52 protein-coding genes and 1 pseudogene (1 of these 53 cut by a window edge) are annotated in these 56740 nt (G+C 67.1%); 22 read left to right on the forward strand and 31 right to left on the reverse strand.

Translation table 11 applies throughout. The annotated features are described in order from the left end of the window. Positions 1-207, forward strand: a pseudogene (locus tag J2848_RS33010) (porin); the annotation flags it as partial. 135 nt (positions 208-342) lie between these two features. On the opposite strand, the gene J2848_RS33015 reads toward J2848_RS33010, so the two are convergent. From J2848_RS33015 to J2848_RS33070, 12 genes are all read right to left on the reverse strand, one after another. Then, entirely contained in the window at positions 343-1188 is an 846-nt protein-coding gene (locus tag J2848_RS33015) for a MurR/RpiR family transcriptional regulator (protein ID WP_149235100.1), read from the reverse strand. Between the two features lie 165 nt (positions 1189-1353). Next, positions 1354-2481: a Gfo/Idh/MocA family protein gene (locus J2848_RS33020; protein ID WP_149235099.1), complete on the reverse strand. Its 1128-nt coding sequence runs from the start codon at positions 2479-2481 to the stop codon at positions 1354-1356. Between the two features lie 12 nt (positions 2482-2493). Beyond that, positions 2494-3999 (reverse strand): CoA-acylating methylmalonate-semialdehyde dehydrogenase, encoded by a 1506-nt coding sequence (locus J2848_RS33025; RefSeq protein WP_149235098.1) that lies wholly within the window; start codon positions 3997-3999, stop codon positions 2494-2496. 8 nt (positions 4000-4007) lie between these two features. Beyond that, positions 4008-4898 (reverse strand): myo-inosose-2 dehydratase, encoded by an 891-nt coding sequence (gene iolE / locus J2848_RS33030; RefSeq protein WP_149235097.1) that lies wholly within the window; start codon positions 4896-4898, stop codon positions 4008-4010. Positions 4899-4952: 54 nt separating this feature from the next. Further along, the gene (gene iolD, locus J2848_RS33035) at positions 4953-6800 is read right to left on the reverse strand and encodes a 3D-(3,5/4)-trihydroxycyclohexane-1,2-dione acylhydrolase (decyclizing) (protein ID WP_149235096.1); all 1848 of its coding nucleotides are present in this window, start codon (positions 6798-6800) and stop codon (positions 4953-4955) included. A 73-nt stretch (positions 6801-6873) separates the two neighbouring features. Next, positions 6874-8799 (reverse strand): bifunctional 5-dehydro-2-deoxygluconokinase/5-dehydro-2-deoxyphosphogluconate aldolase, encoded by a 1926-nt coding sequence (locus J2848_RS33040; protein WP_149235095.1) that lies wholly within the window; start codon positions 8797-8799, stop codon positions 6874-6876. 346 nt (positions 8800-9145) lie between these two features. Beyond that, positions 9146-10042 carry a sugar phosphate isomerase/epimerase family protein gene (locus J2848_RS33045; RefSeq protein WP_149235094.1) on the reverse strand — a complete coding sequence of 299 codons (897 nt, stop codon included), beginning with the start codon at positions 10040-10042 and terminating at the stop codon, positions 9146-9148. A gap of 91 nt (positions 10043-10133) precedes the next feature. Continuing rightward, a complete protein-coding gene (locus tag J2848_RS33050; protein ID WP_149235093.1) occupies positions 10134-10919 on the reverse strand; it encodes a TIM barrel protein in 786 nt (261 codons plus the stop codon). 11 nt (positions 10920-10930) lie between these two features. Beyond that, positions 10931-11941 (reverse strand): Gfo/Idh/MocA family protein, encoded by a 1011-nt coding sequence (locus tag J2848_RS33055; RefSeq protein WP_149235092.1) that lies wholly within the window; start codon positions 11939-11941, stop codon positions 10931-10933. A gap of 304 nt (positions 11942-12245) precedes the next feature. Then, positions 12246-13274 (reverse strand): LacI family DNA-binding transcriptional regulator, encoded by a 1029-nt coding sequence (locus tag J2848_RS33060; protein ID WP_149235091.1) that lies wholly within the window; start codon positions 13272-13274, stop codon positions 12246-12248. A gap of 92 nt (positions 13275-13366) precedes the next feature. Then, positions 13367-14971 (reverse strand): DHA2 family efflux MFS transporter permease subunit, encoded by a 1605-nt coding sequence (locus tag J2848_RS33065; RefSeq protein WP_149235090.1) that lies wholly within the window; start codon positions 14969-14971, stop codon positions 13367-13369. After that, complete coding sequence (locus J2848_RS33070; protein ID WP_149235089.1) at positions 14968-16110, reverse strand: HlyD family secretion protein; 1143 nt, start codon at positions 16108-16110, stop codon at positions 14968-14970. Before J2848_RS33070 ends, J2848_RS33065 begins: the two co-directional genes overlap by 4 nt. A 437-nt stretch (positions 16111-16547) precedes the next feature. Here J2848_RS33070 and J2848_RS33075 point away from each other — a divergent pair, with 437 nt between their 5' ends. Together J2848_RS33075 and J2848_RS33080 are read left to right on the forward strand one after the other, a co-directional pair. After that, complete coding sequence (locus J2848_RS33075; protein ID WP_149235088.1) at positions 16548-17105, forward strand: GAF domain-containing protein; 558 nt, start codon at positions 16548-16550, stop codon at positions 17103-17105. A 123-nt stretch (positions 17106-17228) separates the two neighbouring features. Further along, entirely contained in the window at positions 17229-19073 is a 1845-nt protein-coding gene (locus J2848_RS33080) for a sensor domain-containing phosphodiesterase (RefSeq protein ID WP_246194419.1), read from the forward strand. A 1-nt stretch (position 19074) separates the two neighbouring features. Here the strand turns inward: J2848_RS33080 and hglS are convergent, their stop codons facing one another. Both hglS and J2848_RS33090 read right to left on the reverse strand, forming a co-directional pair. Then, positions 19075-20451: a 2-oxoadipate dioxygenase/decarboxylase HglS gene (gene hglS, locus J2848_RS33085; protein ID WP_149235086.1), complete on the reverse strand. Its 1377-nt coding sequence runs from the start codon at positions 20449-20451 to the stop codon at positions 19075-19077. Between the two features lie 131 nt (positions 20452-20582). Next, the gene (locus J2848_RS33090; protein ID WP_149235085.1) at positions 20583-21479 is read right to left on the reverse strand and encodes a LysR family transcriptional regulator; all 897 of its coding nucleotides are present in this window, start codon (positions 21477-21479) and stop codon (positions 20583-20585) included. 137 nt (positions 21480-21616) lie between these two features. On the opposite strand from J2848_RS33090, the gene J2848_RS33095 reads away from it, so the two are divergent. Continuing rightward, positions 21617-22912: an NAD(P)/FAD-dependent oxidoreductase gene (locus J2848_RS33095; RefSeq protein ID WP_149235084.1), complete on the forward strand. Its 1296-nt coding sequence runs from the start codon at positions 21617-21619 to the stop codon at positions 22910-22912. 46 nt (positions 22913-22958) lie between these two features. Here the strand turns inward: J2848_RS33095 and J2848_RS33100 are convergent, their stop codons facing one another. The 5 genes from J2848_RS33100 to J2848_RS33120 all read right to left on the reverse strand — a co-directional run bounded on the left by J2848_RS33100 (position 22959) and on the right by J2848_RS33120 (position 26595). Further along, complete coding sequence (locus J2848_RS33100) at positions 22959-23660, reverse strand: CBS domain-containing protein (protein WP_149235083.1); 702 nt, start codon at positions 23658-23660, stop codon at positions 22959-22961. A gap of 224 nt (positions 23661-23884) precedes the next feature. Further along, positions 23885-24742, reverse strand: a complete 858-nt coding sequence (locus J2848_RS33105) for a cell wall hydrolase (RefSeq protein WP_149235082.1) — start codon at positions 24740-24742, stop codon at positions 23885-23887. A gap of 226 nt (positions 24743-24968) precedes the next feature. After that, entirely contained in the window at positions 24969-25190 is a 222-nt protein-coding gene (locus tag J2848_RS33110) for a hypothetical protein (RefSeq protein WP_149235081.1), read from the reverse strand. Positions 25191-25285: 95 nt separating this feature from the next. Beyond that, positions 25286-25492 carry a hypothetical protein gene (locus tag J2848_RS33115; protein ID WP_149235080.1) on the reverse strand — a complete coding sequence of 69 codons (207 nt, stop codon included), beginning with the start codon at positions 25490-25492 and terminating at the stop codon, positions 25286-25288. A gap of 317 nt (positions 25493-25809) precedes the next feature. Then, positions 25810-26595 carry an IclR family transcriptional regulator gene (locus J2848_RS33120; RefSeq protein WP_149235079.1) on the reverse strand — a complete coding sequence of 262 codons (786 nt, stop codon included), beginning with the start codon at positions 26593-26595 and terminating at the stop codon, positions 25810-25812. Positions 26596-26739: 144 nt separating this feature from the next. Between J2848_RS33120 and J2848_RS33125 the strand changes: the two genes are divergently transcribed. The 8 genes from J2848_RS33125 (at position 26740) to J2848_RS33160 (ending at position 35581) form a co-directional block, all read left to right on the forward strand. Next, on the forward strand, positions 26740-28314 hold the full coding sequence (locus J2848_RS33125; protein ID WP_149235078.1) for an ABC transporter substrate-binding protein: 1575 nt from the start codon (positions 26740-26742) through the stop codon (positions 28312-28314). Between the two features lie 182 nt (positions 28315-28496). Further along, positions 28497-29438, forward strand: coding sequence for an ABC transporter permease (locus tag J2848_RS33130; RefSeq protein ID WP_149235077.1), 942 nt, complete (start codon positions 28497-28499; stop codon positions 29436-29438). A 14-nt stretch (positions 29439-29452) separates the two neighbouring features. Next, on the forward strand, positions 29453-30361 hold the full coding sequence (locus J2848_RS33135; protein WP_211103335.1) for an ABC transporter permease: 909 nt from the start codon (positions 29453-29455) through the stop codon (positions 30359-30361). Between the two features lie 17 nt (positions 30362-30378). Continuing rightward, positions 30379-31983 carry an N-acyl-D-amino-acid deacylase family protein gene (locus tag J2848_RS33140; protein ID WP_149235076.1) on the forward strand — a complete coding sequence of 535 codons (1605 nt, stop codon included), beginning with the start codon at positions 30379-30381 and terminating at the stop codon, positions 31981-31983. A 39-nt stretch (positions 31984-32022) separates the two neighbouring features. Continuing rightward, positions 32023-32406, forward strand: coding sequence for a RidA family protein (locus J2848_RS33145; RefSeq protein WP_149224340.1), 384 nt, complete (start codon positions 32023-32025; stop codon positions 32404-32406). Between the two features lie 77 nt (positions 32407-32483). Then, on the forward strand, positions 32484-33542 hold the full coding sequence (locus J2848_RS33150; protein WP_149235075.1) for an alanine racemase: 1059 nt from the start codon (positions 32484-32486) through the stop codon (positions 33540-33542). A 21-nt stretch (positions 33543-33563) separates the two neighbouring features. Next, positions 33564-34568, forward strand: coding sequence for an ABC transporter ATP-binding protein (locus tag J2848_RS33155; protein WP_149235074.1), 1005 nt, complete (start codon positions 33564-33566; stop codon positions 34566-34568). Further along, on the forward strand, positions 34565-35581 hold the full coding sequence (locus J2848_RS33160) for an ABC transporter ATP-binding protein (protein WP_149235073.1): 1017 nt from the start codon (positions 34565-34567) through the stop codon (positions 35579-35581). Before J2848_RS33155 ends, J2848_RS33160 begins: the two co-directional genes overlap by 4 nt. 66 nt (positions 35582-35647) lie before the next feature. Here J2848_RS33160 and J2848_RS33165 read toward each other — a convergent pair whose 3' ends face one another. Next, the gene (locus J2848_RS33165; protein WP_149235072.1) at positions 35648-36382 is read right to left on the reverse strand and encodes an SDR family NAD(P)-dependent oxidoreductase; all 735 of its coding nucleotides are present in this window, start codon (positions 36380-36382) and stop codon (positions 35648-35650) included. 101 nt (positions 36383-36483) lie between these two features. On the opposite strand from J2848_RS33165, the gene J2848_RS33170 reads away from it, so the two are divergent. From J2848_RS33170 to J2848_RS33180, 3 genes are all read left to right on the forward strand, one after another. Continuing rightward, complete coding sequence (locus J2848_RS33170; protein ID WP_149235071.1) at positions 36484-36930, forward strand: winged helix-turn-helix transcriptional regulator; 447 nt, start codon at positions 36484-36486, stop codon at positions 36928-36930. A 7-nt stretch (positions 36931-36937) separates the two neighbouring features. Continuing rightward, positions 36938-37333: an ABC transporter ATP-binding protein gene (locus tag J2848_RS33175; RefSeq protein ID WP_211103334.1), complete on the forward strand. Its 396-nt coding sequence runs from the start codon at positions 36938-36940 to the stop codon at positions 37331-37333. 193 nt (positions 37334-37526) lie between these two features. Then, positions 37527-39260 (forward strand): AAA family ATPase, encoded by a 1734-nt coding sequence (locus J2848_RS33180; protein WP_149235070.1) that lies wholly within the window; start codon positions 37527-37529, stop codon positions 39258-39260. 179 nt (positions 39261-39439) lie between these two features. Here J2848_RS33180 and J2848_RS33185 read toward each other — a convergent pair whose 3' ends face one another. Next, positions 39440-39919, reverse strand: coding sequence for a VOC family protein (locus J2848_RS33185; protein ID WP_149235069.1), 480 nt, complete (start codon positions 39917-39919; stop codon positions 39440-39442). Between the two features lie 288 nt (positions 39920-40207). Here J2848_RS33185 and J2848_RS33190 point away from each other — a divergent pair, with 288 nt between their 5' ends. Continuing rightward, positions 40208-40651, forward strand: a complete 444-nt coding sequence (locus tag J2848_RS33190) for a VOC family protein (protein ID WP_253568817.1) — start codon at positions 40208-40210, stop codon at positions 40649-40651. A gap of 60 nt (positions 40652-40711) precedes the next feature. On the opposite strand, the gene J2848_RS33195 is transcribed toward J2848_RS33190, so the two are convergent. The 10 genes from J2848_RS33195 to J2848_RS33240 form a co-directional block, all read right to left on the reverse strand. After that, positions 40712-41149 (reverse strand): CopD family protein, encoded by a 438-nt coding sequence (locus J2848_RS33195; RefSeq protein WP_149235068.1) that lies wholly within the window; start codon positions 41147-41149, stop codon positions 40712-40714. Between the two features lie 393 nt (positions 41150-41542). Next, complete coding sequence (locus tag J2848_RS33200; RefSeq protein WP_149235067.1) at positions 41543-42502, reverse strand: isoaspartyl peptidase/L-asparaginase family protein; 960 nt, start codon at positions 42500-42502, stop codon at positions 41543-41545. A gap of 11 nt (positions 42503-42513) precedes the next feature. Beyond that, the gene (locus J2848_RS33205; protein WP_149235066.1) at positions 42514-43347 is read right to left on the reverse strand and encodes a M55 family metallopeptidase; all 834 of its coding nucleotides are present in this window, start codon (positions 43345-43347) and stop codon (positions 42514-42516) included. Beyond that, positions 43344-44438: a DmpA family aminopeptidase gene (locus J2848_RS33210; RefSeq protein WP_149235065.1), complete on the reverse strand. Its 1095-nt coding sequence runs from the start codon at positions 44436-44438 to the stop codon at positions 43344-43346. Before J2848_RS33210 ends, J2848_RS33205 begins: the two co-directional genes overlap by 4 nt. Next, positions 44413-45303 carry an ABC transporter permease subunit gene (locus J2848_RS33215; RefSeq protein ID WP_149235064.1) on the reverse strand — a complete coding sequence of 297 codons (891 nt, stop codon included), beginning with the start codon at positions 45301-45303 and terminating at the stop codon, positions 44413-44415. The genes J2848_RS33210 and J2848_RS33215 overlap by 26 nt, the downstream gene beginning before the upstream one ends. Next, a complete protein-coding gene (gene gsiC / locus J2848_RS33220; protein ID WP_149235063.1) occupies positions 45300-46220 on the reverse strand; it encodes a glutathione ABC transporter permease GsiC in 921 nt (306 codons plus the stop codon). Before gsiC ends, J2848_RS33215 begins: the two co-directional genes overlap by 4 nt. Positions 46221-46291: 71 nt before the next feature. Then, positions 46292-47824: a glutathione ABC transporter substrate-binding protein gene (locus J2848_RS33225; protein ID WP_149235062.1), complete on the reverse strand. Its 1533-nt coding sequence runs from the start codon at positions 47822-47824 to the stop codon at positions 46292-46294. A gap of 23 nt (positions 47825-47847) precedes the next feature. Beyond that, complete coding sequence (locus J2848_RS33230; RefSeq protein ID WP_149235061.1) at positions 47848-49764, reverse strand: ABC transporter ATP-binding protein; 1917 nt, start codon at positions 49762-49764, stop codon at positions 47848-47850. After that, positions 49761-50606 (reverse strand): D-amino acid aminotransferase, encoded by an 846-nt coding sequence (locus tag J2848_RS33235; RefSeq protein WP_149235060.1) that lies wholly within the window; start codon positions 50604-50606, stop codon positions 49761-49763. The genes J2848_RS33230 and J2848_RS33235 overlap by 4 nt, the downstream gene beginning before the upstream one ends. A 57-nt stretch (positions 50607-50663) precedes the next feature. Beyond that, positions 50664-51557 carry a MurR/RpiR family transcriptional regulator gene (locus J2848_RS33240; RefSeq protein ID WP_149235059.1) on the reverse strand — a complete coding sequence of 298 codons (894 nt, stop codon included), beginning with the start codon at positions 51555-51557 and terminating at the stop codon, positions 50664-50666. Between the two features lie 256 nt (positions 51558-51813). On the opposite strand from J2848_RS33240, the gene fliG reads away from it, so the two are divergent. The 6 genes from fliG to J2848_RS33270 form a co-directional block, all read left to right on the forward strand. After that, entirely contained in the window at positions 51814-52836 is a 1023-nt protein-coding gene (fliG, locus tag J2848_RS33245; protein ID WP_149235058.1) for a flagellar motor switch protein FliG, read from the forward strand. A 221-nt stretch (positions 52837-53057) separates the two neighbouring features. Beyond that, on the forward strand, positions 53058-54068 hold the full coding sequence (locus tag J2848_RS33250) for a TRAP transporter substrate-binding protein (RefSeq protein ID WP_149235057.1): 1011 nt from the start codon (positions 53058-53060) through the stop codon (positions 54066-54068). Between the two features lie 100 nt (positions 54069-54168). Beyond that, positions 54169-54678, forward strand: coding sequence for a TRAP transporter small permease (locus tag J2848_RS33255; protein ID WP_149235056.1), 510 nt, complete (start codon positions 54169-54171; stop codon positions 54676-54678). A gap of 3 nt (positions 54679-54681) precedes the next feature. Further along, on the forward strand, positions 54682-55983 hold the full coding sequence (locus tag J2848_RS33260; protein WP_149235055.1) for a TRAP transporter large permease: 1302 nt from the start codon (positions 54682-54684) through the stop codon (positions 55981-55983). A gap of 10 nt (positions 55984-55993) precedes the next feature. Then, entirely contained in the window at positions 55994-56713 is a 720-nt protein-coding gene (pxpB, locus tag J2848_RS33265) for a 5-oxoprolinase subunit PxpB (RefSeq protein WP_149235054.1), read from the forward strand. Further along, a protein-coding gene (locus tag J2848_RS33270) for a 5-oxoprolinase subunit C family protein (protein ID WP_149235053.1) crosses the window boundary here: on the forward strand, positions 56713-56740 show its start. It continues 1031 nt past the right edge of the window; 28 of the gene's 1059 nt are visible here — the first part of the coding sequence; it begins with the start codon at positions 56713-56715; its stop codon lies beyond the right edge, outside the window. The genes pxpB and J2848_RS33270 overlap by 1 nt, the downstream gene beginning before the upstream one ends.

Consider the following 56740-nt stretch of genomic DNA (forward strand, 5'->3'; position numbering starts at 1 on the left):
GTCGGCTACCTGAACGCCAAGGATGCCGGCGACCTGACGGTGCGCGGCCGCAGCAAGTTCGAGCTGATCACCGTCGGCGCCAAGTATGTCGTCGCGCCGGGCTTCAGCGTCGCTCCGGAATACAACCACTTCAAGCTCAGCTCCGACGTCGCCGCCAACAGCGACAAGGGCGACATCTTCATCCTCCGCACCGATCTGGCTTTCTGACGCCAACTCGTCCTTGGGCTTGGCGCCGCCGCGGTTTTCTCCATCCTGCCGCGGCGGCGCCGAGGAGCGCGATTTCCCTCGCGTGCGTCCGCCTCTGACTTCTCCTGCAGAGGCCAACTTTCGGCCGGGCGGCAGCTACCGCCCGGCCTTTTCTTTGTCGAGACGCTGGCCCAGCGCGACGATCAGGCTGACCGCAAGGCACATGGTCGCGGTCAACGAGCGGAACCCCTTCACCTGGGCATCCTCCACCGACAGGGTGACCCCGGCCAGCGGCAGGATCGGGCTCAGCGTACCGTCGGTGATGCCCAGCACCGGCACGCCGTTCTCCGCAGCCAGACGGCAGAGATCGACCGTTTCCTCCGAATAGGGCTTGAAGCTGATCGCCACCAGCAGGTCACGGTCGCCGATGGCCTGCACCTGCTGGCGCAGCATGCCGCCCATCCCGTCCAGCAGGATCGTCCGCCGCCCCAACCGTCCCAGCGCATAGCTGAGATAGGCCGCAACCGGGAAGGACCGGCGCTGGCCCATCACATAGATATGGTCGGCCTCCTCCAGCAGGTCGATGGCGCCGTCCAGATCCTCCGGCGACAATTCCTGGCGCAGATGTTCCAGGGCGTTGATGCCGGCGCCGATGAAATGCTCCAGAACGCGCGATCCATCGGTCAGGCCGGCGGCACCGTCGGTCAGCGCGCGGATCCGCTCCTTGTAGTTGGGCATGTTGTCGGTCAGGCGGGTGCGGAAGACGCGCTGCATCTCCGTGAAGCCTTCGAATCCCAGCGTCTTGGAGAAGCGGATCAGCGCCGACGGCTGCACGCCGGCCCGCTCGGCGATCTGCGCCACGGTTTCCAGCGCCATGTCGTTGGGATTGGACAGCGCATATTCGGCGATCTGCCGCAGGCGCGGGCTGAGGCTGGCTTGGCGCTGGGTGATGGCGGCCTGAAGAGCGGCATAGCTCGTCGGCACGTCGGTCTCTTGCTCCATGGGCTCGCTTATCGGCTGTCTGTCGGGGACGGGTTCGTTGCCGTTTAGAATAAATGTTCCCGCATTCCACGCCAAGCAGGAACTTCCCCAACGAAAAAAGGGCCGGCCCCGGCTGTTTGCGGGACCGGCCTCCAGGTCGGGCGATGTGGAGGGGAGGAGGAGGACTTACACCTCCGCCACATCTACCCATCGGCGTTCGGCAGAAGAACGGTGGATCGCTTCGGCCACCCGCTCCAGCTCGCAGGCGGCGCGGAAGTCGGGATAGGCCGGGGCCTTGCCGGCGATGGCCTCGATCAGCGCCTTCACCTCGATGGTCTTGAGGTCGTTGAAGCCAAGCTGGTGGCCGGGCGCCGGGCAGAAGGCGGCGTAATCGGCATGTTCCGGCCCGGCGGTGACCAGCCGGTAGCCGGAACGGCCGGGCGCCCCGCCCGCCTGATAGAGCCAAAGCTCGTTGAAACGCTCCTGGGTGAAGGCGATGGAGCCCCTGGTGCCGACCAGCTCGAAGGCCAGCTGCATCTTGCGCCCCTGGGCGATCCAGCTGGCGGTGACGGAGCCGGTGGCGCCATTGGCGAATTCGACCAGCGCATGGGCCTGATCGTCCACCCGCACCTCCCGCATCTCGGCCGATCCGGCCGCTGCCGGGCGGCGGCCATGGACGGTATGCAGCCGGCCGGAGACGGAGCGGATGTCGCCGGCCAAATAAGTGGCCAGCGACAGGATGTGGCTGCCGATGTCGGCGAGCGCCCCGCCGGCATTGTCGGCCTCGCAGCGCCAGGTGAAGGGCGCCAGCGGGTCGGCCATGAAATCCTCGGCATGGATGCCGCGGAAGCCGGTGACCTCGCCGATCTCGCCGCCGGCCACCAGCTCGCGGGCCAGCGCGATCATCGGGTTCTTCAGGTAGTTGAAACCGACCAGGGTCACCACGCCGGTCGCCTCCGCCGCCGCGGCCATGGCGCGGGCGTCCTCAAGCGTGGTGGCGAGCGGCTTCTCGCAATAGACATGCTTGCCGGCGGCGATGGCGGCCAGCGCGATCGGCGCATGCAGCCGGTTCGGCGTGGTGATGGCCACCACGTCGATCTCCGGATCCTCGACCAACCGGCGCCAGTCGCCGCAATGCCGGCGGAACCCCAGCCTGGCGGCCGCATCGGCGGCGGTCGCCTCGTCCCGCTCCGCCAGCAGGTCGAGCACCGGTTCGAACGGCAGGTCGAACAGGCCGCCGACGGCACGGAAGGCCTGGGCATGCGCCCGCCCCATGAAGCCGCTGCCGACGAGGCCGATGGAAAGCTTTTTCATGCCAGCCCCCGTTCACTTCATCGTCGGCATGACGAAGTCGGCGCCGGACCGGATGCCGGTCGGCCAGCGGCTGGTGATGGTCTTCAGCCGGGTGTAGAAGCGCACGCCTTCCGGCCCATGCATGTGATGGTCGCCGAACAGGGAGCGCTTCCAGCCGCCGAAGCTGTGGAAGGCCATCGGCACCGGGATCGGCACGTTGACGCCGACCATGCCGACCTCGATCTCCGCCCCGAAGGCGCGGGCGGTGTCGCCGTCGCGGGTGAAGATGGCGGTGCCGTTGCCGAACTCGTGCGCGTTGATCAGATCGACCGCCGTACGGTAGTCGGGAACGCGGACCACGGCCAGCACCGGGCCGAAGATCTCCTCCTTGTAGATCCGCATGTCCGGCGTGACATGGTCGAACAGCGTGCCGCCGAGGAAATAGCCGTCGCCGCACTCCGGATCGGTAATCTCGACCCGGCGGCCATCGACCACCAGCCTCGCCCCTTCCTCGATGCCGAGGTCGATGTAGCCGCGCACCTTGTCGCGGTGCTGGCGGGTGACCAGCGGCCCCATCTCCGCCGAAGGGTCGGTGCCGGGGCCGACCTTCAGCGCGCGCACCCGCCCGGCCAGCCGCTCCACCAGCGCGTCGGCCACCGCCTCCGTCACCGGCACCGCGACCGAGATCGCCATGCAGCGCTCGCCGGCCGAGCCGTAGGCGGCCCCCATCAGTGCATCCACCGCCTGATCCAGGTCGGCGTCGGGCATGATGACCATGTGGTTCTTGGCCCCGCCCAGCGCCTGCACCCGCTTCCCGTTCGCCGCACCGGTGGCATAGATGTACTGGGCGATGGGGGTGGAGCCGACGAAGCTGACCGCCTTGACGTCGGGGTGGCTCAGCAGCGCATCGACCGCCACCTTGTCGCCATGGACGACATTGAAGACGCCGTCGGGCAGCCCAGCCTGGGTCAGCAGTTCCGCAATGAGGAGCGCCGCACCCGGCACCCGTTCGGACGGCTTCAGGATGAAGCAGTTGCCGCAGGCGATGGCCACCGGGAACATCCACATCGGCACCATGGCCGGGAAGTTGAACGGCGTGATGCCGGCAACGACGCCCAGCGGCTGGCGCAGCGAATGGCTGTCGACGCGGGTGCCGACATTCTCCGCCACCTCGCCCTTCAGCAGGTGCGGGCCGCCGCAGGCGAACTCCACCACCTCAAGCCCGCGCGTCACCTCGCCCAGCGCGTCGGAATGGACCTTGCCATGCTCGGCGGTGATCAGGCTGGCAAGCCGGTCGGCGTTCTGTTCCAGCAACTGCTTGAAGGCGAACATCACCCGGGCACGGCGCAGCGGGGTGGCCCCCGACCAGCCGGGGAAGGCGGCGCGGGCGGCGGCGACCGCCCGGTCGACCTCCGCCGCGGTCGCCAGCGGCACCTTGGCCGTGTTGCGGCCGGTCGCAGGGTTGTAGACGTCGCCCAGGCGGCCGCTGGTGCCCTCGACCGGCGCGCCGTTGATGAAATGCGGTACGATGCTGGTCATGTCGATGCTCACAGGCCGTATTCGGCGACGAGCGCGCTCAGATGCTGGCGGCCCTTGGTGACGTAGGTCAGCGGGTGGGCCTTGGCGGGGTCCTGCTCCGCCTCGATCACCAACCACTGGCCGCGATAATCCGCATCCTTCAGCGCCTTCAGCACGGCGGGGAAATCGACACAGCCGTCGCCGGGAACGGTGAATACCCCGTCGATGACGGCGTCCAGGAAGCTGCTGTCGGTAGCCTTGGCCCGCTTCAGCACGTCGGCGCGCACGTCCTTGCAGTGGACATGGTTGATGCGGGGACCCCATTTGGCGATGACGTCCAGCAGGTTGCCGCCGGCAAAGGTCAGATGGCCGGTGTCGAGCAGGATGCCGACGCTGTCGCCGGTGACCTCGGCGAAGACGTCGATCTCGTCGGGCGTCTCCACCACCGTGCCCATGTGGTAGTGGTAGGCGAGCGGCGTGCCCTGGTCACGCAGGTAATCGCCGAACTCCGCCATGCGGCGGCCGAACTCCGCCCACTGGCCGGCCTCCAGCTTCGGACGCCGCGACAGCGGCGTGCCGCGGGCGCCGTGGACGCAGCCGGTGGTCTCCGCCACCACCATCACCGGGCAGCCCATCGCCTTCAGCAGTCGCAGGTGCGGCTGCACCGCCTCGATCTCTTCGGCGACGCTGCGTTCCAGCAGGCCGGCGCTGTACCAGCCGGACACCAGCGACAGGCCGTGGCTGTCGAGGATCGGCCGCAGGGCGGCGGCATCGCGCGGGAATTTGTTGCCAAGCTCGAAGCCCTGGAAACCGGCCTCGCGCCCTTCGGCAAGGCACTGCTCCAGCGGCGTCGCCCCGCCCAGTTCGGGCATATCGTCGTTGCTCCAGGCGATCGGGTTGACGCCGAGACGAACGGTCATGTCGGATGCTCCCAAAACGGAAGAAGAGGGTGGGATCGGGGAAAAGGGTCGCGGTCAGCGGCGCTGGCGGGCCTTGTGGGCGTCGTAGCTCTCGCGCGCCGCCGCGACTTCGGGACGGGTGGACACTTCCGGCACCGGCACGTCCCACCACGCCCCGCCTTCCCGGGTCGAGGGCAGCGGGTCGGTGTCGATGACGATGGCGTAGGTGACGGGGGATTCCTTGGCACGCTCCAGCGCCTGTTCCAGTTCGGCGACGCCCTTCACCTTCTCGGTCACCGCGCCCAGCGAGCGCAGATGGCCGGCGAAGTCGATGTCGGGCAGCGTCTCCGTCTCGTAACGGGTGTCGCGCAGCAGGTTGTTGAAGGAGGCGCCGCCGCAGGCGTTCTGCAAACGGTTGATGCAGCCATAGCCGCGATTGTCGAGCAGGACGACGACCAGCTTGCGCTTCATCATCACCGACACGGCCAGTTCGGAGTTCAGCATCATGTAGCTGCCGTCGCCGACCATGATGAAGGTCTCGCGGTCCGGGCAGGCCATCTTGACGCCCAGCCCGCCGGCGATCTCGTAGCCCATGCAGGAGAAGCCGTATTCCAGGTGGTAGCCGCCGGGACGTCCGCTGCGCCACAGCTTGTGCAGTTCGCCCGGCAGGCCGCCGGCGGCGCAGACGACGATGCCGTCGGTGCCGGCGGCGCGGTTGACCGCTCCCAGCACCTGGGCGTCGGTCGGCAGGTCGAGCCCGGCATCGGCGGTCACCCGCTCGACGACGCGGGTCCACACCGCGGTGCGCTCCTGCGCCCAGGCCTGCCAGGACAGGGGTGCCGCCCAGTCGCCGAGCCCGGCATCAAGGGCCGCCAGACCGCGCGCCGCGTCGGCGACCAGCGGCAGGGCATCGCCCTTCACCGCGTCGAAGGCGGCGACATTCAGCCCGGCGAGGCGGGTGCCGCAGTTGGCGAAGATCGTCCAGGAGGCGGTGGTGAAGTCGGCCAGCCGAGTGCCGACCGCCAGAACCAGATCGGCCTCCGCCGCCAGCTCGTTGGCGGCGCTGGAACCGGTGACGCCGATGGCGCCGACGTTGCAGGGATGATCCCAGACCAGGGCGCCCTTGCCGGCCTGGGTCTCCGCCACCGGGATGCCGCGGCGCTTGGCGAAGTCTGCCAGCGCATCGCAGGCGCCGCTGTAGAACACACCGCCGCCGGCGACGATCAGCGGCTTCTGCGCGGTGCGCAGCGCCTCCATCACCGCGGCCAGTTCGTCGCGGTCGGGCTCCGGCCGGCGGGTGCGGCGGACGGTGCGTTCGAAGAAGGAGACGGGGAAGTCGTAGGCCTCCGCCTGAACGTCCTGCGGCAGGCAGAGCGTCACCGGGCCGCAGTCCACCGGGTCGGTCAGCACCTGGATGGCGCGGCGCAGGCTGGGCATCAGCTGTTCCGGCCGGGTGATGCGGTCCCAGAAGCGCGACACCGGACGGAAGCAGTCGTTGGCGCTGACGGTGGCATCCTCGAACCGCTCGACCTGCTGCAACACCGGATCAGGGGCGCGGGTGGCGAAGACATCGCCGGGCAGCAGCAGCACCGGCAGGCGGTTGACATGGGCCAGCGCCGCCGCCGTCACCATGTTGACCGCCCCCGGCCCGATGGAGGTGGTGCAGGCCATCATACGGCGGCGCGCTTGCGCCTTGGCATAGGCGATGGCGGCGTGCGTCATCCCCTGCTCGTTGTGGGCGCGGTAGGTCGGCAGCACGTCGCGGGCGGCATGCAGCGCCTCGCCGATGCCGGCCACATTGCCATGGCCGAAGATCGCCCAGACACCGGCGAACAGCGGCAGCTCCCGGCCGTCGATCTCGACATACTGGGCGCTGAGGTAACGCACGACGGCCTGGGCGACGGTGAGGCGCACGCTGTCCATGATGGCTTCTCCCTACTGGGCCGGTCCGGCCCCTCTTGTTCTTGGTGATGACGTGATGGTGGCGTTTTTCCGGTCAGGCGGCGCTGCGGCTGTGGCGGGTGCGCTGCTCCTGCCAGAAGGCGATCAGCCGGCCATAGGCGCCCTCCATCGCGGCGACCGCCGCCGCGTCGTCGATGCTGCCGGCGAGCCACGCCTCCGCCGCCGCGCCGAACAGGGTGCGGCCAACGGCGAAGCCCTTGCAGACCGGCTGGCGGGCGGCCAGCGCCAGCCCGGCCTTCAGCTCCTCCTCCGGCGCGTCGAGGCCGAGGATCAGCACACCGCGGCAGAGCGGATCATGCTGGTCGATGACGCCGGCGATGCGGTTCCAGGCCCCCTGGCTGGCCGGCGACGGCAGTTTCCACCAGTCGGGCTGGACGCCGAGTTCATAGAAGCGGGCCAGCGAGCGGGAGATGGTGTCGTCGCCGACCGGCATGCCGCGCGGCGGAATGATCTCCAGCAGCAGCTCGTGGCTGGTGGCGCGGCAGGCGGCGAAGAGTGTCTGGATCTGGCGCTCCTGCTCGGTGCGCAGCGCCTCCTCGTCATCGGGGTGGTAGAAGGTCAGGCACTTCACCACATGCTCGGCCGGCCATTCGCGGATGGTCACGGCGACGTCGGGGCCGCCTTCGAAGCGCAGCGGGCGCGAACCCGGCAGCTCCACCGGCCGGCCGATCCAGGCGTCGGTACCGGTCAGCGCGTCCAGCGCATCCTGGCCGTGGATGCCGTCCAGCAGCATGCCGAAGCCGTCGCGGCCGTCGCAGGCCCGCTGTGCCGCCCGCAGGGCCAGCAGCTTGAAGTCGGAGATCCGCGCCGGGTCGGCGCCCAGCCGCTTCGCCATCACCTCCAGCTGGGCACGGTGGTCGATGGCGAAGGCCATCACCTCCGGCCAGTCCCGGCGGCGGGTGGTCGCCCAATGGATGTGCGACAGCCGGGGATCCTCGCGCAGCCGCGGCGTCGGGCTACCATGCTCAAGGAAATAGGACAGCTCCGTCCAGGTCGGGATGGCGGGCGCGCAGCCATGGCGCGACACCGCGAAGGCACCGCAGGCGTTGGCGAAGGCGCAGCATTCCTCCAACGTATGGTCGCGCAGCCAGCCGCGCAGGAAGCCCGACATGAAGGCGTCGCCGGCACCCAGCACATTATAGACCTCGACCGGAAAGCCGGGGCCGCGGATGCCCTGTTCCAGGCTGTCGGGAATCCTGCCGGGGAAGACGACGCAGCCCATCGGGCCGCGCTTGCACACCAGGGTCGCATCGGTCAGGTCGCGGACACGGCGCAGGGCCGCCAGCGTGTCGGTGCTGCCACCGGCGATGTGGAATTCCTCCTCCGTGCCGACGATCAGGTCGCAGCCCGGCAGGATGGTCTGCAACAGGGCGGTGACGCCGCCGTCGGCGACGAAGCGCTCCTCCCCCAGCCCATGGCCGGTCAGCTTCCACAGGACCGGGCGGTAATCGATGTCGAACACCACCCTGGTGCCGGTCTCGCGCGCCAGCCGCATCGCCTTGCGCATGGCCGCTTCGGTGGTGGGGGTGGAGAAATGGGTGCCGCTGACCACCACGGCCCTGGCCGAGGCGATGAAATCTTCGGAGACGTCCTCCTCGCAGATCGCCATGTCGGCGCAGTTCTCGCGGTAGAAGATCAGCGGAAAGGTCTTCTTGTCGCGGATGCCCAGGATGACGAGTGCGGTCAGCCGCTCCGGATCGGTGATGACGTGGCTGGTGTCGACGCCTTCGCGGACCAGCTGTTCGCGGATGAAACGCCCCATATGCTCGTCGCCGACGCGGGTCAGCAGGGCGGAGCGCAGGCCGAGGCGCGACGTGCCGACCGCGATGTTGGTGGGGCAGCCGCCGACATATTTGGCAAAGCTCTGCATGTCCTCCAGCCGGCCGCCGACCTGTTCGCCATACAGGTCGACGGAGGAGCGGCCGATGGAAATGACGTCAAGATCGCGCTTGAATGGCATGGGTCAGCTCCGCTGTAATCCGTTCGTCGAATTGGCGATGGCAATTGGATTTGGACCAGCGGAACCGTGCCGCCGGACAGGCGGCCGATCGGCTTCGTCCCTCCCATCGTTCCGATTTCCGTCAGGTCTCCGCGTGGGGCGCGGATTGCTTGGTTCGTGGAACGTTTGGATCATAATAGAACATTGGTTGCCATTTTCGGTCAATAGGGAATTTTTATTCTATCCGCTGGCCGGCCGATTTCTGCCACCTGCCTTCGACAGCGAAAAGGCCGGGACGGCGGAATCCTCCCGCTGTCCCGGCCCCATACACAGCCCATATGCACAGCCGCATCGCAGCCGCTGTCGCTTATTGCCAGTATTTGGCGACGTAGCGCTTGGTCTCCTCCAGCATGAAACGGGCGCTCTGTTCCGCGCGGTCTTCCCAGGCGAAGACGCAGTTCGACAGGACGCCATCGAACTCCATGGCCGCCAGCGTGCCAAAGAACAGGTCCCAATCGATCTCGCCCTGGCCGAAATCGAGATGCTGGTGGACGCGAACCTGCGATCCCGGCGGATTGACGATGTAGCGCAGGCCGGACGATCTGGTGTGGTCGAAGCTGTCGGCCAGCCGGACATGGACCAGATAGCCCTCCGCGGCACGCAGGTTCCGCACCATGTCGGGACCGTAGTAGAAGGTGTGCGGGGCGATGAAGGACGCCCGCACCATCGGCGAATTGATGGTCTTGATGATGTCGATGGCCGGCGCGATCTCCTCCAGCCAGTCCTCCGGATGGGCCTCCAGCGACAGCATGATGCCTTCGCGTTCCAGGATCGGAACCAGAATGTCCATGGCACGGAAGAACTGGGCCTCGCAGGTTTCCGGCCGGTGCAGGCCGGACCGGTCGTTCTGGCTGCGCTCCGGCGAGCCGCCGCGACCGAACTCCGACACGACCATCGGGCAGTCCATCTCGACCGCGATCTCGATGGCGCGCTTCCAGTTGTCGATGGCCAGTTCCCATTCGTCCTGATAGGGGCTGGACCAGCGATACATCGGCTGGAGGGTGGCGAGCTTGACCCCGTGGTCCTTCAGCGCCTTCCTGAAGCTGGCGATCCGCTCCGGATAGACCTTCGGGCGCGTCCACCAGGACAGGAAATCCGGCCGCGGCGACAGCTCGATATGGTCGTAACCCAGCTCCGCGATCTTCCGGCAGGTTTCCTCGAGGGAAAGATGCCGGATCATGTGGGGATCGATGGTGTGTTTCACGGCTTCGTCTCTGTCGGAAATGGTCAGCGTCGTTCGAGGCGAGAGCGCCGGGCGCACGGAAAGTTCCCCTCTCCCCGGGGGAGAGGGAGAGTCAGAGCGCGGACCTCACATAGTCCATGCTCTGCCCGGCCGCCGCGATGGGATCGGGCAGGCCGTGCACCTCGGCCGCGAAGGGTTCGAAGCTGAAGGGCCCGTCATAGCCGGCGGCCAGCAGCCTGCGGATCTGCGGAATGTTCTCCAGCCGGTCGGCGGCGTCGACCAGCACCCGGTGCGGGTCCAGCATGTCGGCCACCGGCACGCCGGCATCGGCGACGCCGGAGATGTGGACAAGACCGGTCCGGTCCGGGAAGAACTCGGTCTCGCCGGCCAGATGATGGTGGAAGGTGTCATGCACCAGCTTGTAGGTGTCGGCCCCGCCGGCCGCCTCGATGGCGGCGACGGCCTCCCTCTTGGTGCGCAGGGAGGAGACCGGGAAGCCCAGCGGCTCCACCAGCCCCGTCAGGCCGCGGTCGCGCAGGATCGGCCGCATCGCCGTCAGGGCCGTCACCAGATCGTCGAAGGCGACCGGCTTGCCCTCGTTCAGCGGGCACATGACCAGCGCCCTGGCGCCGCAGGCCCGGGCATAGTCGGCCAGCGTCTCCGCCCGGGCCGGCAGGTCGCCGGACCAGACGTTGAAGGGATAGAGCGCGTTGATCGAGATGATCGTCACGCCGGCCTGCCCGGCCGCCGCGCGCACCTCCGCCGGTGACAGGGTGGTGACGACATCGGGCAGGTCGTTGCGGATCTCCACCTCCGTCGCCCCCAGCGTGCGGGCGGCGGCGAAGAATTGCTCCAGCGGCAGCTTGGGCGCCAGGATGTGGTTCAGGGCGAAGCGCATGGCGGCGGCCTTCAGTTGTACAGCGCCGGACGGGTGGGTAGCGTGATGGCGACGGCCTCGCCCTCGCGGTCCTGCGCGGTGACGCAGGCATCCGAGGTGATGGCGGCGACATAGCCGTCCCAGCTGGTCGGGCCGGTGGCGGTGCCCTGGGCGGCGGCCTTCAGGAAGTCCTGAAGCTCGACGTCGTAGGAGGCGATGAAACGATCCTTCCAGTCGGTCAGGATCGGGTTCTGCAGGCTGGCGTTCAGCCGCATCTGCACCGCCATCGGCTCCGGCAGGCGGGCGATGCCGTCCTCGCCCACCACTTCGCACTGGATGTCGTAGCCATAGTGGCAGTTCACGAAGATCTCGACGTCGATGACGACGCCCTTCGCCGTCTCCAGCACCACGACCTGCGGGTCGCGCAGCTTGCCGTGGCTGCGAGCGGCGCGGCGCGGGAAGATCACGCGGGCGGAGACGTAATCGTCGTCCAGCAGCCAGCGGAACACGTCGATCTCGTGGATCAGCGTGTCGTGGATCGCCATCGGCGTGACGTAATGCTCCGGCACCGTCGGGTTGCGGTGAGCGGCGTGGACCATGATCGGCGCGCCGGTGCGGCTGGTCACCGCCTCCTTCAGCGCGATGTAGCCGGCGTCATAGCGGCGCATGAAGCCGACCTGGACCAGACGCTTGGCCCTCGCCACCTCGGCATCGACGATGCGCTTGGCGCCATCGGCGGTGGTGGCGAGAGGCTTCTCGCAGAAGCAGGGCTTTCCGGCGGCGATGGCGGCCAGCACATACTGCTCGTGGCTGGCGCCCCAGGAAGTGACCAGGACCGCGTCGACCAGCGGCGAGGCGATCAGATCCTCGCCGGTCTGGAAGATCTCGGCATCGGGGGCGATGGCGGCCCGCACCGCCTCGGCGGACTCGCGGTTGACGTCGGTCAGGGCGACGACTTTGCCGCCGGCCAGCACCTGATTGATGCGGCGGGCATGGTCACGGCCGATGGCGCCGGTGCCGATGATGCCAATTCTGACGGTCATTCTTCAAAGCCTCATGTCGTTCGGTGGGCAAGCGGTGGGCATGCGCGCAACCGTGCGCGCCGCGCCCGAGCGGTTCACCGGGATCGATCGTCGTTTTCGGTTTTTGGGGCCGCCCGCTATCGGGCCGCCGGATGGCTTAAGGTTCCGAACCCGTCATCGCGCTTCCTCCCGGCCGTTCCTGCTCTTGATTGGTGGGGGAAGCATTCACCATCGCGCACCATCCGGTCAACGCGCCTGCCGGCCGGACCACCGTCAAACATGAGAGATTTTGCTGCACGCCATGATGGTTTTCCATCATGGTCCATTAAAGACTTTCCGGCGTCCACAGCTGGATGGGCAGGAAGCGCTGGCCGGGATTCTCCGCCATGCCGTTTTCGATGCTGTGGACCATCATCTCGATCAGGTCGGTGCACAGCGCCGGCAGCGGCGTCGCCATCACCACCGAGACATGGCGGTCGAGCAGCCCCTGCATCGAGTCCGGGGTCAGTTCGTTGACGATGCAGGTCACCTCGTCCGGCCGGCGGGCTTCGCGCAGGGCGGCGATGGCGCCCTCCATGCCGCCGCCCGCGACATAGATGCCGACGACATCGTCGTGCCGGGCCAGCAGGCCCAGCGTCGCCTCGTAGGTCAGCTTGCGCGTCTCGACGTTGACGATGCTGTCCATCAGGTTGAACTCAGGCGCGAACTCGCGGAAATAGCTGCGGAATCCGGTCTCGCGCAGGGCATGGCCGTGATAGCGGAAGGCCCCGATGAAGACGGCGACGCGCCCCGGCCGCCGGGTGAGCTTCGACATCAGCCACGCCGCGGTGCGGCCGACCTTCAGGTTGTTGGTTCCGATGTAGCTTTCCCGCACGCCCTGGGCGAAGTCGGACAGCAGCGAGAAGGTCGGGATGCCGGCGGCCTTCAGTTCGGCGACCGCCGCGGTGGCATCGTGATGGTCGATGCCGGTCACCGCGACCGCCCTCACCTTCCCCTTCATGCCGCGGATCAGCTCGGCGAGTTCCGACGGGGATGTCGACTGGACGAAGCGGATGGTGGCGCGCAGCCGGCGGTCGGGATGGCTGCGCACCACCTCCTCGATGCGGGCCGCGAACTCCTGGTAGAAGGCGTGGCGCTCCTTCTGCAGGATGAAGCCCAGATGATAGTCCGGCTGCTGGGCCAGGGCGCGCTGGCGGAGGACGTTGGCGCCGTGGAAGCCGATCGCGGTCGCCGCCTCGAAGATGCGGCGGGCGGTCTCCTCCCTTACCGGATGCCGGCCGTTCAGCAGCCGGTCGATGGTGGCGACGCTGACGCCCGCCGCCTTGGCGAGGTCGGAAATCGTCGGACGCTTCATGGGGCGGACACCTCATCCGGTCAGGCGGGAGGACCGGCGATGTCTATCACGAAGTTTGAGGGAATGAGAGACTCTTGCATGACAGGCGCCCGTCAGCGCTTGACGTTCCGCAGGATCAGCGCCAGCGGCACCGCCGAGGCGGAGATCAGCATCAGCGCAAAGAACACGTCGATGTAGGACCAGTAGGCGGTCTGCATCTGCACCTGCTGCCCGATGTAGGCCATCGCCCGTTCCCGCGCCCCGGCCTGCCCGCCGGCCATGGAGAAATAGGTCGTCGCCTGTTCGACGGTCCGCTGATAGGCCGGGCTGGACGGCACGATGTGCTCGACCAGCCGGCTGTGGTGGAACTGCTCGCGGAAGGCCAGCACATTCTGGGCGATCGACACGCCGATGGAGCCGCCGACATTGCGCGCGACGTTGATGAGCGCGGAGGCCTGATCGGTCTTGTCGCGCGGGATGCCGTCGTAGGACGCCGTGGTGATCGGGATGAAGATCAGCGGCAGCCCGATGCCGATATAGATGCGCGACCATGCGAAGAACCAGAAGGTGGAGTCCGGATTCAGCCGCGTCAGGTCCCACATCGCCAGCGCCACGATGGTGGCGCCGGTGGCGATCAGGTATTTCGGCTGGATGCGCCCGGCCAGCCGGCCGACGACCAGCATCATCACCATCGTCACCATGCCGCCCGGCGACAGGGCGAGGCCAGCCCAGGTGGCGGTGAAGCCGTAATATTGCTGGAGGAGTTCCGGCAGGAACTGGGTCGTCGCGATCAGGATGGCACCGGTCGCCAGCATCACCAGGAAACAGGAGCCGAACTGCCGCGTCGCCACCATCCGCAGATCGAGGATGGGGTTCGCCCGCGTCATCTCCCACGGGATCATCAGGCAGAAGGACGCCACGCAGATGACGGCGAAGGTGATGATGAAGCCGGAAGCGAACCAGTCGTCGGTCTGGCCGCGGTCCAGCACCACCTCCAGCGAGCCCAGGAAGGTCGCCACCAGCAGGAAGCCGATCACGTCCATGCGGATGCCCTGGCGCTTCAGCCGCCGGCGCTCCTCGATGGCGGATTTCGGTTCCTGCACCAGAAAGCTGACCAGGGCGAAGGCCATCACCCCGACCGGCCCGTTGATCAGGAAGCACCAGTGCCAGGACAGATTGTCCGACAGCCAGCCGCCCAGCGTCGGCCCGACCACCGGCGCCACCACCACGGCGATGCCGAAGATGGCGAAGGCCTGCCCGCGTTTGGCCGGCGGGAAGCTGTCGGCCAGGATCGATTGCGAGATCGGCACCATCCCGCCGCCGGCGAAGCCCTGGAGCACCCGGAACAGCAGCAGCGATTCCAGATTCCAGGCGAAACCGCAGGCCAGCGAACTGGCGGTGAACAGCCCCAGGCAGGCCAGGTAGAAGCGCTTGCGGCCATAGCGCTTGGCGATGAAGCTGCTGGCCGTCAGCACGATGGCGTTCGCCACCAGATAGGAGGTGACGACCCACGACGCCTCGTCGGCGCTGACCGCCAGCGTGCCGGAGATGTAGCGCAGGGCGACGTTGGCAATGGTGGTGTCCAGCACCTCCATGAAGGTGGCGATGGAGACCACCACGGCGATCAGCCACGGGTTGCGGCCACCGGCCGCACTCTGCGACGCATCGAAGCCGCCGCTCCCCGCCCCTGCCCCCGCCCCTTCCGCAACCGCGCTCATCGCACCGTCACCCGCGGCACCACCGACATGCCGGGACCGATGGAGACACCATCCGGCCATTGGTCGGCCACGATCTTCACCGGCACGCGCTGCACCACCTTCACGTAGTTGCCGGTGGCGTTCTCCGCCGGCAGCAGGGAGAAGGCGGTGCCGGAGCCCGGCTGCACGCTGTCGACATGGCCGGTGACCTTGCGGCCGGGATAGGCGTCGATGCGGATGTCCACCGGCTGGCCCGGCCGCATGTCGGTGATCTGGGTTTCCTTGAAATTGGCGGTAACCCAGATGTCGTCGGGGACGAAGATGGCAAGGCTCTGGCCAGCCTGGGCGAACTGGCCGACAGCCCCGCTCAGCTGGACCACCCGGCCGGGTTGCGCCGCCGTGACGGTGGTGTAGGACAGGTTCAACTGCGCCTGGGCCAGCTGCGCCTTCGCCCGCGCCAGATCGGCCACCGCACTGGTCCGCTGGGCCTGGAGCGCCCCGACCTGCCGTTCGGCGGCGATCACCGCGGCGTTGGCGCTGGTCAGCTTGCCCTGCTGTTCCTGGAGGTTGGCGGTGGACTGCTGTGCCTGCTGCACCGTCCCGGCGCCGCGGGTCTGCAGGTCGCGGTAGCGCGCCGCATCCTCCTTGGCGAAGCCGACGGCGGCCTCCGCCTGGGACACTTCCGCCTTTGCCTGATCGATCTGGGCGCGCTGGGCATCGATCTGGGCGTCGTAGCCGGTGATTGCCGCCTGGGCGGACTCGATCTGTGCCTGCGCCTGCTCCAGGGCCGTCTGATAGTCGCGCGTGTCGATGCGGAACAGCAGGTCGCCGGCATTGACATGCTGGTTGTCGCCGACCGCCACCTCCGTCACATAGCCGGCCACCTTCGGCGCCACCGGAAATTGGCGGGTGTCGATGAAGGCGTCGTCGGTCGACTCGTAGGGATGGATGTTGCGTTGCCAATAGATGTAGCCGGCCACCGCCAGCAGGGCGACCACCACCAGCCCGGCAAGGATCGCCAGCGGATGACGGCGGATGAAGCCGGGCTTCTTGCCGCCGTCGCCTGCCGCCGGCTGTGCGCGTTCGCTGCGGCCGGCCCGGGTGTCGGCATCCTGTCCGGTGAGATCGACGACGTCTCTGCGCTGCTGGTCGTCCGGCATGGTTTGACGCTCCTGACCGATATGCCGGGCGATCAGCAAAGGCCCGGTCGTTGTCGCGCGGGAGCGGCCCCGCTCCCCAGCGCGAAACACCACAAACCCCCGTTGCGTTGCACCGGAATGGCGGAAAGCCGGTCGAAGCCTCCGCAGAACAGCCATGCCGAAGGTGGATGGTTGGGGCCGGGACGGCGCCGGGAACCATGAAGCCGGACCGGCGCCGCTCCATCGGACGATCATGACGGCCGATATGGCCATGCTTTCAAAAATAAAATGGAAGCCGGCAAATCCAAACTCCATCCCACGCGTAGAAGGAAGGTATCCAGCTTCAAGTCACCGCAATCATCGTTTCAAATGGTCAGACACATTATTTCCCTCCTGGCAGAACTTTGTCGTCACCGAACCGCCAAACAGCCAGTCAGCCTGACCGCGGAGTCCAATCCATGACAGTTCTCAAGGAAGCCACCGCAGGCGGGACCATCCCGCAGACCATCGGCCGCGCCGCCGTTCCGGTCGATGACGAGCCGTTACGGCTGGAGGCCTTGCGGCGCACCGGGTTGCTGGACAGCGAGCCGGAGCCCGCCTTCGACGATCTGGTGTCCTGGGCCTGCGACCATTTCCGCGTGCCCATCGCGCTGGTGTCGCTGCTGGACGCCGAGCGCCAGTGGTTCAAGGCACGCCGCGGCCTGACCGTGCAGGAAACCCCGCGCGACATCGCCTTCTGCCGCTTCACCATCGACCAGAGCCTGCCGATGGTGGTGGAGGATGCCACCCGCGACCCGCGGTTCCAGGACAACCCGCTGGTGCTGGGCGAGCCGCACATCCGCTTTTATGCCGGCGCGCCGATCATCAACCGGGAGGGGCTGGCGCTCGGCTCCGTCTGCCTGATCGACACCGTGCCGCGCAGCTTCGGCATGGTCGACCGCATGGTGCTGGCCCAACTGACCGTGACGGCGCTGGCGGCGATCGGGAGATCGCAGGACGGGAAACGGCAAGCTTGAACCCTGGCAGTTGTCTCCATACCGCATTGCACCATTTTCATTGGTTCTCCGACGAACATGGCGGCAGGATCGGTGCCGGAATTGCTTAAAGACGATAGTACCCCAAACAGGATGACGACTCCGATGACGTCCGCAAAGGCGATGCCGGCAAAGGCTCAGCCGCCGATCCCGGCCCGCGAGGAGGACCGGCTTGCGGCGCTCCAGCGGTTCGAGCTGCTCGACACCCCGGCGGAGCCGGCCTTCGACCAGATCACCCGTCTGGCCGCCAAGCTGCTGAAGGTGCCGGTGGCGCTCATCTCGCTGGTCGACCGCGACCGCCAGTGGTTCAAGTCGCGGGTCGGGCTGCCGGTGCGGGAAACGCCACGCGAGCACGCCTTCTGCGCCCATGCGCTGGACTCCGACACCCTGCTGGTGGTCGGCGACGCCAGGCAGGATGAACGCTTCGCCGGCAACCCGCTGGTGACCGGTGATCCCAACATCCGCTTCTATGCCGGCGCCCCGCTGCGCACGGCCGACGGGCTGACGCTCGGCACCATCTGCGTGATCGACGACCAGCCGCGCCCCGCCCTGACGCCGGAGGAGGAGGAGGCGCTGCGCGACCTGTCGGCGATGGTGATGGCGCATATCGAGGCACGGCGCGCGGTTGGCTATCTGCATCCGGTCACCTCGCTGTCGAACCGCTTCCGCTTCCTGGCCGATGCCGATGCCTTGTCCGACGATCCGGCCGCGGTGCCGGGGACGGCGCCGGGAGTAGCGCCAGGGGTGGCAGTGGTGATCGATGCCGCGGCGTCCCAGCAATATGCCGAACTGACCCGGGTGCTGGGGCAGGTCTGCGCCGACGCGTTCGAGACCGATTGCGCCCGCCGCATTGCCGCCTGCCTGCCGGGCCACACGAGGCTCTACCATGTGTCGCCGGCCCGCTTCGCCTGCATCCTGCCCGTCGGCGAAGATCTGGTTGCCACGCTCGACCGCATCGCTGCGGCGATCCGCAGCCCGTTCCAGTATCAGGGCGTGCCGATCGCCACCTCCACCGGCATCGGCTTCGTCCGCCGGTCGGACATCCCGGCGGGAAGCGTGGAACTGCTGCGCGCCGCCACCAGCGCCGCCCACCAGTCGCTGGAGGAACAGAAGCCCTGGTGCGCCTATGACGAGGAGCAGGACCGCGCCGCCCACCGTGCCTTCCTGCTGCTGCGCAGCCTGACCGAGGCGATGGCCGGTTCGGACCAGCTTCACGTCGCCTATCAGCCCAAGGTCGACCTGCGCACCGACCGCTGCATCGGTGCGGAAGCGCTTCTGCGCTGGACCCATCCGGAGCTGGGGCCGATCTCACCGGCCGAATTCGTGCCGCTGGCCGAACGCACGGCGCTGGTGCGCCCGCTGACCGAATGGGTGATCGGCGCGGTGCTGAAGCAGGTATCGCACTGGCACCGGCGCGGCATCGCCCTGCCGGTGTCGATCAACATCTCGATGCTCGATCTCGGCAGCGGTGACTTCGCCGACCGGGTGGAGGCGCTGCTGGACCGCCACGGCGTGCGGGCGGACTGGATCGATTTCGAGGTGACGGAAAGTGCCCTGATGACCGACCGGGCGGAGGTCGACCGCCAGCTTCTCCAGCTGCGCGGCCTGGGCATCGCGGTCGAGATCGACGATTTCGGCACCGGGCAGAGCGCCCTGTCCTATCTGAAGGACATCCCAGCGACGGCGGTGAAGATCGACCAGCGCTTCATCCGTTCCATTGCGGCGGAGCGCAGCGACCAGATCATGGTCCGCTCGACCATCGACCTCGCCCACGACCTGGGATATCTGGTCATCGCCGAAGGGGTGGAGACGGCGGAGGCCTATGACTGGCTGCGCCTGCATGGCTGCGACTTCGGCCAGGGCTATCTGATTTCCCGGCCGCTGGCGCCCAGGGCGTTCGAGGATTGGCTGGCGGCGGGTGCCTTCCGCCCCACCGCCTTGCAAGCCTGACTTATTTCGCCGCGAGACAGGCGGCGATGGAGGCCCGCTCGATCTCGGCATAGAGATCGAACGGGTTCAGCACCGGCGCACCGAGATCGGCTTCGAAACGCTGCTGGTTCGGGCTGGCGGTGAAGTCCTGTTGGGCATCGTCGCCCAGGTTGGACTGGAAGATGCCGGCGGCGCTGACCGGCAGGAAATCCTCGTAGACCACCGGATCGAAGCGGACCAACCCGCTTTCGATCAGCGCATCCAGGTCGGCGCCCGGTGCCGGCGGAGTGCGGCGGCCGGCTTCGGTCAGGGAATAGGTGAAGTAGCCCAGCCCCTGGCGGCGGATCTCGTCCCAGCTGTCGGGGAAGGGGGCGAACACCTCCACGAGCGCGGACATATACTGCGCGGCGTTGGAGCCATCAGCCGCCGGGGCGACGAGACGGCGGGAGTCCTGCAAGAGGGTGTCGTAGAGCGCCCGGCCCTTCGGCGTCAGGGCGATGCCGCGCTGCTCGATCTCGCCGAAACGGGCGGTGTGGACACCAGCGCGCCAGCTGTCGCCATCACGGAAATCGACCGGCTCGCTCAGCGCCTTGAAGGAGGTCTGGCGCAGCAGGATCGGGCAGCGGCGGGTCGGCGGGCCTTCGACCACCGCCTTCGGCGCGATGCCCTTTTCCGGCATCAGGCGCTGGACCACGTCAATGTCCAGCGTGCGCGGCGTCAGGTGGTTGATGTGCGGCCCCTTGAAGGACACCACGTCGGCGATCAGCCGGTGGGCGTCGTGCAGCCGGTTGTACAGGTCCAGCGGCACGTTGGCCTTGCTGTGCCAGCGGAAGGTCTCCAGCGCCTCGGCGACGAAGCGGGCCGCATCCTCATCAATCAGCCCGCCGTCGACCTCGGCCTTTTCGATCAGGGCGATGCAGCCGGGGGTGAAGATGCTGCGCGCGGCCAGCACCCGCTCCGCCTCCTGACGCAACGCTTCGTCGGCGATCAGGTCGAGCCGCAGCAGGGAGGTGAAGACGCGGAAGGGGTTGCGGCTCAGCGCCTCCTCGTCCACCGGACGGAAGGCGGTGGAATGGACGGGAACGCCGGCCTCCGACAGGTCGTAATAGCCGACCGGCTGCATGCCCATCACCGCGAACAGCCGACGCATGGTCGACAGCTCCTGCGCGGTGCCGAGGCGGATGGCGCCGTGGCGCTCCTCCGTGATGCGGGCGAGGCCGCCGGCGGCCTCCAGGCGATGACGCTCGGCCGGATCGGCGGCCAGCACCGCGGCGTTCACCTCTTCGACCAGCTCGACCAGCGTCTGATAGGCCGGCACCTCGGTCCGATACATCTCCGACATGGCGGTGGAGAACAGGGTGCGGATCGCATCGGGGCTGGTGATCGTCTGGACGCTCATTCCAAATCTCGCTCGCATTGGCTTGCCGGACCGGCGCGGTCCCTTCCAAGCCTCAGCTATAGCAACGATTTACGGCGCTGGATTGCGATTGTTTTTCCCGACTTCATGAGGAAAGCTCATGACCCTGCGGATCAACGGCAGTCCGCCGTCTCCGCCAGGATCCAGTCGCGGAAGGCGGCCAGCGGCGGATAGCCTGCCCGCTCCGACGGCCAGACGACGTAATAGGCATTCTCGCTCTCCATCGGCAGATCGAGCGCCGGCACCAGTTGTCCCGACCGCAATTCCTCCTCGATCAGGAACAGCGGCAGCAGGGCGACGCCCAGCCCGGCGATGGCCGCCTGGGAGGCCGTGGCGAACTGGTCGAACAGCATGCCGTGCACGCCGTCGGCGGGCGTGTCGTGCAGGGTGAGCCAGCGTTCCCACGCGTCGGGACGGCTGGTCAGATGCAGCAGCGGGGCGAGGCGCAGGTCGGCCGGCTGGCGGAAAGCGAAACGGTCGCGCAAGCTCCGGCTGCAGGCGGGGATGACGGTCTCCCGGCGCAGCAGCGCCATCTCCCCGCCCGGCCATTCCGGCCGGCCGAAATGGATCGCCGCATCCACCGGGTCCAGCCGGAAATCGAAGGGCGCCATCCGCGTCACCAGATTGATGGTGATGCCGGGATTGCCGGCCAGGAAGGTCGGCAGGCGCGGCGCCAGCCAGCGCGTGCCGAAGGTCGGCAGGATGGCGATGCTGAGCGTGCCGCCGAAGGGGTTGGCGCGCAGGTTCAGCGAGGCGGTGCTGATCCTGCGCAGGGCGTCGCGGACCTCGCGCACGTAATACTCGCCGCCGGCGGTCAGGCGGATGGTCTGCCGTTCGCGGTGGAACAGCTCGACCTCCAGCAACTCCTCCAGCGCCTTGATCTGCCGGCTGACGGCACTCTGGGTCAGCGACAGCTCCTTGGCCGCAGCGGTGATGCTGCCGGTACGGGCCGCCGCCTCGAAGGCGGACAGCAGGGCCAGGGAGGGAAGGAAGCGGCGCGGGCTCTGCATCTCAGTCTCAGGACAACTCATTCCACCATGGAATGACTGGTTGAGCAAACATCATTTGGTCAAAGGGGGTAGGCAAGTCAATCTTTCGTCCAGGGAATGACTGGCGTAGAAAACAGACGCGAAAAGGACCACAGGGGATGCTGAACGATCCGCGGTCGCACGGGCTTTGGGAACGCACCGCACCGGCGGCACCGGCGACCGCCCCGCTGAGCGGCAGTGTCCAGGCCGACGTGGTGATCGTCGGCGCCGGCTACACCGGCCTGTCCGCGGCGCTGCATCTGGCCGAAAGCGGCGTCAGCGCCGTGGTGGTCGAGGCGGTGGAGATCGGTTTCGGCGGCGCCGGACGCAATGTCGGGCTGGTCAATGCCGGCATGTGGGTGATGCCCGACCAGCTGGTCAGCACCCTGGGGCCGGTCTATGGCGAGCGGCTGATCGAGCTGCTGGGCAACGCGCCGCGCGCCGTCTTCGACCTGATCACCAAACACGGCATCGCCTGTGAGGACGAGCGCGCCGGCACGCTCCATTGCGGCGTCGGCCCGGCGGGCCTGCGCGAGCTGGAACAGCGGGCGGCGATCTGGCAGAAGCGCGGTGCGCCGGTGCGCCTGCTGGACGCCAGGGAAACGGCGGAGAAGGTCGGCACCACCGCCTACACCGGCTCACTGCTGGATCTGCGCGCCGGCACCATCCAGCCGCTGGCCTATGCCCGCGGGCTGGCGACGGCGGCGATCGCCGCCGGTGCCCGCATCTTCACCGGCAGCCCCGTTCAGGCGGCGAGCCGGACCGGCGGGAAGTGGCAGGTGAAGACGCCCGACGGCTCGGTCACCGCCGACTGGGTGGTGGTCGCCACCGACGCCTACAGCATCGGCCCCTGGGTGCAACTGCGCACCGAACAGGTCCATCTGCCCTACTTCAATCTGGCGACGGAACCGCTGTCCGACGCCATGCAGCGGGCGATCCTGCCGGAACGCCAGGGCGTGTGGGACACCAAGTCGGTGCTGAGTTCCTACCGTTTCGACCGCCTGGGCCGGCTGGTGTTCGGCAGCGTCGGCGCGTTGCGCGGGACCGGGACGGCGGTACACCGGGCCTGGGCGCAGCGCTCGCTGGCGGCCCTGTTCCCGCAGCTCGGCCCGGTGCGGTTCGAATCCGAATGGTACGGCCAGATCGGCATGACCAAGGACAACCTGCCGCGCTTCCACCGCCTGGACCGCAACGTCATCGGCTTCAGCGGCTACAACGGCCGCGGCATCGCCCCCGGCACGGTGCTCGGCCGCTGCCTGGCCGAGCACATCACCGGCAAGCTGCCGGAGGCGGAGATGCCGCTGCCCAGCACCACACCCGAACCGGTGTCGGGCCGGGCCGTGCAGGAAGCCGTCTATGAATATGGGGCGCAGGCGACCCACCTGATCGGGGCGCGGCTGCCGGGGAAGATCTGATCGCGCGTCTTCCCCGGCCTGATATTCCGGTCCCCCGACATCCAGGTCAGAGCCCCCAGGCGCCGCTTTCCGCCGGGTCGACGACCTGGATGTTGTTCTCCACCGCCTTCACGCCGGGAACGCCTTCCGCCGCCACGCGCAGGGCGTCACGCTGCGACCCGCTGCTGACGAAGCCCCAGAGCTGGACGACGCCGTTGCGGACGATGATGGCGTCGTGCGAACGGGAATCCCACGACAGCTCCTTGACGGCGGCGGTCACCCGTTCCTTCAGGGCGCGGTCGTCGGGTGCCGCGGCCGGGGTCTCCGGCGACACGCTGGCCAGCGCGCGCAGCAGGTTGGCGCGGCTGATGATGCCGACCAGGGCACCCTGGCGAACCACCGGCAGGCGCTTGATCCGCCGCGTCTCCATCACCCGCACGACCTCTTCGGGCGTGGCGTTCTCGTCCACCGTGGTGACGTGGCTGGTCATGACGTCGGCGACCTTGCGGGCGTGGGACTTGATGAAGTCCTCCGCCGGCAGGGTGCCGCCAGACACCAGCCCGAGCCACCAGGAGCGATGGCGCTCCGTCCCCAGCTCCACCCGGCGCAGCAGGTCGCCCTCGCTGATGATCCCCACCACCTTGCCGGTCGCATCGACCACGGGCATGCCGCTGATGTTGCTCTCCAGCATCTTTCGGGCGGCATCGGCGACGGTCGCGTCCGGAGCGATGGTGATGACCCGCGGCGTCATCAGATCGATTGCCTTCATCGTTTCTCTCCCTTTGATGTCGTTGAACCAGGACAGCCTAGGAGATCGGCAGACGAGACCGATTGATCTACAGCAATTCGACGTCGGCCTTTCCGCATCATGGAAAATGCCGGAGATCTATCCGCAATTTCAGGCTGGTACGGTAGGTTCGGTATTTACCGGATGAACAAGGCTTACTCGGCGACACTCCGCCGGATCTCGCGAAATCCTTCGGTTTCCAACTGTTATTCCCCGATCTCCGCCACCAGGGTGGCGATGGTCCGCTCCTCGGGCGGCGTCGGGTAGCGGTAGAAGGAATGGCCGCCGATGGAGGTGGTCAGCAGCCGCGCCTCCGCCCAGTCTGGCTTCTGGCGGCGAAGGGCGGCCTGGGCCGGCGGGCTGTAGAACAGCGAGGCGCGGGCGGTCGGATCGGGCATGTCGTCGTCGTTCAGGTTCCAGGCCAGCCCCCGCGCGACGCGCAGCGCCTCCTGGTCGGGAACGAGGCGCAGCTTCGGCCAGGACGGCATGCCGCCCGCCCGGATGACCGCGGCCTGCCGGCGGATCTCCGCCAGGATGCGCTTGTTCTCGGTGCGGGGATCGGCCGCGAGCGCCGCCTGCTCTGCCGCCGTCCGTTTCGGCTTTCCCTTCGACTTCGCCGCCTTGGCCTTCTGCCGGTTCTTCGGCTCGACAGGTTCCACCGCGAAGGGTTCGAACTGGCCTGAGGCGACGACGACGCGGCAGGGCAGCGACGGCTGGTCGGCCGAGGCCGCCCGGTTGGCGACCACCCACATGACGGCGGCCATGGCGTCCGCCCCCTCCCCGCGCGCCTCGGCCCAGCCGGCCAGCGCCAGGCAGCGGCGCTCCCGCTCGGCCTGCCAGGGGGTCAGCATGAAGACCGACGCGCCGATCATCACCGGCTGCTTGGCACCACCCCGCTTCGGCACGGCCCCCTTCTCGTCGCCGACGAAGCGTGCGCAGCCCGTATCGCCCGGCTGGCAGACGGCGGCGGTGGCGGCGTCGATGGCGTCGGCGGCGGCTTGTGCCTTCGCGCCGGCGGGAAGCAGCACGGTCGCAAGCAGCAGGGTGGTGAGGAAGTTGCGCATCCCTGTCTCTCCGGCTCGGGAAGGGGGACTTCCTTCGACAGCGGGGTGGATGGCAAGTTCCCGGTTTCGTCCATCTCTCAGACAGCTTAAGCCTGAGGGCGGAGGATGTACGCCGTTCGGGTCCGGATCGTGTCATCGGCACAGCCGAACAGGCCGGCAAGCCGTCGGATCCCTCCGGCTTCCAGCCTGATCGGTGGATTTGAAACGTCCGGTCAGCGTGGCAGCGTCAGCCGCCCTGCCGCAAGTTCTGCTTGTCGCCCTGCGGATTGCCGCCGTCGCCGGTCCAGTCGTCGGTCAGATACTCCTGGGAGCGGCTGATCTCTTCGACCTCCGCGCGGGACGGCGGTTTGGGCACCTGGGCCTGACCGGAACGGCGATCACCAAACTGGCGATCATCGGATTGCCGGTCGGCCGTCTGGCCGTTTGCGGGGTCGGGGGTGCTCGGCATCGGCGCCTCCTCGTCAGCCGGGGAACAGTCCCAGCAAACAGGGGCAAGCCGTCAACGTTGCGCCACCGGCCCGGCCTTCAGCAGCAAAGACGCCCTCAGCGGGCGGCGTCGGCGACCGCGACCGGCATGGTCTTGACCATTTCCAGGGCAACGGCGGCCTGGGCCTCGTCGGCGGCCAAGATGGCGTTCGGGTTCATGTGGGCGACAGCGGCGACGGCGGCGAACAGGATGGCGCCGAAAACGATGCGGGCAATGGCGAACTTGGCGGCGAACTTGGCGGATTCGACATCATACGAGGTCATGGCGGTCTTCCTTCGGTATCGGGTTTTGAATTCCGGCGGCCGGTGTTGCGGCCTGTTGAGGAAGATATTGACACGATCCCGCATGCGCAAAAGCGGAGACATCGCATCGCTGTTCTTGTCATTTCGCATTGCAGCATAGCGCTGCGAAACACAGCGATGAAGCCAAGTCTTAAGGCAGATTTACGTTTCGCAGCGCTCTATCGGGGATTATGGGGCTTTCGCAGCGCTATTACTGGCCGCTGTCTGGCCCCATTTAAGACATGTGGTGCGGCTTCGTCAAACGACAATAGTTGGCGACAATGGTTGGGAAGGCTGGGTCAACGTCCCGGCGACAGCCGCTCCGCGCTGGCCTTCAGCGTGTCGATCATCACCTGCTGCGCCTCTTCCGTCGTGTCGGCGGGAACGACGAAGCAGATGGTGGCGATGCAGCGGCCGGCCGGATCGCGGACCGGGGCGGCAAGGCAGGTGGTGAAACGGTCGACCAGCGCCGTGGTGCGGACATATCCCTGGGTGCGGGCGCGGCGCATGTCCTCCAGGAACTCGTCCTCGGCGATGCGGCGGCCATCGGGCAAGGTGAAATCGTCGGACGGGATGAAGCGCCGGATTTCGTCCGCGTCCATGTGGTCGACCAGCAGCCGGCCCGACGCCGTCCAGGGGATCGGCACCTTGATGCCGATCTCGGAGCTGATGCGGAACATGCGCCGACCGGGCTCATTCAGCACGACCAGATACTTGTCGCCGTCCAGCGTGCAGAACTGCGCGGTTTCCCCCACCGTCTCGGCGATGTGGGCGACCTCCACCCGCGCCTTGCGGATCAGGTCGACACTGTCGAGGTAATCGCTGCCGTAGTAATGCATCGCCGGCCCGAAATAGACCGTGCCGTCGCCGTCGCGCAGCTCCAGCCAGCGCGCCTCGACCAGCGTGTTGACCAGCTCGTACATGGTGGAGCGTGGGGTGCCGGTGTCGCGGGCGATGTCGGCGATGCGCGTGGGCGCGCGCCGGTCGTGCAGATGCTCCATCAGCGCGATGACGCGGTCGATGCCGCGGGCACGGCCCGTCGACTTTTCCGTAACCTGCTTCTCCGCCACGCCATCGCCCGTCATCTGATCCACGCTCCTTGGTCGTCGCACCACCGATTACCACGCGGATTTTCGGCTTGCCAGCGGTCTTTGTCCGATATACCGTTCGCTTGTCTGGAATACAAGACCGACGTCCGATATTTCGGACAAACGGTTCGGGAGGCAGAAATGACAGGGATCACGCGACGTCTGTTCAACACCGCCCTTGGCACGACGCTGGCCGCCGGCGGACTTTCGACTGGCATTTTGGGAACTTGGACTACCCCGGCACAGGCCCAGCAGGGTGGCGCTTCGGTGGTCACGGTCGCCACCATCGGCGAGCCGCCGACGCTGGACCCGGTCGGCACCACCTCCGACCTCGTCAGCATCATCACCCAGCACATGTTCGAGACGCTGTTCACCTTCGACGGCGACTGGAAGCTGGCCCCGCTGGTGGCGTCGGCCCTGCCGCAGGTGTCGGCGGACGGCAAGACCTACACCATCCCGTTGCGCAGCGGCGTCACCTTCCATGACGGCAGCACCGTCACGGCGGACGACGTGGTCGCCTCGCTGGATCACTGGACCAAGGCCTCGCCGCGCGGCAAGACCGTCGCCCCGCTTGTGGAGAGCATCGCCGCCAAGGGTGCGGACGCCGTCGTCATCGCGCTGAAGGAGCCCTTCGCGCCGCTGACCGCCCTGCTGGCGATGAACAACGGTGCGGCGGCCATCGTGCCGAAATCGGTGATCGACGGGCCGGGCGCCCTGAAGTCGCTCATCGGCACCGGCCCCTACAAGCTGTTGGAGCACAAGCCCGACCAGTATATCCGGCTGGTGCGCCACGACGGCTACGCCTCCCCCGCCGGCACGCCCAGCGGCTATGCCGGCAGCCGCAAGGCCAACATCGGCGAGGTGCGCTTCGTCCCGGTGCCGAATGCCGCCACCCGTGTGTCGGGCGTGCTGGCCGGCCAGTACCAGTTCGCCGACAGCCTGCCGGCGGAAACCCTGCCGCGCATCAAGGGCGCGGCCGGCGTCAAGCCCGTGATCGTCAAGCCCTTCGGCTTCCCGCTGATGATCATGAATACCAAAACCGGCGTGATGGCGAACCCGAAGGTCCGTCAGGCGGTCCTGGCGGCGCTGGAGCCGAACGACATGCTGCTGGCCGGCTTCGGCGACCCCGAATTCGTCCAGGCGGAGGGGTCGATCTACGCCCAGGGCACGCCCTATTACGACGCGGCCAGCGCCAAGCCCTACGCCGACCATGCGTCCGGCAAGGCAGCGGAGTTGCTGAAGGCCGCCGGCTACAAGGGCGAGCCGATCCGCATCATGACCTCGGTGCAGTACGAGTTCCTGTACAAGATGAGCATGGTGGCGCAGGCCCAGCTCGAACTCGCCGGCTTCAAGGTCGATCTTCAGGTGCTGGACTGGGCGACCCTGTTGCAGCGCCGGGGCGACGACAAGGGGTGGGACGCCTTCTTCACCTACCACACCTTCGTGCCGGAACCGTCGCTGATCACGGTGCTGAACCCGAGCTATCCCGGCTGGTGGGACAGCCCGGCCAAGCGCGAGGCGCTGGCCGCCTTCAACCGCGAGATGGACCCGGCCGCCCGCAAGGCCAAGTGGGTGACCTTGCAGTCGCTGTTCTACAGCGAGGTGCCGAGCATCAAGGTCGGCGAGTTCTACAACCTCGCCGCCAGCAGCGACAAGCTGACCGGCTACACCCCGACGCCCTGGCCGTTCTTCTGGAACACCGACCTGAAGGGCTGAGGGAGTCCCCCTCTCCCGAATACCCCCTCTCCCCCCGGGGAGAGGGTCGGGGTGAGGGGGATGCATTGGGTGGATTGGGGGCCGATCAGAGCGTCTCAATTCTTGTAAATCCTCGCCGCGCGTCCCCCTCACCCTAACCCTCTCCCCGGGGGGGAGAGGGGATTGCTTACGGGACCGCAACCATGCTCGTTTACATCGTCCGCCGGTTCGCCGGCATGATGGTCGTCATGCTGCTCGTCGCCATGGTGGTCTTTTTGATCGCCCGCGTCGTGCCGGGCGATCCTGCCGCCGTCATGCTGGGGTCCTCCGCCACGCCGGAGGACATCGCGGCGCTGCGCGGCCGGCTCGGGCTCGACGAACCGCTGCTGACGCAGTTCCTGCTCTATCTCGGGCAGATCGTCCGCTTCGACTTGGGCGAGTCCATCTTCCTCAACCGTCCGGTGGCGCAGGCGCTGGCCGAACGGTCGGAGCTGACCGGGCTGCTGACCATGATGTCGGTGGGCATCGCCATGCTGATCGGCGTGCCGGTCGGCATCCTTTCGGCGGCCAAGCGCGGCGGACTGGTCGACCAGACCGCGGTCGGGCTCGCCATGCTGGCGGCCAGCATTCCCAGCTTCTGGATCGGCCTGACGCTGATCAAGTATCTGGCGGTCGACCATGCCTGGTTCCCGGTCGCCGGCTACGGTCCGCCCGATGCCGACCTGATCGAGCGGATGCGCCATCTGGTGCTGCCGGCCATCGCCCTCGGCATCCCCAACTCGGCGCTGATCCTGCGCTTCACCCGCACCAGCATGCTGGACGTGATGAGCCACGATTACGTCCGCACCGCGCGGGCCAAGGGGCTGCCGCCGCTGGTCGTCGTGCTGAAGCATGCGCTGCGCAACGCGATGATCCCGATCCTGACGGTGATCGGCCTGACCACCGCGGTGATGATCGCCGGCGCCATCGTGACGGAAACCGTGTTCGGTCTGCCCGGCGTCGGCAACCTGATCGTCTCGGCCGTGCTGCGCCGCGACTATCCGGTGATCCAGGGTGCCCTGCTGGTGGTGTCCGCCATCTATGTGCTGATCAACCTGACGGTCGACCTGCTCTACGCCGTGGTCGATCCGCGGGTCCGTTATTGAGAGGGAGGGTTTCCATGGCAAGCGTCCCCGCCGGTCACGGCGCCGTTCCCCTTCCCTCTTCCGCAAAGGCCGGGAACAGCCGGTCGCCGGCCGCCCTGCTGCTGCGCCAGCTGTTCCGCCGCCGGCTGGTGGTGCTGTCCTTCCTGGTCATGCTGGCGATCCTGGCGGTGGCGCTGCTGGCGCCGTGGATCACTCCCTTCAACCCGATGAAGATGGACATCCTCGGCCGGCTGAAGCCGCCGACCGCCGCCCACTGGTTCGGCACCGACGAATATGGCCGCGACGTGCTGTCCCGCGTGATGCTGGGCGCCCGGCTGTCGCTGCTGGTCGGCCTGCTGGTCGTGGTGGTGGCGACGCTGCTCGGCACGCTGCTGGGGCTGGCCGCCGGCTATATCCGGCCGCTCGACGGCGTGCTGATGCGGCTGACCGACGCGCTGATGGCCTTCCCGGACATCCTGCTCGCCATCGCCTTCATGGCGGCGCTGGGGCCGTCGCTCTACAACGTCGTGCTGGCGCTCGGCATCGTCTATACGCCGCGCGTCGCCCGCGTTGTGCGCGCCGCCTGCCTCGTGGTGCGCGAGATGCCGTTCATCGAGGCGGCGACGGCGCTCGGCGCGTCGACCCCGCGCATCGTCTTCCTGCACATCCTGCCCAACCTGATGTCGCCGATCCTGGTGCAGGCCACCTTCATCTTCGCCTACGCCATCCTGACGGAGGCGGCGCTGTCCTTCCTCGGCGTCGGCGTGCCGCCGACCACCCCGACCTGGGGCAACATGATCGCCAGCGCCCAGCAGTATTTCCAGCAGGCCGACTGGCTGATCCTGTTCCCCGGCTGCGCCATCGTCCTGACCGTGCTGTCGCTCCAGATCGTCGGCGACGGGCTGCGCGACGCGCTCGACCCCCGGCTCCAGAAGGCCAAATGACCAGAAGGCCAAACGAGATGAGTGCATCCCTCCTCATCAAGGGCGCCCGCGTCATCGACGGCACCGGCGCCCCCTGGTTCCCCGCCGACGTGCTGGTGGAGCGCGGACGCATCGCCGCCGTCGGCCCGATGCTGGACGCACCCGACGCCGAACCGCTGGAGGCGCAGGGTCGCTTCCTGGCTCCCGGCTTCATCGACGCCCATTGCCACGACGATTTGATCCAGCTGCGCCAGCCCGGCCGGCCGGAGAAGGTGGCGCAGGGCGTCACCACCGTGGTGGTCGGCAACTGCTCCTTCGGCCTCTACCCACAGAGCCCCGACAGCAGCGGCCCCTTGCGCGAGCATTTCGGCAATCTGCTGGGCACGGTGTCCGATCAGGAGACCTTCGCCGATTTCGCCGGCTACCGGGCGGCGCTCGACGGGCGCGGCACCGCCATCAACCTCGTCTCGCTGGTCGGCCACGCCGCTCTCCGCCTCGCCGTCATGGGCTGGCAGAACCGTGCCGCCACCGCGCCGGAGCGCGAGGCGATGGCGGCCCTGCTGGCCGACCAGCTTCGCCAGGGCGCGCACGGCCTGTCGCTCGGCCTCGTCTATCCGCCGAGCGCCTGGGCCGACCGCGCCGAACTGGTGCGGCTGGCGGAGGTGGTGGCGGAGCATGGCGCCCTGCTGACCGCCCATGTCCGCTCCTACGAGGGCGGGCTGATCGCCTCGGTGGACGAGTTCCTCGATCTGCTGAAGGCGGGCGGGGCGAGCGGTCTGCTCTCCCACCTGCAAGCGGCCGGGCGGCCCTATTGGGGCAGCCTGCCGCGGGCGGTGGAGCGGTTGGAGATCGCCCGCAAGGGCGGCACCGACGTCAGTTTCGACATGTACCCCTACCCGGCCGGCTCCAGCACCATCCTGCAACTGCTGCCGCCCTCGGCGCTGGCCGGCGGGGTGGAGGCTCTGCTGGCGCGGATGGCCGATCCCGACGGGCTGGCGGCGCTGCGCCGCGCGGTGGAGGACGGTGAGGCGCCAAACGACGCCGGTTGGGAATCCAAGATCCGCCTGATCGGCTGGGAGAATGTCCGCATCGGCGGCGTCGGAGAGCCGGACCTGCGCACTCTGGAAGGGCTGTCTCTGACCGAAATTGCCGAAGTCGCAAAAGAATCGCCCTTCGACACGCTGGTCCGCCTGATCCGCGCCGACCGCGGCCGCACCAACATCGTCATGTTCCAGCTGGCCGAGGCCGATCTGGACACCGCGCTGTCGCACCCGCTGCACATGCTGGGGTCGGACGGGCTGCCGCGCGAGACCGGCAAGCCGCACCCGCGCGCCTTCGGCAGCTTCCCGCGCTATCTCGCCCGCGCCATCAAGGGCGAAGGCGGGCTGGGACTGGAGGATACCGTGCGTCACATGACCGCCGTCCCGGCGCAGCGCTTCGGCCTGTCCGACCGCGGGCTGGTCCGGCCGGGCATGGTGGCCGATCTGACCCTGTTCACCGCCAACGTGGCGGACCGCGCGACCTTCCAGGATCCGACGCGCCCGCCCCACGGCATCACCGACGTGCTCGTCGCCGGACAGTTCGTCCTGCGGGACGGCGGGCATACCGGCGCGCGTCCGGGCAAGGCCCTGGCCCGCGCCTGACCCATCAAGACACCGAGTTTCAAAACCAGTGAGGACCCGATGACCAACCGCAAGCCGATCTTCGCCGAAAAGGGTGCGAAGCCCGCCGGCCAGTACAGCCACGCCATCGTCGCGAACGGCTTCGTCTATGTGTCGGGCCAGGGGCCGCACCATCCGGAGACCGGCGCGCTGCCCGAGGATTTCGCCGGCGAGGTGCGTCAGACCCTGCGCAACCTGGAGATCATCCTGAAGGCCGCCGGCACCGACCTCGCCCATGTGGTGAAGGTCAACAGCTACCTCAGCGACCTCGGCCGCTTCCAGGAATACAACGCGCTCTATTCGGAATTCTTCCCGACCGAGCCGCCGGCCCGCACCACCATCGGCTGCCAGCTGAACAACATCCAGGTCGAAATCGACTGCATCGCCGTCCTGCCGACGGCGTAACATCCTATGCGTACGGCCGATCCCGCGGCTTCACCGCCGGGGTCGGCCCTTTCCCTCTTCGCCTTTGGAGCGGTCCCATGCGCGTCGACGAACTCGACACCCCCGTCCCCGTCATCGACCTCGACCGGGTCGAGCATAACCTGACCAAGATGCAGGCATACTGCGACCGGCACGGGTTGGCGCTGCGCCCGCACATCAAGACCCACAAGCTTCCCCAATTCGCGCTGCGCCAGATCGAGCTGGGCGCCGTCGGCATCACCTGTCAGAAGATCAGCGAGGCGATGGTGATGGCCGAGGCCGGCTGCGCCGACATCCTGCTGACCTACCCCATCGTCGGCGCCGCCAAGGTGGCGCCGCTGGCCGAGCTGGCCGGCAAGACCAAGCTGACGGTGGCGCTGGACAACGCCGTGGCGCTCGACACCGTGGCGGCAGCCGCCGCGCAGGCCGGCGTCGAGATCGGCATCCTGGTGGAGTTCGACAGCGGCGACGGCCGCTGCGGCGTGCAGACCCCGGACGAGGTGCTGACGCTGGCCCGCCGCGCCGCCGGCAACGGGCTGACCCGCTTCCGCGGCCTGATGACCTATCCGCGCGGCCCCCGCACCGTGCCCTTCGTCACCGAGACGCGCGCCCTGCTGGACGGCGCCGGCATCGCAGTGGAGACGGTGTCGGTCGGCGGCACTCCCGGCTGCTGGGACACCCACGAGCTTCCCGGCGTGACCGAGCTGCGCGTCGGCACCTACATCTACCACGACCGCGCCACCGTCGGCGCCGGGGTGGCGACGCTGGACGAGTGCGCCGTGCATGTCCACGCCACCGTGGTCAGCCGCCCCACCCCCGACCGCGCCGTTCTGGATTGCGGCAGCAAAACGCTGTCGAGCGACCGCGTCGCCCCGTCGGTCGGCGAAGGCTACGGCCTGATCCTCGACTACCCCGACGCGGTGATCGTCCGCGTCAACGAGGAGCATGCGGTGGTCGACCTCAGCAAGAGCGAAACGAAGCCGGAGATCGGCGACCGCGTGCGCATTCTGCCCAACCATGTCTGCGTGGTGACCAACCTGCACGACCGCATGGCGATCACCCGCAACGGCGAGGTCGTCGGCGACTGGCCGGTGCCGGCGCGCGGCTGCACCCGCTGACTCCAGATCCGGGATCCCGTCATGGACGCTGACCTCACGCTCGACATCCGCAACCTGCAAACCCACTTCACCGCCGATCCCGGCGTGTCGAAGGCGGTGGACGGCGTGTCCTTCGCCGTGCGCCGCAACGAGACGCTGGCCGTCGTCGGCGAATCCGGCAGCGGCAAGTCGGTGACCAGCCTGTCGGCGATGCGGCTGATCCCGACGCCGCCGGGCATCATCGCTGGCGGCGAGATCCTGTTCCGCGGCCGCGACGGGCAGGTGCGCGACCTCGCCCGCCTCAGCGAGCGGGCGATGCGCAGCGTCCGCGGCAACGAGATCGGCATGATCTTCCAGGAGCCGATGACCTCGCTGAACCCGGTCTACACCGTCGGCGATCAGATCGGCGAGGCGCTGCGCTACCACCAGGGGCTCGACCGCCGGGCGGCGCGGGCGGAGGCGCTGGCCATGCTGAAGAAGGTCGGCATCCCGGCGGCGGAGCGGCGGCTCGACGAGTATCCGCACCAGATGTCGGGCGGCATGCGCCAGCGCGTGATGATCGCCATGGCGCTGGCCTGCCGCCCCACCCTGCTGATCGCCGACGAGCCGACCACCGCGCTGGACGTGACCATCCAGGCGCAGATCCTCGACCTGATGCGGCGGCTTCAGGAGGAGACCGGCACCTCGATCCTGTTCATCACCCACAATCTGGGCGTGGTGGCGGAGGTGGCGCACCGGGTGGTGGTGATGTATGCCGGCCGCATCGTCGAGGAGGGCGATGTCCGCTCCCTGCTGAAATCGCCGAAGCACCCCTACACCCGCGGGCTGCTGGCCTGCATGCCGCATCTGGGCCAGCGCCGCGGCGACGGCGGCCGGCTGTACGCCATCCCCGGCAGCGTGCCGAGCCCGGTGAACCGCCCGGCCGGCTGCACCTTCGCCCCGCGCTGCGCGCTGGCCGAACCCGCCTGCCTCGCCGCGGAGCCGGTGCTGGAGCCGGTCGGCCCCGACCATTCCGCCCGCTGCCGCCGCTGGAGAGACGTGCAATGAGTGCCGTGACTGCTACCGAACAGCCCCTGCTGAGCGTCCGCAATCTGGAGAAGCGCTTTCCGGTGCGCGGCGGGCTGCTGCAACGGCCGGTCGGCTGGGTGAAGGCGGTGGACGATTTGTCCTTCGACCTGAACCGCGGCGAGGTGCTGGGGCTGGTCGGCGAATCCGGATCGGGCAAGACCACCGCCGGGCGCAGCATCCTGCGGCTGATCGAGCCGACCGGCGGCTCCATCCGCTTCAACGGACAGGAGATCATCGGTCTGCCGACGGCGGAGATGCGGGCGCAGCGCCGCCGCATGCAGATCGTCTTCCAGGACCCCTATGCCAGCCTCGACCCGCGCCAGCGCGTGCGCGACGTGATCGGCGAGGCGCTGGTGATCCACAACATCGGCACCCGCGCCGACCGCCGCGACCGGATCGCCGCGCTGCTGGAGAAGGTCGGCCTGACCGCCGACGCCATGGACCGCTTCCCGCACGAATTCTCCGGCGGCCAGCGCCAGCGCATCGGCATCGCCCGCGCGCTCGCGGTTGAACCCGACTTCATCGTCGCGGACGAGCCGGTCTCGGCGCTCGACGTCTCGGTGCAGGCGCAGGTGGTCAACCTGCTGGGCGACTTGCAGCGCGAGCTGGGGCTGGCGGTGCTGTTCATCGCCCATGATCTGGCGGTGGTGCGCTACATCAGCGACCGGGTGGCGGTGATGTATCTCGGCCGCCTGATGGAGATCGCGCCGAGCGATTCCCTGTACGAGCGCCCGCGCCACCCCTACACCATGGCCTTGCTGTCGGCCGCCCCCGACCCGGACCCCGACGCGCCGAAGACCCGCATGCTGCTGGATGGCGACGTGCCGAGCCCGATGAACCCGCCGTCCGGCTGCGTCTTCCGCACCCGCTGCCCCTTCGCCCTGCCGGCCTGCGCGGAGCCGGAAGCCCGGACGCTGCGCGAGGTGGCACCGGGGCATTCGGTGGCGTGCATCCGGGATGATGTGGGGGCGGGGATGGCGACCAGGGCATGATTGGGGTGGGGGCGTCGATCCCGGTCGTCGAAGCCCCCACGCCCGGACGGTCAGACGCTCAAGCCGTCAGACCTGCGCCAACCCGCCGTCGACGAAGACTTCGCCGCCGGTCATGAAGCTGCTGTCGGCGGAGGCCAGGAACGCCGCCACCGCGCCGGATTCCGAAGGGTCGCCGATGCGGCCGATGGGCGTGGTGCTGCCGAGCGCGTCCATGGCCTCCTCGCCCACGACCTCCAGCGCCAGCTCCGTCCTGGTCGGCCCGGGCGACAGCACGTTGACGCGGATGCCGGTGCCGCGCAGGTCCAGCGCCCAACTGCGCGCCAGATTGCGGATCGCCGCCTTGGTCGCGCTGTAGATGCTGAATTGCGGCGTCCCCATCACCCCCGCGCTCGACCCGGTCAGGATGATCGAGGACCCCGCCTTCATCAGCGGCAGGGCCTTCTGCACCGTGAAGACCAGCCCCTTCACATTGACGCCGAAAATCTGGTCGTAATGCTCGGGCGTGATCTGCCCGAGCGGCGCGAACGATCCCGTCCCGGCATTGGCGAACAGGATGTCGAGCCCGCCCCGTTCGGCCTTCACCGTGTCGTACAGCCGGTCGAGGTCGGACAGGTCGGTGACCGATCCCCTGACCGCCCGCGCCGAAGCCCCCAGCCGCGCCACGGCGGCGTCGAGCGCCTCCTGCCTGCGGCCGAAGAGGTAGACGAACGCCCCTTCCTCGATGAAGCGCTTGGCCGCACCCAAGCCGATGCCGCTGCCGCCGCCGGTCACCACCGCGGTCTTGCCCTGTAGCCTGCTCATGATGTGCTCCCTGGTTGAGGTTGCACTGAACTGGCGAGCCACCCACCTATGGACAAGTATGCACCTTTTTGTAAGTGCCCCAGAAAATGACGGCCCGGAAAATGACAGCCTCGAAAACCAAGACTGATCCTTCGGTCCCCTCCCCGCCGCCGCAGACCGCGTCGCCGGAGGGGACCTGCACCCCGACCCTGCCCGGCTTCACCTGCGGCCTCGACGCGACGCTGCGGATCATCGCCGCCAAGTGGAAGCCGCTGATCCTGTATTTCCTGGCCCAGGGCGGCCCCTACCGCTATGGCGAACTCCGGCGGGCGATCCGCGACGTCAGCGACAAGATGCTGATCCAGCAGCTCAAGGAACTGGAAAGCGACGGGCTGGTGAAGCGGACCGACTACAAGGAAATCCCCCCGCGGGTGGACTACAGCCTGACCCCGCTGGGCCACAGCCTGGCCGAGGCGCTGGTGCCGCTCTGTTCCTGGGGCACGGAGCACATGGACGAGGTCAGCCGGGTCTTCGCCAAGCGGGAGGGCTGGGGCGCGAAGGGGCGGTGAGCCCGACTTGATCGTGGAGAGCGAGCCGGTATCAGCGCTCGACGTCTCGGTGCAGGCGCAGGTGGTCAACCTGCAGCGCGAGCTGGGGCTGGCGGTGCTGTTCATCGCCCCTGATCTGGCGGTGGTGCGCTACATCAGCGATCGGGTGGCGGTGATGGATCTCGGCCGCCTGATGGAGGTCGCGCCGAACGATTCCCTCTACGAGCGTCCGCCCCCCTACACCATGGCCCTGCTGTCTGCCGCCCCCAACCCGGCCCCCGACGCGCCGAGCCCGATGAACCCGCTGTCCGGGCTACGTCTTCCGCACCCGTTGTCCGTTCGCGCTACCCGTCTGCGTGAAGCCGGCGGAACGGGAGTTGCGGGAAGTGGCGCCTGTCCATTCGGTAGCGTGCATCCGGGATGATGTGAGGGTGGAATGAGAAGAGCGTACCAGAAGTAGACGTTTCTACAAGCGCAAAAGACTGTCGCCAAACGACGTTTCTGACGGTAAGGTTTGGCAGCAGTCGTTTTGCGGAGGCATGAATGTGATTTATCGCCTTAAGATTTAGTTAACAGAATATTCTGTTCGTCCGTTCCAATGTTTCAAAGAGTGAATTATGGCGATCTCCAAAATTTGCATTGAAAATATTCGTGGCTTTGAGAATGTGACGCTAAACATCTCTCTCCGGCCTAATTGCACTAACATCCTAGTTGCTCCAAATGGCTTTGGGAAAAGTAGCATCTCTACGGCTTTTAATTGCGCGAGAGGAAATACTTTAAAAGTTGACGAAAAACACAAGCATAAACAACAAGAATTTGCAAAATCAAAGCTCATAATAGAGTTTAATGGTCATCTTCTTGAAGCTGATGATAATAAAAATGATATTTCTAGACAATTTGATGTGCATGTTGTAAAATCAAATGTCGAGCCAAAAGCAAAACTGCCAAAAATAAACGGGTATACCGTTGCCAAACCTTATATGGAAATACCGGATCTAGACTTAGGCCCAGTATTTCAGAAAGAAAACCTGAATTATGATATTGAAAAGTACAAGTCGCTTTTCGGTATAAACTCGAAAGTGGTTCCCAATATCATCAATCGTTGCGATAATGATATTTTGAAAAATAATTTGTTTGAATCATTTTCAAATATTGGAAAATTGGCTCAAAAAAGATCCTTGGATTTGCTAAATGAAATAATTGATTTTGTTAAAAATACTAACGGGACGAAGGCTTCTATTAACGCCGTAGCAAAAACAAGATTCGGTGCAAGTGTAAATAGTTCTCCGCATATCAAATTGATTTCCGAAATCGTTTCCAATTCTATCCAAAGCAATTCCTGGCTTGATAATATTATAATCTGCTACCAGTTAATGGATTTGCATGAATCAGATAAATCAAATTTAAAAAAATGGCTTCAGTATGCGATATACTCGATGAGAATTCGCTCAATTAAGGACTTTATCAGTGATATAAATGGAGCTTGGGTATCGGCCTCTGTAAAAGAAACTCGAGGGCGCGTTATTATTAATTTCCCGGATGCCGCATCTCTCTCTAACGGACAACGCGATCTTTTGTACTTTGGTTGTAACTTGCTACGAACGCGCGAAACGACATCTAAAAAGCCATGCATTTTCGTAATAGATGAAGTTTTTGATTATCTGGATGACGCGAATATAATTGTCGCTCAATATTTCTTAAGCAAAATGATAGATTATTATAAAGAGGAAGGTCGAGAAGTTTACATCTGCCTTCTTACTCATTTAGATCCACTTTACTTCAAAGGATACGCACTCAAGAAGCAACAAACTATCTATCTTGCTAATACGCCCCAAAAAGTTACGGACACGATGCGCAAGGTGATTTCAGATAGAGATAATCCTATTTGGGCAAATGAAATATCTCGATACTTCCTCCACTATTATCCAAATGAATATGATTTGTCAGAAATTTTTAACGCTAATTTTGGGCTGCCGAAGCGAAATGGAAAAAGTCACGAATTCTATAACTTTCTAAAAGGTGAATGGGATAAGTGTGTGACAGGGATTGGAAGCTATGATCCCTTCGCAGTGTGCGCCTACGTTCGGGTGCAGATCGAGCGCTGTGCTTATGAGAAGATACAAGAGCAGGCCAACCAAGATACGTTTCTATTAAATTGCAATGGAACTGCTAAAAAACTTGAGTTTGCTGAAAGTATTGGCGTTGCGGTGCCGGAAGTCTGTCTTTTGCTAGGGGTTGTCTACAATGATGCTCTCCATCGAAAAGGTGCGCTCGACCAATCCTCAACGATTGCGCTAAAACTAAAAAATCTTGGGCTCCAAAGCATGATGAAAAAGGCCATCAACTGGTAAATCATCAATAAAAACAAATTATATTACCCGTCTGGGATAATTCATGTCAAACATATTCTGTCACATCGAGAAGGCCATAGAATGATGGATATCGCTTCACAAATGGCCAACTAGTGCAGCCTTTGGTTAGTATTTCAGAAATCTATCGTACTATTGTGCAGATGTGTCCCATAAGCCCCTCACCCCCTCCGAGCCGCCTCAATTGCCGCCACGTCGATCTTCGTCATCCCCATCATCGCCTCGAAGGCCCGCTTGGCCTCCTCCCCGCCCGCCGCCAGCGCATCCGTCAGCACGCGGGGCGTGATCTGCCAGGAGATGCCCCAGCGGTCCTTGCACCAGCCGCAGGCGCTCTCCTGGCCGCCGTTGCCGACGATGGCGGTCCAATAGCGGTCGGTCTCCTCCTGGTCGTCGGTGGCGATCTGGAACGAGAAGGCTTCGCTATGCTTGAAGGCCGGGCCGCCATTCAGGCCGAGGCAGGGGAGGCCGGCGACGGTGAACTCGACCGTCAGAACGTCGCCCGCCTTGCCGGACGGGTAGTCGGCGGGGGCGTGGTGGACGGCGGTCACCGCGCTGTCGGGGAAGGTCGCGGCGTAGAAGCGGGCGGCGGCTTCGGCGTCCTTGTCGTACCAGAGGCAGATCGTGGTCTTGGCGACGGTCATGGCTTGTCCTTTCGCGCTGAAACCGGTTCCGGTCCGGGGCTCTGTCCTGCCGGGCAAGATTTTACCACCACACATGTCACGATGGCGATAGGCCCGGCTTCGAAGGGCGCCGTTCTTGACCGCCCTCCGCCCAGGGCCTAGGATCCCACCGTCTGAAACAGGTCAGGTTCGGGACGGTTGGCCCGGCCCCCGCCGAGCGGGTCCTTCCGTTGCCCAAGGGAACAGCCCGGGGGCAACGGCCCAAGACTATCAGGGCGCGTGCAAGACGCAGGCGCCGATAGCAGGGACATGGACATGAAAGCGGACATGAAGCCGAGAATTTCCGTTCTGACGCTGGGCGTCGCCGATCTCGACCGGGCGCTCGCCTTCTATCGCGATGGCCTCGGCCTGCCCACCGACGGTATCGTCGGCCGCGAGTTCGAGCATGGCGCGGTCGCCTTCTTCGACCTGTCCGGCGGACTGAAGCTGGCGATCTGGGCACAGGACGACATCTGCCACGACACCGGCCTGGCCAAGACTCCCGTCAGTTCCACCGCCGTCACCATCGGGCACAATGTCATGCTGAGGAGCGAGGTGGACGACCTGATGGCGGCGGCGGGACGGGCCGGCGCCGAGATCGTCAAGTCGCCGCAGGACACCTTCTATGGCGGCTATGCCGGATATTTCCGCGATCCGGACGGGCATCTGTGGGAGGTCGTCTGGAACCCCCACCTGCTCCCGGTCGAGGACTGACCGGGGGCCAGCGCCCGTCCGGCGGGCCGGGAAATGCTCCGGTCCGCTGGCCGGGGCGGCTCAATAGGGCTTCACCACCACCAGCGTCACGATGGCGATGGCCCCGGCGATCACCGCCAGCGGGGAGAAGCGCAGCAGCGGCGACACCGTCCGGACACCCGACTCAGGCGCCGCCTCGCCCAGCCGGCGCAGCCCGGCGGCGAGCTTGCCGTGCAGGGCGGACAGGGCGGTGACGATGATCACCTTCGCCACCAGCCATGGCTCGAAGCCCCAGCCGCCGACCACCACCAGCGTGATGCCAAGGATCCAGGCGAGCCCCATCGCCGGGGAGGTGACGCGGCGGTCCCAGCGGGCGGCGGCGCGCAGCAGGCGGGCCGGTCCCGGTTCGGCGGCGGTCGCCGGGTCCAGCGCGCTGATCAGAATGGCGGCGACGGACATTCCCGCGATCCACACCGTCACCGCCGTGACATGCAGCCCAATGATCCAGATGTAACCCACCGTCGCTCCTTCGCCAACGCAGCCCGGCCATCAGGCCGCGGCCGGGCGGGGATTGTAGCAGGATCGCGGCATCGGTGAACGCCCCGGCGGCAGTGCGGGATATGAAAATTATCCTACCGCGATCCCGGCCCCACGATCAGAATGGAGGCCCCGCGCCGCCACTCCCGAAGCCGTCCCATGCCTCCAACTCCCCTGCCCCCAACTCTTCTGCTGGCGTCTCCTACCGATCCCAGATCCGCTGGGCTGGCCTGCCGCCGCCTTTCCCGGCTTTGCACGGGAAAGGCGGGGCGGTGGACGGATGAAACAGTGAACACACCCCGGAAAAGCGTTTCACGGCGTTTCAAACGTTCCATTCGCCCCCGCCCCATCGGCAAGGCCGGCGGGACCGGAGGTTCAGCCGATCCGATAGCCCTCGCGGTGGATCGCCGTCATCGGCAGCCCCTCCGGACCGATGGCGCCGCGATACATGCCGGAACAGTTGAAGGGCAGCGCCATCCGGCCATCGCGATCGATGGCGACCAGACCGCCGGAGCCGCCGATCACCCCCAGCTCCGCCACCACGTCGCCGGCGGCGCGCTCCAAGCTCTGGCCGGCCCAGCGCATGCGGGCGTCGATCTCATGGGCGGCGCAGCGGCGGATGAAATGCTCGCCGTGGCCGGTGGCGGAGACGGCGCAGGTGATGTTGTCGGCGAAGGTGCCGGCGCCGATCACCGGGCTGTCGCCGACGCGGCCCTTGGCCTTGGCGGTCATGCCGCCGGTGGAGGTCGCGGCGGCGAGGTTGCCGTCGCGGTCGCGGGCGACGGCGCCGACGGTGCCGTGGCGGCGCTGCTCGTCACCGTCATCTGGGGTGCCGGAGCGGCGGCGCTCCAGCTCGGCCTGGAGGGCGTCCCAGCGCGGCTGGGTGAAGAAATACGGGCCTTCCTCCATCGCCAGACCCTGGCGGCGGCAGAGATCCAGTGCGCCCTCGCCGATCAGCAGGACATGCTCGCTGTGCTCCATCACCGCACGGGCGGCGAGGATGGGGTTGCGCGGGCCGAACAGGCCGGCCACCGCACCGGCGCCGCGGTCGCGGCCGTCCATGATGGCGGCATCCATCTCCTGCACGCCCTCGGCGGTGAAGACGGCGCCGCGGCCGGCGTTGAACAGCGGCTCGTCCTCCAGCGCCATGACGGCGGCGGTGACGGCGTCGAGCGCGCTGCCGCCGTCGGCCAGCACCTCGTGCCCGGCGGTGAGCGCCCGGCGCAGGCCGGCATGATAGCCCTCGGTCAGCACCGGGGTCAGGGCGCTGCGCTTGATGGTGCCGGCGCCGCCATGGATGGCCAGCGCGAAGGGCTGCGGTTCGGTGAAGGTCATGGGTGCGGCTCTCAGCGCAGGGCGGCCGACATGGCCGACAGGGTGTTGATCCAGCCGAGCACGCCGGCCATGCTGTCGGCCGGCAGTCGGATGGTGACGGGATCGAGGCGCTCCGAAACGGGGATCAACGACGCCAGATCGGCCAGCGCCGGGCCGTTCATCTCGATCTCCAGCCGGTAGGGCGCGCCATCGGCTTGCGGCGGGACGCGGAAGGGCGGGACGGTCGCGGCCCGGCGGACGGCGCGGGCCGACGCCTCGCGGATGCGGTCGCGGGCGACCGACGGCGCAACCGAGCGGGCGGCGCGCTGGCCAAGCGCCTGCTTGACCACCACCCGTTCGGACTCCGGGAACAGCGGCGCCATCTCGGCGGCGAAGCGGTCGTCGCCGCTCAGCAGGATCACCGGCACGCCGATCTCGCCGGCATAGGCGCCGTAATTGCCGGCCTCCCCCAGTTCCAGCCCGTTCACCCGGACGCGGCCGAAGGCGAAGCTGTTGGTGGTGTGGGCAAGGATGCCGTACTGGCGCGCCGAGCTGTGGAAGCCGACGCACATCACCCCGGCGGCGTCCGGCTCCAGCCCGGCGAACATGCCGATCGGCTTGGGGCGGCCCAGGATCAGCTCGGCGGCCGGATGCAGCTCGTCCGGCAGCAAATTGACCATCGGGCCGTGGCTGTCGTTCACCAGGATTTCGCTTGCCCCGGCCTCCAGCGCGCCTTCGATGGCGGCGTTGACCTCGGCGGTCATCAGGCGGCGGGCGCGCTCATATTCAGGATTGCCCTGCGTCACCTGCTGCTGGGAGACGACGCCCGCCACCCCTTCGATGTCGGCGGAGATGTAGATCTTCACTCTGTGCTCCCGGAGGTCAGCAGGTCGGACAGGCAGGGACGCGTGGCGCCGTCGCGGCCGACCACCGGCATGGCGGCGGCCAGCGCGTCGAGAACGGCTTCCTGCGTCGCATCGGCCATCGCCTCGAACAGGGCGTCGATGCGGCGCTCGTTCAGCATGCGCAGGGGGAGGAGGTCGGCCCGCTCGTCATGGTCGATGCGATTGGCGGTGGTGAAGCCCAGCGCGATGTCGCCGCTGCCATGGCCCCAGAAGGATCCCACCCGTGCCAGCCCGACCCCGGCGCGGCGGATCACCCGGCGCAGCTGGCGATGGTCGAGCGGCACGTCGGTGGCGGCGATGACGATGACGGAGCCCTTCTCCGGCGCATCGTCCTTTGCCGGCGGGGCGACGCGGCGGCCGTCGGGCAGGCGCAGCTCCCCCGGCCGGCCGAAATTCGCCAGCACCAGCACGCCCAGGTGATGGCGCTTGCCGTCCAGCTTGAGCCGGCGCGACGACGTGCCGATGCCGCCCTTGAAGCCGAAGCAGGACATGCCGCGACCGGCCCCGACCGAGCCGACCGCGACCTCCGCGCCGTCCTGTTCAGCCAGTGCGGCGGCGAGGGCGGCGGCGGCATGGGCCTCGGTCACCGCCAGGGCCTGGATGTCGTTCAGCGGGCCGTCGTTGCACTCCATCACCAGCGGATTGACGGTGGCGGTGGTGCGGCCGATGTCGGGGTTGGCGGCGATTGCGTGGCGGACCAGCGCCGTGGCGGCGGTGCCGACCGACAGGGTGTTGGTCAGCAGGATCGGCGTTTCCAGAGCGCCAAGTTCCTCCACCTGCATCAGCCCGACGCTCTTGCCGAAGCCGTTCAGCACCTCGGCGGCAGCGACGGGCTTGTCGCGGTAGAGGTTGCCGGCATGGGGCAGGATGGCGGTGACGCCGGTCTGGATGGCCCCCCCTTGGAACGTATTCTCATCCAGCGTGACATGGCCGACGCGCACGCCCGGCACGTCGGTGATGGCGTTGCGCGGCCCCGGCGTCAGCCGGCCGCAGGCGAGCCCGAGAGCCCGCGCGCGCTTGCCGCCTTCAGCGGAGCTTCGGGTCGAGGGCATCGCGCAATCCGTCGCCGAGCAAATTGAAGGCCAGCACCGTCAGGAAGATGGCAAGGCCGGGATAGAAGGTGACGTGGCTGGCAACGCCGATATAGCTGCGCCCGTCGGCCAGCATGGCGCCCCATTCCGGGCTGGGCGGCTGGGCGCCCAGACCGATGAAGCTGAGGCTCGCCGCCGTCAGGATCGAGGTGCCGATGCGCATGGAGACATAGACGATCACGCTGGGCAGCGTGCCCGGCAGGATGTGGCGGACCATCAGCAGCCGGTCGCGCACGCCGATGGCGCGGGCGGCGTCGACATAGACGGCCCGCTTCAGCGACAGCGTGCTGCCGCGCACCAGACGGGCGAAGACGGGGACGCTGAAGATCGCCACCCCATAGATGACATTCTCGACCCCCGGCCCGAGGACGGCGACGATGCCGATGGCCAGCAGGATGCCGGGGAAGGCCAGCAGCACGTCGCAGACGCGCATGATGAGGCTGTCGATCCAGCCGCCGCGGAAGCCGGCGATCAGCCCCAGCGCCACGCCGGCCCCCCCGCCGAGCAGGACCGACAGCAGCCCGACCGACAGCGAGATGCGGGCCCCCCACAGGATGCGGCTCAGGATGTCGCGGCCATAGGCGTCGGTGCCGGCCCAATGGCCCGCCGACGGTCCTTCCAGGATGCGGTCGTAATCGAAGGCCGCGGGGTCGAAGGGGGCGATCCAGGGGGCGGCGGCGGCGGCCAGCACCAGCGCCAGCAAACAGAAACCGGCCGCCATGGCGGTGCGGTTGCGCCGGAACTTGCGCCAGAACTCGCGCAGCGGCGAGCGGACGGCTTCGTGAGTGGCGGCGGCGGCCACGCCGGTTGCGTCTGTCGTGGTCATGAGTAGCGAATCTCGGGGTTGGCGAGGGCGTACAGCACGTCGACCAGCAGGTTGATGATGATGAACTCCAGCGAGAACAGCAGGATCTCCGCCTGGATGACGGTGTAGTCGCGGTAATTGACGCTATCGACCAGCAGCCGGCCCAGCCCCGGCCAGGAGAACACCGTCTCGACCACGATGGACCCGCCGAGCAGGAAGCCGAACTGCAGACCGACCATGGTGATGATCGGGATCAGCGCGTTGCGCAGCGTGTGCTTCCACACCACCAGCCGCGCCGGCACGCCCTTGGCCCGCGCGGTGCGGACGTAATCCTCGCGCGCGATCTCGATGAAGGCGGAGCGGGTGAAGCGCGCCATCACCGCGGCAACGCCGAGGCCGAGCGTCAGCGACGGCATGACGTAATGCTGCCACGTCCCGTAACCGCTGGTCGGCAGCCAGCCGAGCTTGACCGAGAACAGGTCGATCATCAGAAGGCCGAGCCAGAAGGACGGAAAGGCGATGCCCGACACCGCCACCACCATGCCGACATGGTCCTGCCAGCGTCCGCGCCTGGTGGCGGAGGCAACGCCAATCAGCAGCCCGGCCAGCGTCGCCCACACCATGGCGACCACGGTGAGGTAGAGGGTCGGCATGAAGCGTTCGCCGATCTCCTGCGACACCGGCCGCTTCGACTTCATCGACCGCCCGAACTCGCCCTGCACCGCATTGCCGAGGAAGCGGCCATACTGCACCCACAGCGGCTGGTCGAGGCCGAGATCCTGGCGCACCAGTTCGACGTCGCGCTGGGTCGCATCCGGCCCGGCGACCAGCCGCGCCGGATCGCCCGGCAGCAGATGGACGAAGCCGAAGACGAAGACGGAGATCACCAGCAGAACCGGCAGGATGCCGGCAATACGGCCGACGAGATATTTCAGCATGAGGCAGAGGTCCTGGGTAGGCAGAGAAAAGATGCCCTCTCCCCCTGGGGAGAGGGCATTTCACACTCACATCACTGCAGGTCGGCCTCTTCCATCTGCAGGCCGCCGTCGGCGACGTAGTAGAAGCCGGTCAGCTTCTTCGACTTGCCGGCCAGCAGATTCTCGACGCCGAGGAAGATCCAGGGCGCGTCCTTCCAGATCTGCTCCTGGGCGACGCGGTAGGCCTCGGCGCGCTTGGCGTCGTCGGCGGTGGCGATGCCGGCCTCGATGGCGGTGTCGACCGTGTCGTTCTTGTAGTAGGCGACGTTGTAGAACTTCGGCGGGAAGCCCTTGCCCCACAGCAGCGGACGCAGCCCCCAGTCGGCGTCGCCGGTCGAGGCCGACCAGCCGCTGTAGTTCATCTGGACGGTCGCATCCTCCGGCTTCTCGACGCTCCAGATGCGGGCGGTCTCGACGCCGGATTCAAGCGGCGTGACGGTCAGCTTGACGCCGATCTGCGACAGCTGCTGCTGCACAAACTGCATGCCGCGGATGAAGTTGGTGCTGTTGCGGCCGAACATCTCGGCCTCGAAGCCGTTCGGATAACCGGCCTCGGCCAGCAGCGCCTTCGCCTTGGCAAGGTCATAGGTGTACTGGTTGGGCTGGGTGACATGGAAGCCCAGCTTGGACGGGATCGCCGAATCCAGCGGGCCGGCATAGCCGCGATAGACCACCTTGGCGTAGGCGTTCTTGTCGATGGCGTAGTTCAGCGCCTGACGGACGCGCGGGTCGTTGAACGGCTTCTTCATGGTGTTGAGCGCCACGTAGCGGGCGACGATCGACGGCGCGTCGATCAGTTCCAGCTGGTTGTTGGCCTCCACCATCTTCACCATCTCGGACGGCAGCGGATAGATGAACTGCGCCTCGTTGGTCTGGAGCATGGCGATGCGGCTGCCGTTCTCCGGCACGCTCTTCAGCGTGACGTGGTCGATCTTCGGCAGGCCCGGCTTCCAGTACTTGTCGTTCTTCTCGACCTTCAGCGTGTCCGCTTCCCAGCTGACGAACTTGTAGGGGCCGGTGCCGACCGGGTGGCGGCCGATCTCCTTGCCGTAGGTCTCCAGCGCCTTCGGGCTGTGGATCATCGCCCCCGGGTGGGCGAGGTTGTTGTTCAGCGCGCCGAAGGGCTGGGCCAGCTTCAGCGTGATGGTGTAGTCGTCGACCACCACCGTCTCGGCCAGCATCGCCAGCAGGCTCTGGCGCTTCAGCCGGTTGGCCGGGTTGGCGAGGCGGTCGAAATTGGTCTTCACCGCCTGGGCGTTGAAGGGCGTGCCGTCATGGAAGGTGACGTTCTTGCGCAGGCGGTAGGTATATTCGGTGGCGGTGTCGTTGACGGTGAAGCTCTCCGCCAGCAGCGGGACCAGCTTCATGTCCTTGTCGAAGCCGAACAGGCCCTGCAGCATGGTGCGGCTGGCCGACTGCGACAGGGTGTCGTTGATGTCGGCCGGATCCAGCGTGGTGATGTTGTCGGGCAGGCCGACGACCAGATCCTTGGCGGCGAAGGCCGGACCGGCCAGCGCGGTGCCGGCGAGCAGGCCGGCGAGAAGCGGAAGGACGAAGCGGTTCACGTGTAGACTCCCTGTTTTTTGGTTCAGAAATCGCCACCAACAGCGTGGCGGGCGACGAAATGGTCCTCGCCGACCGGCACCAGCGGCTGTACCGCCGGCTCGTCGCCGATGCTGCGGATCGGGCTCGGGATCTCGCCGGTCAGCAGCCGCAGGTCGCGGGTGCGGCGGCTGGGATCGGCGATCGGTACCGCCGCCATCAGGCGGCGGGTGTAGGGGTGCTGCGGATTCTCGAACACCGCCCGGCGCGGGCCGAGTTCGACGATCTGGCCGAGATACATGACGGCGACGCGGTGGCTGACCCGCTCCACCACCGCCATGTCGTGGCTGATGAACAGGTAGGACAGGCCGCGCTTCGCCTGGAGTTCCATTAGCAGATTGACGATTTGCGCCTGGATCGACACGTCGAGCGCCGCCACCGCCTCGTCGGCGATGATCAGCTTGGGATCGCAGGCGAGCGCACGGGCGATGCAGATGCGCTGGCGCTGTCCGCCGGAGAACTCGTGCGGATAGCGGCGCGCATGCTCCGGCTTGAGGCCCACCTGGGTCAGCAGTTCGGCCACACGCTCCTCAACGGCGCGGCGGCGCGACAGGCCCGGCTTGGAGGTGGGCACATAGTCATGGACCAGCATCGGCTCGGCGACGCTGAAGCCGACGGTCATGCGCGGGTTCAGCGAGGCGAAGGGATCCTGGAAGATGTACTGGATCTTCTCCTTCAGCTTGGCCTGACCGTTGGAATCCAGGGTCGCGGTGTCGACGCCGTCGAAACGGATGGTTCCGGAAGTGGCGGACTGCAGCCCCATGATGGTGCGGCCGGTGGTCGACTTGCCGCAGCCGGACTCGCCGACCAGCGCCAGCGTCTCGCCCGGACGCACGGCGAAGCTGACCTTCTCCACCGCATGGACGCGGGCCTTCAACGAGCCGAAGATGCCCTTGCGCACGTCGAAGCGGGTGGTGAGGTCGCGTACTTCCAGCAACGGGGCATCGGCGGCACGCACGGTGTCCTGCACCGGCGGCGGAGCCGGAGGAGCAGCCTCCGCCTTGGCGTCATCCACCACCAGCAGCGGGAAACGCACCGGCAGGTCCTGGCCACGCAGCGCGCCCAGCTTCGGCACCGCCGACAGCAGCGCCTTGGTGTAGGGGTGCTGCGGCGCCTGGAAGATGCGCTCGACAGTCCCCTCCTCCACCTTGCGGCCGCGCCACATCACGACGACGCGGTCGGCAACCTCCGCCACCACGCCCATGTCGTGGGTGATGAAGATGACGCCCATCCCCATCTCGTCCTGCAACAGGCGGATCAGCCGCAGGATCTGTGCCTGGATGGTGACGTCGAGCGCCGTGGTCGGCTCGTCGGCGATCAGCAGCGAGGGCCGGCAGGACAGCGCCATGGCGATCATCACGCGCTGGCGCATGCCACCCGACAGCTGATGCGGGTGGCGGTCGAGCAGCCGGGCCGGTTCAGGAATGCGGACCTTTTCCAGCATGCGCAGGGCTTCATCTCGCGCCGCCTTGCGGTCGAGGCCCTGGTGCAGCATCACCGCCTCGGCGATCTGGTCGCCGATGGTGAAGACCGGGTTCAGCGACGTCATCGGTTCCTGGAAGACCATGGCGATGTCGTTGCCGCGCATGTCGGTCAGCGATTCCGCCGGGGGCGTCGCGAGGTCGCGTTCGCGCCCGTCGCGGCCCTTGAAGCGGATGCGCCCGCCGACGATGCGGCCGCCGGCATAATCGACCAGACGCATCAGCGACAGCGAGGTCACCGACTTGCCGCTGCCGGACTCGCCGACGATGGCGACCGTCTCGCCCGGCGCCACGGTGAAGCTGACGTCATCGACCACCCGCACGGGACCATGCTCGCCATCGAAGGCGACGCTCAACCCTTCGACCGACAGCAGGGCCGGCGCGGCGTCGACCGCCTTTGCAGCGGCGGCGGCACCCCTCATCGGCCAAGCCTTTCGGCGAACAGAGCGAACAGGCGGCGCCACACCATGCCCGGCGCACCACTGCCGACCGGCTTGCCGTTCAGGCTGGTGACCGGGGTGATCTCCTTGGTGGTGCTGGCGATCCAGATTTCGTCGGCGGTCTCAAGCTCCGCTGCCGGGATGTCGCGCTCAACCAATTGTAGGCCGGCCTCGGCCGCCAGCCGCAGGATCACGGTGCGGGTGATGCCCTGGAGGATCCGGTTGTCGTTGACCGGCGTGGCGACGACGCCATCCTTGACCACGAAGATGTTGGTGGCGGCGCCCTCGGTCACCAGACCGTCGCGCAGTTGCAGGGCATCGATCACGCCAGCATCGGTCGCCGCCTGCTGAGCCAGCACACTGCCCAGCAGCGCCACCGTCTTCAGGTCGCAGCGGCCCCAGCGGATGTCGGGAATGGTGATGGCGGCCACACCCTGGTCGCGCCAAGCCGCGGGCGGGCGCTTCAACGGGCTGACCATGCCGAAGACCGACGGGGTGACGCCGGCCGGGAAGGCATGGCCGCGGCTGGATGCTGCACCGCGGGTGACCTGGAGATAGACGGTCAGGTCGCCGTCGAAGCCGGATTCGGCCGCGAGCCGCTCCATGATCCCCATCCAGTCGCCGGCCGACAGGGCACAGTCGATGCGCAGCTCGGACAGGCCCCGCTGAAGGCGGGCGATGTGGGCCTCCGGCTCGAACAGGCGGCCGTTGTAGGCGGCGGTCACCTCATAGAGGCCGTCGGCGAACAGGAAACCGCGGTCCAGCGGCGACACTTGGACCTCGTCCAACGGCAGGTAACGCCCGTTCCAATAGGAGATCGTCATCGCTTTCCAACTTCTCTGGCGCGTGGGTAAGGAGGCCCCGGTTCGGTCCGGTCGGGGTCAGTCGGGTTGCCGGTTCGATTTCGGCACGATGTGGAGGTAGGGCAGGATGCGTTCGGCGACGTCGGCGGCCTGACCAACGCTGTCGGGACCGGAGCGCGACAGCGCGGTGCCCAGCGCCACGATCAGCGCCATCAGCCCGGTGGGGGAGCTGTGGCGCACGCCATGGTCGGCCCCAGCCAGCAGGGTGACGTCGGCCAGCGGCACGATCGGGCTGTCCGGCGCGTCGGTCAGCGCGATGGCCTTCGCTCCGCGCTCCCGGCACAGTTGCAGATGCTCGATGGTCCGGCGCGAATAGCGCGGCGAAGTGATGGCGATCACCAGATCGCCCGGCCGCATCGTCATCAGCCGGCGGATGTTGCGCTCGGTGCCGGCGAACTCGATGGCCTCGCGGACATTGTCGACATAGGGCTCCAGCACGTCGGCCAGGAACAGCGCGAGATAGGCGCTGTCGCCGAGACCCAGCGCCACGACGCGGCCCGCCTCGCGGATCAGGCGGATGGCGGCCTCGCACTGTTCGGGTTGGAGCAGATCCATGGTGCGGGTGATGTTGCCGGCGTCGCTGGCCAGCGATTCCCGCATGATCTCGGCATTCGAGGTGTCGCGCTGGACCGCAACGCGCAGCTTCTCCACCGGCGCGAAGGTGGATTCGAAGGCGCGCAGCAGATCCTCGCGGAACTCCGGATAGCCGTCGTAGCCGAGGAAACGGGCATAGCGGTTGACCGACGCCACCGACACTTCGGCCGCCGCCGCCAGTTCGCCGATCTTCAGGGTCGCGGTGCGGAAGGGATAGGCCAGCGCCCAGGCGCCCACCTTGGCGAGCGCGGCCGGAAGCTGCTGCTGGCAGTTCTGCATGCGGATCAGCAGCGATCCCGTCTGAATGGGCAGCTCCATCCCCCGATATCCCTTCGCAGCGTCGGCACGGCCCTGATGAGCAGAAAGTTACAGAAATGGCATCTTTCTGTAAATCCATTTTCACATATGGGCGTATGAGTGTCCCCGCCGCAGATGGCGACGGCCCGCCGAAACGGCAGCATGTTGCGACGCAATCGCCTCTTTCGAACTTCCCTACGGTCTTCGTTATCGTTTGTTAACGATGTTTGCCGCAATCATCGCGCATCATCGGATTAGCACGTCATGAAGGGTAGCAATGGCTCAGAAGGTTCGTGAGGACTACCGGACCCTCACCGGCCCGGAAAAGGCCGCCATCATGATGCTTGCGCTGGGTGAAGAACATTCGTCCAAGCTGTTCTCGATGATGGACGACGAGGAGATCAAGGAACTGTCCCAGGTGATGGCGAACCTGGGCACCGTGTCGGCCAACCTGATCGAGCGGCTGTTCGTCGAGTTCGCCGAGCAGATGTCGTCGAGCGGCACCGTCGTCGGCTCCTTCGATTCGACCGAGCGGCTGCTGCTGAAGACCCTGCCGAAGGACAAGGTCGACCAGATCATGGAGGACATCCGTGGTCCGGCCGGCCGAACCATGTGGGACAAGCTGACCAACGTGAATGAGTCGGTTCTGTCCAACTATCTGAAGAACGAATATCCGCAGACCGTCGCCGTCGTCCTGTCCAAGATCCGCTCCGACCATGCCGGCCGCGTCCTGGCCCAGCTGCCGGAAAGCTTCGCCATGGAGGTCATCATGCGCATGCTGCGTATGGAGGCGGTGCAGAAGGAGGTTTTGGACGATGTCGAGCGCACGCTGCGCACCGAGTTTATGACCAACCTCGCCCGCACCAGCCGGCGCGACAGCCACGAGATGCTGGCGGAGATCTTCAACGGGCTGGACCGCACCACCGAGCATCGCTTCATGGCGGCGCTGGAGGAACGCAACCGCGACAGCGCCGAGCGCATCAAGTCGCTGATGTTCACCTTCGAGGATCTGTCGAAGCTCGACCCTACCGGCGTACAGACGATGCTGCGCACGGTCGACAAGCAGAAGCTGGGCACCGCGCTGAAGGGAGCGTCGGAGTCGCTGAAGGACCTGTTCTTCTCCAACATGTCCGAGCGCGCCGCCAAGATCCTGCGCGAGGACATGGCCGCCATGGGTCCGGTCCGCGTCCGCGACGTGGACGAGGCGCAGATGTACATGGTGCAGCTGGCGAAGGATCTGGCCGCCCGCGGCGAACTGGTCCTGGCCGAGGGCAGCGGCGAGAACGAGCTGATCTACTGACCCGTCGCGGCTGCTCCCCTCCACAAGCAATCGGCGATAAGCAGCGGACAGCGCTGACTTTTTTCCGCGCCCCCTCACACGGGGTTTGACGGAAGGTCCGGAACGGTGAACCCTTGGTGTCCGAAAAAGGGCGGGATCAGGGGGCGTCTTCCGCTCCCGTCCGACCGGCCAGAAGGCCGGCGGGTGCCGCATCGGCCAATAACAGGGAGCTTCCGAACATCATGACCGCTGACACGCTGCAATCCCGTCTCATCGGCCGGGTGGCCGGTCCGATCGTCGCCGGCCTGCTGGGTCTGGGCGTCGCCGCCGGGCCGCTGGCGGCCGCAGCCGAGACCTGGGACATGCCGACGCCGTACCCGGACACGAACCTGCACACCATCGTGGTGAAGCAGTTCGCCGACGACGTGAAGGCGGCCACCGCCGGCAAGATCCAGATCACCGTCCATTCCAACGGCTCGCTGATCCGCCATCCGGAGATCAAGCGCGCGGTCCAGTCCGGGCAGGCCCAGCTGGGCGAGGTGCTGATCAGTTCCTGGGCGAACGAGGATCCGCTCTACGGCCTCGATTCGGTGCCCTTCCTCGCCACCGACTTCAAGTCGGCGCACAAGCTGTACGAGGTCTCCAAGCCCTATCTGGAAAAGAAGCTGGAGCGCCAGCGCCTGAAACTGCTCTATTCGATCCCGTGGCCGCCGCAGGGCCTCTATGTGAAGGACGAGATCCAGTCGGTCGAAGGGCTGAAGAGCCAGAAGTTCCGCGCCTACAACCCCGCCACCACCCGCATCGCCGAACTGAGCGGCGCTATCCCGGTGAAGATCGAGGCGGCCGAAGTGGCGCAGGCCTTCGGCACCGGCATCGTCACCGCGATGATCACGTCGGCCGCCACCGGTGTCGACACCAAGGCCTGGGACTTCGTGAAGGTCTATTACGACGTCCAGGCCTGGCTGCCGCGCAACATGGTGTTCGTCAACGCCGAGGTGTGGAAGGGGCTGGACGCCGGCACCCAGAAGGCGATCCAGGACGCCGCGGCGAAGGCCGAGGCGACCGGCTGGGCCGAGTGGGAGAAGAAGACGGCCGATCTGAACAAGACGATGGCCGACAATGGCATGAAGGTGCTGCCGCCATCCGACAAACTGAAGGAAGGCCTATCCGCCATCGGCAAGACCATGACCGCGGAATGGACCAAGGCCGCCGGTGCCGATGGCGAGGCGATCATCTCCGCCTTCGGCAAGTAACCGGTCCGGATGGCTCCGGCCGGCGCCGCCACCACGGGGTAGCCGGCCGGCCCCCTCCGCGCCCCTTCGCTCCGCTCCGACCGCAGGAGGTGGTTGCGCCATGCGCACCGCACTGTCCATCCTTTACCGCGCCGCCGAGATCCTGGGCGCGGTCCTGCTTGCCGCCATCGCCGTCCTGATCGTGACGCAGGTGGCCTCCCGATTGCTCGACCGCATGGTGCCGGGGGCCGACGAGCTTGCCGGCTACTGCATGGCGGCGTCCTTCTTCCTGATGCTGGGACCGGCGCTGCGCCGCGGCGCGCATATCCGCGTCGGCGTGCTGGTGGAGCGGCTGAACGGCACCGCCCGCCGCGTCATGGAGTTGCTGTGCCTCGGCTTCGCCACCGCGCTCAGCAGCTATTTCGCCTGGTACTGGCTGCGCATGACTTACGATTCCTATGATTTTGGCGATCTCAGCCAGGGCGTGCTGCCGGTCCCGCTGTGGATGCCGCAGGCGCTGATGGCGGTGGGTTTGGTGGTGCTGGTCATCGCCCTGATCGACGATCTGCTGGCCGTGCTGGCGGGGCGCGACGCCTCCTACCAGCATGCCGGCATGCAGAGCGAGGGCTGAGCGATGGATCAGACGACCGCATCCATCGTCGTCGTGGTGACGATGTTCCTGATGCTGGGGGCCGGCGTGTGGGTGGCGCTGGCGCTGGCCGGCGTCGGCTTCGTCGCCATGGCGCTGTTCACCGCAAGGCCGGTGGGCATGGTGATGGCGACCAACATCTGGGGGGCCAGCACCTCCTGGACGCTGACGGCCTTGCCGCTGTTCATCTGGATGGGCGAGATCCTGTTCCGCACCCGCATCTCGTCCGACATGTTCAAGGGGCTGGCACCCTGGACCGGCTGGCTGCCCGGCCGGCTGATGCATGTGAACATCATCGGCTGCTCGATCTTCGCCGCGGTCTCCGGGTCCTCGGCCGCCACCGCCGCCACCATCGGCCGCATGACGATCCCGGAACTGAACCGGCGCGGCTACGACCCGATGATGACGCTGGGCTCGCTGGCCGGCGCCGGCACGCTGGGCCTGCTGATCCCGCCGTCGATCATCATGATCGTCTACGGCGTCGCCGCCGACGTGTCGATCGCCCGGCTGTTCATTGCCGGCGTCATTCCCGGCATCGTCCTGACCGGCCTGTTCATGCTGTATGTCGGCGGCTGGTCGCTGCTGAACCCCGGCCGGGTGCCGCCGCCTGAGCCATCGCAGAGCTTCGCGGCAAAGATCCGCGACACCGGCGCGCTGATCCCGGTGGTGATGCTGATCACCGCGGTCCTGGGCTCCATCTATGTCGGCATCGCCACCCCGACGGAGGCCGCCGGCATCGGCGTGCTCGGTTCGCTGGTGCTGGCGCTGGTGACCGGCACGCTGAGCTGGACGACCTTCCGCGACAGCCTGTTCGGCGCCGCCCACACCTCCTGCATGATCGGCTTCATCCTGGCAGGTGCGGCTTTCCTGACGGTGGCGATGGGCTACACCGGCATCCCGCGCCTGCTGGCCGAATGGATCACCACCATGCAGTTGTCGCCGGCGGCGCTGCTGGTGGCGCTGACCGCCTTCTTCGTCGTGATGGGCTGCTTCCTCGACGGCATCTCGATGGTCGTGCTGACCACCTCGGTCATCCTGCCGATGGTGCAGCGGGCGGGCATCGACCTGCTGTGGTTCGGCATCTACATCATCATCGTGGTGGAGATGGCCCAGATCACCCCGCCGGTCGGCTTCAACCTGTTCGTGCTGCAATCGATGACCGGCAAGGACATCTTCACCATCGGCAAGGCCAGCCTGCCCTTCTTTCTGCTGATGGTGGTGATGGTCGCTCTGCTGTGGGTGTTCCCCGGCATGGTGTCCTGGCTGCCCTCGATGATGATCGGCTGAGGAGAAAGGCGTGGAGGTCCGTTTCACCAGTTCCGGCGATACCGCTTTCAACGTCGAGTTCGGCGAGGCCATCGACCGGGCGACCAACGCCCGCGTCATGGCCCTGCACGCCCGGCTGAAGGCCGCCCCGCCGCCGGGGCTGGTGGAGACGGTGCCGACCTTCCGTTCGCTGCTGGTGGTCTACGATCCCGTCGCCACCAGCCGCCGGGAGATGCAGGCGGCTGTGGAGACGGTGCTGGCCGACAGCGACACCGCTCCGGGGGACGGGCGGCTGTGGCGCCTGCCGGTCTGCTACGACCCGGACCTCGGCGCCGATCTGGCGGAATTGGCGGACGCGCTGGGCCTGACCATGGAGCGGGTGGCGGCGCTGCACGGATCGGCCGAGTATTTCGTCTACATGCTCGGCTTCATGCCGGGCTTCGGCTACATGGGCGACCTGCCGGTGGAGCTGGACCGGCCGCGCCGGAGCGAACCGCGGGTGCGGGTGCCGGCCGGCTCCGTCGCCGTCGCCGGGCGGCTGACCACCGTCTATCCCTGGGAGAGCCCCGGCGGCTGGCACCTGATCGGCCGCTGTCCGGTGCCGCTCTATGACGGCGGCCGGCCCGATCCGGTTCTGCTGGCGGCCGGTGACCGGGTGCGTTTCGAGGCGGTGGACCGCGCCACCTTCGACGGAATCGCGGAGGCCGTCGGCACCGGCTGCTTCGATCCCGCCAGCCTGAGGGCGGCGTGATGGCCGCCTTTCTCACAGTGATCCAGC

Source organism: Azospirillum lipoferum, from assembly GCF_024170005.1.
Classification (GTDB): Bacteria; Pseudomonadota; Alphaproteobacteria; order Azospirillales; family Azospirillaceae; genus Azospirillum; species Azospirillum lipoferum.

Coding starts and splice junctions, on each gene's coding strand:
- J2848_RS33015 (WP_149235100.1), bottom strand. CDS start 1,188: ATGGAGCAAGAGACCGACGTGCCGACGAGCTATGCCGCTCTTCAGGCC.
- J2848_RS33020 (WP_149235099.1), bottom strand. CDS start 2,481: ATGAAAAAGCTTTCCATCGGCCTCGTCGGCAGCGGCTTCATGGGGCGG.
- J2848_RS33025 (WP_149235098.1), bottom strand. CDS start 3,999: ATGACCAGCATCGTACCGCATTTCATCAACGGCGCGCCGGTCGAGGGC.
- iolE (WP_149235097.1), bottom strand. CDS start 4,898: ATGACCGTTCGTCTCGGCGTCAACCCGATCGCCTGGAGCAACGACGAT.
- iolD (WP_149235096.1), bottom strand. CDS start 6,800: ATGGACAGCGTGCGCCTCACCGTCGCCCAGGCCGTCGTGCGTTACCTC.
- J2848_RS33040 (WP_149235095.1), bottom strand. CDS start 8,799: ATGCCATTCAAGCGCGATCTTGACGTCATTTCCATCGGCCGCTCCTCC.
- J2848_RS33050 (WP_149235093.1), bottom strand. CDS start 10,919: ATGCGCTTCGCCCTGAACCACATCCTGGCGCCCAAGCTGCCGCTGGAG.
- J2848_RS33055 (WP_149235092.1), bottom strand. CDS start 11,941: ATGACCGTCAGAATTGGCATCATCGGCACCGGCGCCATCGGCCGTGAC.
- J2848_RS33060 (WP_149235091.1), bottom strand. CDS start 13,274: ATGAAGCGTCCGACGATTTCCGACCTCGCCAAGGCGGCGGGCGTCAGC.
- J2848_RS33065 (WP_149235090.1), bottom strand. CDS start 14,971: ATGAGCGCGGTTGCGGAAGGGGCGGGGGCAGGGGCGGGGAGCGGCGGC.
- J2848_RS33070 (WP_149235089.1), bottom strand. CDS start 16,110: ATGCCGGACGACCAGCAGCGCAGAGACGTCGTCGATCTCACCGGACAG.
- J2848_RS33075 (WP_149235088.1), top strand. CDS start 16,548: ATGACAGTTCTCAAGGAAGCCACCGCAGGCGGGACCATCCCGCAGACC.
- J2848_RS33080 (WP_246194419.1), top strand. CDS start 17,229: ATGACGTCCGCAAAGGCGATGCCGGCAAAGGCTCAGCCGCCGATCCCG.
- hglS (WP_149235086.1), bottom strand. CDS start 20,451: ATGAGCGTCCAGACGATCACCAGCCCCGATGCGATCCGCACCCTGTTC.
- J2848_RS33090 (WP_149235085.1), bottom strand. CDS start 21,479: ATGCAGAGCCCGCGCCGCTTCCTTCCCTCCCTGGCCCTGCTGTCCGCC.
- J2848_RS33095 (WP_149235084.1), top strand. CDS start 21,617: ATGCTGAACGATCCGCGGTCGCACGGGCTTTGGGAACGCACCGCACCG.
- J2848_RS33100 (WP_149235083.1), bottom strand. CDS start 23,660: ATGAAGGCAATCGATCTGATGACGCCGCGGGTCATCACCATCGCTCCG.
- J2848_RS33105 (WP_149235082.1), bottom strand. CDS start 24,742: ATGCGCAACTTCCTCACCACCCTGCTGCTTGCGACCGTGCTGCTTCCC.
- J2848_RS33110 (WP_149235081.1), bottom strand. CDS start 25,190: ATGCCGAGCACCCCCGACCCCGCAAACGGCCAGACGGCCGACCGGCAA.
- J2848_RS33115 (WP_149235080.1), bottom strand. CDS start 25,492: ATGACCTCGTATGATGTCGAATCCGCCAAGTTCGCCGCCAAGTTCGCC.
- J2848_RS33120 (WP_149235079.1), bottom strand. CDS start 26,595: ATGACGGGCGATGGCGTGGCGGAGAAGCAGGTTACGGAAAAGTCGACG.
- J2848_RS33125 (WP_149235078.1), top strand. CDS start 26,740: ATGACAGGGATCACGCGACGTCTGTTCAACACCGCCCTTGGCACGACG.
- J2848_RS33130 (WP_149235077.1), top strand. CDS start 28,497: ATGCTCGTTTACATCGTCCGCCGGTTCGCCGGCATGATGGTCGTCATG.
- J2848_RS33135 (WP_211103335.1), top strand. CDS start 29,453: ATGGCAAGCGTCCCCGCCGGTCACGGCGCCGTTCCCCTTCCCTCTTCC.
- J2848_RS33140 (WP_149235076.1), top strand. CDS start 30,379: ATGAGTGCATCCCTCCTCATCAAGGGCGCCCGCGTCATCGACGGCACC.
- J2848_RS33145 (WP_149224340.1), top strand. CDS start 32,023: ATGACCAACCGCAAGCCGATCTTCGCCGAAAAGGGTGCGAAGCCCGCC.
- J2848_RS33150 (WP_149235075.1), top strand. CDS start 32,484: ATGCGCGTCGACGAACTCGACACCCCCGTCCCCGTCATCGACCTCGAC.
- J2848_RS33155 (WP_149235074.1), top strand. CDS start 33,564: ATGGACGCTGACCTCACGCTCGACATCCGCAACCTGCAAACCCACTTC.
- J2848_RS33160 (WP_149235073.1), top strand. CDS start 34,565: ATGAGTGCCGTGACTGCTACCGAACAGCCCCTGCTGAGCGTCCGCAAT.
- J2848_RS33165 (WP_149235072.1), bottom strand. CDS start 36,382: ATGAGCAGGCTACAGGGCAAGACCGCGGTGGTGACCGGCGGCGGCAGC.
- J2848_RS33170 (WP_149235071.1), top strand. CDS start 36,484: ATGACAGCCTCGAAAACCAAGACTGATCCTTCGGTCCCCTCCCCGCCG.
- J2848_RS33180 (WP_149235070.1), top strand. CDS start 37,527: ATGGCGATCTCCAAAATTTGCATTGAAAATATTCGTGGCTTTGAGAAT.
- J2848_RS33185 (WP_149235069.1), bottom strand. CDS start 39,919: ATGACCGTCGCCAAGACCACGATCTGCCTCTGGTACGACAAGGACGCC.
- J2848_RS33190 (WP_253568817.1), top strand. CDS start 40,208: ATGGACATGAAAGCGGACATGAAGCCGAGAATTTCCGTTCTGACGCTG.
- J2848_RS33200 (WP_149235067.1), bottom strand. CDS start 42,502: ATGACCTTCACCGAACCGCAGCCCTTCGCGCTGGCCATCCATGGCGGC.
- J2848_RS33210 (WP_149235065.1), bottom strand. CDS start 44,438: ATGCCCTCGACCCGAAGCTCCGCTGAAGGCGGCAAGCGCGCGCGGGCT.
- J2848_RS33215 (WP_149235064.1), bottom strand. CDS start 45,303: ATGACCACGACAGACGCAACCGGCGTGGCCGCCGCCGCCACTCACGAA.
- gsiC (WP_149235063.1), bottom strand. CDS start 46,220: ATGCTGAAATATCTCGTCGGCCGTATTGCCGGCATCCTGCCGGTTCTG.
- J2848_RS33230 (WP_149235061.1), bottom strand. CDS start 49,764: ATGAGGGGTGCCGCCGCCGCTGCAAAGGCGGTCGACGCCGCGCCGGCC.
- J2848_RS33235 (WP_149235060.1), bottom strand. CDS start 50,606: ATGACGATCTCCTATTGGAACGGGCGTTACCTGCCGTTGGACGAGGTC.
- J2848_RS33240 (WP_149235059.1), bottom strand. CDS start 51,557: ATGGAGCTGCCCATTCAGACGGGATCGCTGCTGATCCGCATGCAGAAC.
- fliG (WP_149235058.1), top strand. CDS start 51,814: ATGGCTCAGAAGGTTCGTGAGGACTACCGGACCCTCACCGGCCCGGAA.
- J2848_RS33250 (WP_149235057.1), top strand. CDS start 53,058: ATGACCGCTGACACGCTGCAATCCCGTCTCATCGGCCGGGTGGCCGGT.
- J2848_RS33255 (WP_149235056.1), top strand. CDS start 54,169: ATGCGCACCGCACTGTCCATCCTTTACCGCGCCGCCGAGATCCTGGGC.
- J2848_RS33260 (WP_149235055.1), top strand. CDS start 54,682: ATGGATCAGACGACCGCATCCATCGTCGTCGTGGTGACGATGTTCCTG.